Below are 56,935 nucleotides of genomic sequence, written 5' to 3'. Positions count from 1 at the left end.
GGAAGACCACGGTGTGCCGCCGGCCGAGCCCGCTCATCGCCTGGCCGATCTGCTCGGCCACCCGTTCCAGGTGGACGGTGGACAGGCTGCCGTTGGGCGCGGACGGCGTCCCTACGCAGACCAGGGAGATCTCGCTGCCGGTGACCGCGTCCTCGACGTCGGCGGTGGCGCGCAGCGCCCCCCGGGCCACGACCGCCGAGATCAGCTCGCCGATCCGCTCCTCCAGTACGGGCGGCCGGCCGCGCGCGATGAGCTCGATCTTGACCGGGTTCACGTCCACGCCGACGACCTCGTGTCCCCGGGTCGCCAGGCAGGCGGCGGTTACCGAGCCGACATATCCCAGCCCGAAAACACTGATCCGCATATTGCCCCGCCCTCCGTCGCACGCCATTCGGCCGCAGGGCGGGAGAGTGTATTCCTCCCCCCGACCCCAAGGGTTATGTCGTCATAAGTTCCACGATTGTTACGATCTTCATGAGTCCTGATGTGGCCAGAAAAATGCCTGGCTTTGCCATTGTGTGTGGATGAAATGGCATTTAAAGTGACGCGTCTTTCGCGGGGGTGCGAGATCAGCGGCCGAGCCCTCTGACCTGCCGTACGGCATGGCGCAGGACGGGGCCGAAGGGGGACGCCTTGGCCATCGCGACCATCGAGTCACGCGCCCTGCGCAGCGCCAGCCGGGCCGGGCTCCTGGTCACCATCCCCTGGCACACCTGGACCTCGCCGGTCTTCGCCCGCCGCTTGTACTCGTCGTCGCCGCGTCCGAGGTCGATCCGCCCGACGCCCATCGCCGGGGCGGCGGCCACCAGCTCGCGCAGCAGCATCCAGCCCGGGGACAACTGCCCGAAGGCCGGGTCGTAGACCGGGAACCACCAGTGCAGCACGCCGTCCGCCCGCAGCCCGAAGTGCGCCGCGACCAGGTGCGGCCCGGCGTGCAGTGTGGACAGCACCCCGCGGAAACCGGGGTCGCGGACCCGCATCAGCCGGGTCAGCAACTCCCGCCGGCCGGGCTCGGCGAAGTAGTCCGCGACCCCGGTGGCCGCGTACTGCGCGCGCTTGAGCTCCACCACCCGCGCCAGCGCCTCGTCGTCCACCACGTCCGCCGCGAACCGCACCGCGCCGTACTCCCGCTCCGCCCGCGCCGCACGGCGGCGCGCCTGCGCCATGTTGTCCTTGCCGCTGCGCGAGGCCCGCCCGAGATACCCCGTCAGCCCTCCGCTGACATCGACGAAGGGGGACGGGCGGCGCGACTCCACCCACGGCTCGAACGCGGGGCCGCTCTCCACCAGATGGTCGAACGCGAACGCCCGGACACCGCCGCCGAGCAGCCGCAGCGGCGGGAACGCCGTGCCGGGGGCGAGCACCGGCCCCTGGAAGTCGGCCCCCGGCCACCCGGCGGGCCTGATCAGCGCCCCCTCCCGGTGGTGGGCGAGCAACGCGCGCACCTCACCGCCCGCGTCCCTGGCCACCGTGACCCGTACGGCCCGGCCGCCCGCGTGCAGGGCGGCGGCGAAGCCGGGATGGAAGTAGGGGCTGTCCAGCAGCGGGTTGGCCGCCCGGAGCCGATGCCAGGCATCCAGCTCCTCCCCGGTGAGCGCGTCGAACGCCACCGTCCTGACGGCACCGTTCAGCGGGTCGTTCAACCGATCGTTCAACGGGGGGCCGGTCCGGCGACGATCCCGGCCCGGCGCGACGGCCTCACCAGCGCCACCACCGACGCCCGTGACGTACGGCGGCCCGCCAGCGCCCGCAGCCCCTCGCCCAGCACCACCGCCAGGTAGTAGGCGGCCCCCGCGGGCGAACCCCGCCGCCGCCGGAAAAGCCGCACCTTGTTCACGATCAGCAGCGAGGCCAGCGCCGGATTCGTGCCCGAGTCGCCGCCGAGGTGCTCGAACACCGCGCCCGGCTCGTACCACAGGGTCCATCCCCGGTCCCGGGCGCGCAGGGCGTACTCCGTCTCCTCGCTGTAGAGGAAGAAGGACTCGTCCCACGGCCCCAGCTCACGCAGCGCGGGCACCGCGACCAGCATGGCCGCGCCGGTCGCCCACGCCGCCTCGCCCGGCCGCTCGTACGCGCGCGGATCGGTGACCATCTCGCCCAGCGTGCCGATCCGGCCGGCCAGGTTGCCGCCGATCACCGCCTCGACCAGGGCCCTGCGCACGGTCGGCATCCGGCGCAGCGACGCCTGGAGGCTGCCGTCCTCGTTGACCAGCCGGGGCACCGCGATGCCGCGCCCCGGCCGGCGCAGCGCCTCGCCGAGCAGGGCCAGCGCGCCCGGCCGCACCCGGCAGTCCGGGTTGCACACCAGCACCGCGTCCAGCCCGTCCAGGTCGAGTGCCGCGATCCCGGCGTTCACCGCCGCCGCGTACCCGGCGTTGTGGCCCACCTGGACCACCGTGGCGCCGGCCCGTTCCGCCACCGGCACGGAGTCGTCCCCGGAGGCGTTGTCCGCCACGACGACCGCCGAGAGCGTCGCCCCCCGGGCCCCGCCCGGCAGCGACCGCAGGCAGTCGCCGAGCACGTCCGCGCTGTTGTAGGTCACCACGACGACCGCGATCCTGAGCGGCAGGTCCATCATCTCTCCAGGTCAGCCGCGGGCGCGCTTGACGGCGCGGGCGGCGATGCGGCGGGCGCGCAGGGGCAGGGAAGGCCGGTCGTCCAGCACCCGGCGGGTCCAGTCGAGGTCGAGGTCGTGCCGCAGGCTGGTGCGCGGCTGGAGCCAGGAGTCCGGCCGGGCGCGCCCTCCGTCGCTGGTGTACGCCCGGGACACCCGGGCCCGGCGCAACCGGCCCAGCACGCGCCGGTCGTAGGAGCCGAACGGGATCGCCACCCGGGACACCGGCCGCCCGGTCAGGCCCGTCAGCACCCGGTGCGAGTCGTCGAGCTCCTGCCGCGCCTGCGCGGGGTCCAGCCGCCGCCAGTCGCGGTGCGCCCAGCCGTGCGAGCCGACGTTCATCCCGGCCCGCACCAGCTCCCGCACCCCGCCCGCGTCCAGCCTGCCCGGCTCCCCGAGCAGCCCCGCCAGCACGAAGAACTCCGCCCGCAGGCCGCGCTCCAGCAACCTCGGCAGCGCGATCTCCACATCGGAGGCGTTCCCGTCGTCGAAGGTGATCCGCACGTCCTCCCGCCCGGCCACCGCGTCGAGCACCTGCTCGAACCGCTCGACGCTGACCCAGGTGAGCTCCTCGTCCGGCTCGAACGGCCGCCCCGGTGGACCGATCCCGTGCACCGTCAGGTTGACGACCGACCGCATCGCGCCCCCCTCATCCATCCGTGCTGCTTATCGGGCCGCCCACCCCCTCGTTACACCTTTGTCACGATCCGGCCGCGCCCCGCTCGCCGAGCACGACGATCGCGGCTGCGCGAGGTCGGTCAGCGGGCTCCGGGCGATGAACCTCGCCTTCCGTGCACCAGCACAGTGAGACGAACTACCGGAAGGGATCCCAGTCGGTGCCGTAGTCGAGGAGGGAGGCGCCGAGGTCGGGGTGGCGGGCGAGCCAGGCGTCGTCGAAGAGGAACCACTGCTGGTGGCCGAAGGCTTCGTAGTAGTGGATGGCCATCTGGGCCAGGTGGTCGGCGTCGTCGACGAGGGTCATGGCCGGGTCGCGCCCGTTCTGCGCGACGCCGAGGCGGCCGAGCGCGTATTCGTGCGCCGCCGGGTGCGGGCCGAGCAACTCGGCGGGCGTGAACTCGTCGAACTCGGGCCAGTGGTTGCACCGGCGCAACGCCGGGCCGACGCCCGTGTCCCCGGGCGCCACCAGCGCGCGCAGCACGACCAGCTCGTACGGCCAGTCGTCCATGCCGGTGCCGGTCTCCCGCAGGTGCGCGGCCAGGCCGGGCAGCCGGACGCCGGGGAAGGTGAGCGGCCGCTGCCAGCAGATGGTTTCACTGTCGTAGAACGTCAGCAGCACGGCGTGGGTGGCACCGGGTCCGGGCCGCTCCGCCGCGTCCGCGGGGAGCGGCCAGGTGCCGTGCAGCAGGTAGGCCACCCGGTCCGGCCGCTCGGCCGCCACGGCGTCGTCGAAGAAGAAGTAGGCCAGCTCGACCTCGTCGTCATCGGTGAACGCGCGGACGCTGTGCTCGTCCACCCGGACCTCGCGCTCGACGTAGAGGTGCTTCCGCAGGACGTCGTCGAGCTCCTGCCAGGTCGCGGGTGCGGGGATCCGGTGCTCGCGGGCGCGCTCGACGAACGACGACAGCCCGTAGACCCGCCCGCCCAGCTCCTCCCGCAGCCAGGCGTCGGCGTCTCGCTCCGGCGTGTCCACCAGGGCCGACCAGGCGCGCCGGAACCAGGCGAGCGGGGTGGCGTCGGGCAGCCGCAGGATCCGCCTGCCGAGCGGTCCTTCGTAGTGCGTGCGATAGACGAAGTGAGTCACGCCCACAACCTGCCAGACGGCTCCGACAGTCAGCCGTTCAACCGCCTCCCCAGCCACGTCTCCAGCGTGTTCTTGTGGATCTTGGCCGTCTCGTTCAGATCGCTCGCCTGCTGCTTGTAGTGATCCACGACTTCGCTTTGACCGGCCTCCTCCGCCCGCCTCTGCTTGTCCTGGACCTCTCGCAGCTCTTCCCGCGTCTTCCGGAGATTGTCCATCGCCTGCTGGGTGTAGCGCGGGGCGGGATCGGGGGGCTTCCTCCATCTCAACCCCATGTCGAGTTTCTGACCCCCCCGGGGCTGAACGCCCTCCGCCGGAGCCCCGGTGGCTCGGCGGGTGGGAAGCGGCGCCCTGCCGCCGCCCACCGGTCCGGCGAAGCTGGGCGCCGGGGCGCCCGGTCCCCGCCTCAGCGAGGCGAGCAGGTCGTCGAGGGGGCCGAGGACCTTTCTCCTGATGGCGTTCGCCAGCGCGCCCCCGGTGCCCTCCCGCACCGCGCCGAACATGAGGGCTCCCTGCCGGCGGCCCGCCGCCATCTCCGCCGTCGCCCCGGCGGCTCCGAGGGGCCCGCCGGCCAGCAGGGTGCGGGCGACCTTGACGGCGGTCACGGTGCCGAGCACGCCCACGGCCAGCCCGGTGTAGGTGAGAACGTCGGACAGCCCCTGGGTCGAGGCGGAGGCGGCGCCGGTCAGCTCGGCGGCCCGGCGGGCGTGCTCGTCGCCGGCCCGCACGTGGGCGTCCCTGGCCGGGGCGGAGGGCCCCTGGTAGGACTGCCCGGCGTCCGTCATCGTGGCGGTGGCCTGGGCGGAGGTCACGCCGGTGGCACCGGCGGCCTGCCGGAGCACCGCGGTCTGCAGGTCCATCCCGTCGGTGTCGGGGAGGGCGGCAGGGCTGAATCCGAGGAACTGGATGCCCTGGGCGGCGTCGGGGGGCAGGGTCACGGCGCCACCCGCCCGTTCAGGCCGAGGGTGACGGTGTCGGCCGCGGCCTCCGCCTGCCCGATCCCGGCCGTCGAGGCGCCGAGCCGTGCACCGGTGTCGGCCATCGTGCGGCCGAGGTGCTCGTGCACCTCCTGAAGGCGTGTGCCGCACTGGCTGAGCAGGGTGGCGCAGTCGGGGATCAGCGAGACGTCGCCCCACAGGGGGCCGCCGATCCCGTAGGCGGTGACCCCCTGGGCGGCCACGGCGTAGTCCGCGCCGTGTTCCTCCATCCGCCGCCGGGCGAGTCCCGTCTCCGCCATGTTCACATCGAGTTCAGCGCTCATACCGGCGAACCTTAACGTGATCGTCGCCGGAATCCAGAGGGTTCCAAGGGGTCTGATGGTGATTGTCCGAATGATTAAAGGCTCGTTTACAACCCCGGTCTACACTGGCCGCCTCGTCCCCCGTATCACTGGAGCGCCCATGGCCGCACCCGACCTCGACCAGTTGCGCGGCATGATGGACCAGGCGCAGCGCTCTCTGCGCACGCTCCAGGAGGCGCGGGAGCGGGTCGAGGAGGTCACCGGCGAGGCCGCCAGCGCCGACGGCCTGATCAGCGCCACCTGCCGGGGCCACGGGACCGTCACCGGGCTCGTCCTGGACCCCCGGGCCATGCGGCGCGACCGGGAGACCCTCTCCCGCGACGTCACGGCGGTGCTCCAGGCCGCCCAGCGGGACGCCGAGCTGCAGGCCGGGGCCATCGTGGGCCAGGCCCTGGACGACACCGCCGACCTGCCCGAGCCGCCGGACGCCTCCGCCGTCCTCGACCGCGTCGAACAGGCCGCCCGGGACATCCTGGGCGCCTGACCCCGCCCGGCTGTCCGCCGTCCGGTCCGGCGTACCAGTCCACCGTACGGACGCCCGGCTATCCGCCGTCCGGTCCGGCGTACCAGTCCACCGTGCGGCGCAGGCCGTCCGCCAGCTCGGTGGCCGGACGCCAGCCGAGGACCTCGGCCGCCGCGGCCGGGTCGGCGATCTGCGGCGCGTCCAGCGGCCGGTCGGCGACCGCCCCGTAACGGGGGCGGGCCTCGCCGCCGACGATGCCGAGAAGCAGCTCGACGGTGTCCCTGATCGACACCCGGGTCCCGGAGGCGATGTCCAGGACCCGGCCGCAGGCGGCGGCGTTCTCGCCCGCGGCGACGAACGCGTCCACGACGTCGTCCACGTAGACCCAGTCGAGCAGCCGGTCGCCGCCGGACAGGCTCGGCTCCTCGCCGCGCAGCAGGCAGCGGATGACGTACGGCACGAGCCTGCCGACGGCGGGTTGCCCCGGGCCGTAGACCATGGCGACCCGCAGCACGGTGACCGGCGTGCCGTACAGGCGGTGGAAGAAGGACGCGTAGCCGGTGGCGGCCCACTTGGCCACCGCGTACGGCGAGGACGGCGAGGTCTGGCCGTCGCCGGGTTTGGGCTCCTCGATCGAGCCGGCCAGCACCAGCCTGGTCCCCGGCGTCTCGGTCACGGCGGTCAGCAGGTTGACGACGCTCATCAGGTTGCCGCGCATCGTGGGCAGCACCACGCGCACGTCCCTGGCGCCGGTGACCTCGCTCGCCAGGTGGTAGACGACATCCGGGCGGGTGGCGCGGAGCAGCCGGGCGGTCGAGGCGATGTCGCCGAGGTCGGCGATGTGCCAGATCTCGTCGCCGTCCGGCGTCCGCGGGCGGCGGCTGACCGCGTGGACCTCCGCGCCCAGCAGGCCGAGCCGCCTGACCAGGTGGGCTCCGATGAACCCTGTTGCTCCGGTGACCAGAGCTCGTGCTGACATGGGCGTCGCCTCCTGTCATGAGATCTGGCCGGAGGGGGCGCACGTTTCAGAGCCGGTATCGCTATCGCGGCATCGGGCGCTACGAGATCACCGAGGCGTCGGCGCCGGACGTGCTCCGCTGGATCCGCGGGCGGATCGGCTGAGGGCGGCCGGGCCGACGCCCGGCCGCCTCACGAACGCGCGGGCCGCACCAGGACGGCCGCACGAACGCGCTAGTTGATCCGCCAGGTGTCGCCGCCGTGCAGCAGGTCGTGCAGGTCGCCCTGGCCGCGGTCGGCCACGGCCTGGTCGAGCTGCTCGGCCATCCGCTCGTCGTAGGACGGGCGGTCCACGTTACGGAAGACGCCGATCGGGACGTGCTGGAAGGCGGGCTCGTCCAGCCGGGACAGCGCGAAGGCCAGCGACGGGTCCGGGTTGTGCGTGTCGTGCACGAGGATCTCCTCCTCGCGCACCGACGCCCGGTCCACCACCTCAAGGCCACGCGGGCCCTGCCGTACGGCCTTGCTGGCGGACACGATCGGCCGGCCGTGCTCCAGGCGCAGCGTGATGTCGTCCCGGACCTCGGGGTTCTTCAGCTGCTCGAAGGCGTCGTCGTTGAAGATGTTGCAGTTCTGGTAGATCTCCACCAGCGACGTGCCCTTGTGCTCGGCGGCCTCGCGCAGCACCGACTGCAGGTGCTTGCGGTCGGAGTCGATCGTGCGGGCGACGAACGACGCCTCCGCGCCGATCGCCAGCGAGATCGGGTTGAACGGCTTGTCCAGCGAGCCCATCGGCGTCGACTTGGTGATCTTGCCGACTTCGCTGGTCGGCGAGTACTGGCCCTTGGTCAGCCCGTAGATCCGGTTGTTGAACAGCAGGATGTTGAGGTTGACGTTACGGCGCAGCGCGTGGATCAGGTGGTTGCCGCCGATGGACAGCGCGTCGCCGTCACCGGTGATCACCCACACGCTCAGGTCGGGCCTGGACGCGGCCAGCCCGGTGGCGATCGCCGGGGCGCGGCCGTGGATCGAGTGGAACCCGTAGGTGTTCATGTAGTACGGGAACCGCGAGGAGCAGCCGATCCCGGAGACGAAGACCATGTTCTCCCGGCGCAGGCCGAGGTCGGGCACGAAGCTCTGCACGGCGGCCAGGATGGCGTAGTCACCGCACCCCGGGCACCAGCGGACCTCCTGGTCGGTCTTGAACTCCTTCATGGACTGCTTGACGTCGGTCTTCGGGACCAGGCTGAGGCCCCTGCCGTTCAGGATGTCACTCACTGTCGATCACGTCCTGGATCACGCCGGCCAGTTCCTCCGCCTTGAACGGCAGGCCGCGCACGCGGTTGTAGCTGATGATGTCGACCAGGAAGCGGGCGCGCAGCAGCAACGCGAGCTGGCCGAGGTTGATCTCGGGGAGCAGCACCTTGTCGTAGGAGCGCAGCACCTCGCCGGTGTTGGCGGGCAGCGGGTTGAGGTGGCGCAGGTGGGCCTGCGCGACCTTGCCGCCCGCCTTGCGCACCCGGCGGGCCGCGGCGGCGATCGGGCCGTAGGTGGAGCCCCAGCCGAGCACGAGCACCCGGGCGTCGCCGTCCGGGTCCTCCACGGCCAGGTCGGGCACGTCGATGCCGTCGATCTTGGCCTGGCGGAGCCGGACCATGCGGTCGTGGTTGTCCGGGTCGTAGGAGATGTTGCCGGTGCCGTCGGCCTTCTCGATGCCGCCGATCCGGTGCTCCAGGCCGGGCGTGCCGGGCACCGCCCAGGGGCGGGCGAGGGTGCCGGGGTCGCGCTTGAAGGGGAGGTAGGTCTCGCCGTCGTCGCCGTTGGGCGCGGTCGCGAAGTCCACCGAGATATCCGGCAGTTCGGAGACCTCGGGCACCCGCCAGGGCTCCGAGCCGTTGGCCAGGTAGCCGTCCGACAGCAGCATCACCGGCGTACGGTACTTCACCGCGATCCTGGCCGCCTCGATCGCGGCGTGGAAGCAGTCGCTCGGCGTGGACGGCGCGATGACCGGCACCGGCGACTCGCCGTTGCGGCCGAACATCGCCATCAGCAGGTCGGTCTGCTCGGTCTTGGTCGGCATGCCGGTCGACGGGCCGGCGCGCTGCACGTCGACCACGATCAGCGGCAGCTCGGTGGTGACCGCGAGACCCACCGTCTCGGCCTTCAGCGCGACGCCGGGACCGCTCGTCGTGGTGACGCCGAGCGCCCCGCCGAAGGCCGCGCCGAGCGCCGCGCCCACGCCCGCGATCTCGTCCTCCGCCTGGAAGGTGCGGATGCCGAACCGCTTGTGCCGCGAAAGCTCGTGCAGGATGTCGCTGGCCGGGGTGATCGGGTAGGACCCGAGGAAGAGCGGCAGCCTGGCCTGCACCGAGGCCGCGATCAGCCCGTACGCCAGGGCCTGGTTGCCGGAGATGTTCCGGTAGACGCCCGCCGCCAGCTTGGCCGGCTTGATCTCGTAGGAGACCGAGAACGACTCGGTGGTCTCGCCGTAGTTCCAGCCTGCCTGGAAGGCCGCGACGTTGGCCTTCGCGATGTCCGGCTTCTTGGCGAACTTGCCCTCAAGGAACTTGATCGTCGCGTCGGTCGGCCGGTGGTAGAGCCAGGACAGCAGGCCGAGGGCGAACATGTTCTTCGCCCGCTCCGCGTCCTTCTTGGAGATGTCGAAGCCTTCGAGCGCCTTGACCGTCAGCGTGGTGAGCGGCACCGCGTGCACCCGCCACTCCGCGAGCGAGTCGTCCTCCAGCGGGTTGGCCGCGTAGCCGACCTTCGCCAGGTTGCGCTTGGTGAACTCGTCGGTGTTGGCGATCACGTCCGCGCCCCTGGGCAGGTCGCCGAGGTTGGCCTTCAGCGCCGCGGGGTTCATCGCGACCAGCACGTTGGGCGCGTCGCCCGGGGTGAGGATGTCGTGGTCGGCGAAGTGCAGCTGGAAGCTGGACACGCCCGGCAGGGTGCCTGCGGGGGCGCGGATCTCCGCCGGGAAGTTGGGAAGCGTGGACAGGTCGTTGCCGAACTCGGCGGTCTCCGCGGTGAAGCGGTCACCGGTCAACTGCATGCCATCGCCGGAGTCGCCGGCGAAACGGATGATGACGCGGTCGAGTTGCTGAACCTGTTTGGTCACAGCTCAGTCCTCCTCGACGCGGGAAGGCGCCGTAACTCGTGACATGTCTCTCACTTCCATGCTAGATCCCTTGGGGCGACGCGGGCATGATTCGCGTTCTTCCACTGTGCAGAGGCGCGCGACGTGTCGCGGGTCCTCGCGGGGTGATAAGGGTGATCGTCGGTCCGCGCGGGGAGATCCGCGCGGCTGCGGCCATGATGGAGTCCGGCGGGGGTCGCGCAGGACAGAGCTCGGGCCGTCGTGATGCTGAATGTCGCGCGCCGCCGGGCGGCAGTGGTCACGACCGGAATCGGTTCGCGCGACACAGCCCCGCCGCGAGCCGGCACAGGTCCACGTGCAGGCGAGCGAAGAGGACGGTACGGGTCACAAGGACCAACTATATGTCCCTCACGGCGATGAAGGAGGGGGGGATGTGGCGTTCGCCGGTGTCGTCTCCCCGGAAACGTAAATATGTCCAGGTTCCATGTGGTCGCCGGGGAACAACTCCGGAACGGTGACAAAAACGTATCCCTCCTGGGTGAGGGTGGTGAGGATCCGGGGGATGGCGTCGATCGTGGCGGAATAGACGTCGTGCATGCCGATGATGGCGCCGCGCCGCGCGCCGCCGATGGCCCGCGCCGCCACGTCGTCCGCGGTCTCGTCCGGTCCGTCGCGCGTGTCGACGTTCCACATCACGATCGACAGGCCGAGCTGCCGCGCGACCTGCACCACGGTCGGGCTGAGCGACCCGTACGGCGCGCGCATCAGCGTGGGGGTCTGCCCGACGGCCTCGGCGACCGCGTCCTGCGTACGGCTGAGCTGGTCGCCGACCCTGGCGCTGGACAGCGGCGCGAGGTTCCGGTGCGACCAGGAGTGGTCGGCGATCAGGCTGCCCTCGTCCCGTATCCGGCGCAGCAGGGCCGGCTGGGCGACGACGTTGCTGCCGACCATGAAGAAGGTCGCCCTGGCCCCGTGCTCGGTGAGGATCGACAGCAGCCGGGACGTGTAGCGCCCGGGGCCGTCGTCGAAGGTCAGCGCCACGCATTTGGCCACGGCGCAGTCCACGGTGCCCGCCCGGCTGCTGCGGGCCTGCGGGTAGCGCCGGTCGAAGGCCGCCGAGGGGGGAGGCTTGCCGGGCGGGATGCTCTGCGCCGCCGCCCGCGCCAGCGCGCCGACCCCGGACAGCAGCGTGGCCGCCTCCCGGTTCGGCACGGCGACCGCCACCCGGCCGAGATAGCGCGCCGCCACCTGCTCGTCGTCGAACTCCACGACCAGGTCGCCGCGCCGGTTGAAGTCCATGGAGTCGAAGGTGCCGGTGTCGGGCCGGACCCGGCCGGGGCGCACGTCCGGCCCGTCGCGGGCCAGTTCGCGCTTGACCCTGGCGGCGACCGCGGCCAGCGCGCCCTCCTTCAGCAGTCCGGGGGAGTCGACGGCCCGGCCGGTGGCCCTGTCGTACCAGATCGTGCACAGGGAGTCGTGCCAGACGCCCCCGGTGAACCGGCCGGTGCGCAGCCGTACCCCGATCACCTGGGGGGAGTAGGCGGTGAGCTGCCAGTCGACGTTCAGCTCGGGGGGTTTGGCGGTGTGCGGTTCGTCGGGGGTGGCGGGGGCGGGTCTGGGGGCGGCGAGGTCGAAGGCGCGCAGTTCGGCCGTCACCTCGGCGCGCAGCTTGTCGGTGAGGCCGGGGGCGTTCGGCAGCACCGGGTAGGAGATGTGCACGTGCTGGTCGCGGGTGCCGGTGATGGTCCGCGTGCTCAGTCCGGCGATGGTGGAGGGGTCCACGAAGGCCAGCATGGTCGGGTCTGCGGGGATGGGGGATTCGTCCGGGGAAGAGGCGATAAGGCCGCATCCGCCGGTGAGGGAGATGGCGGCTAGTAGCGCGATTCCTCCTGCTGATCGCAGATTGCGCATGCCTGCCAGGCTAAACGCGAAATCTTGTCGCTTATCGGGATTTTTGGGTGTACTGAGTCAGCTTTGGTGGTGGCTTTAGCGTTCCTCCGCGCGGCCCGGCCGTGTCCCCGCTGGGCCTTCCGCCCGCCGGGCGGCGGGTTACGATCGCCCTATGGGTGGCTACTTCGGCTCCTACGCACTCGTCGTGGCGCTGTTCGCGATCGGCGTCGCGGTGGTCGCCGGCGCCCTGTTCCTCAACCGGATGCTGCGGCCCACCCGGCTCACCCCGGACAAGCTGCTCACCTACGAGTGCGGCGTCGATCCGGTCGGCGAAGGCTGGGCGCAGTCCCAGGTCCGCTACTACGTGTTCACCTACCTGTATGTCGTGTTCGCGGTGGACGCCGTCTTCCTCTTCCCCTGGGCCACGGTCTACGCGGCGCCCGGGTTCGGGATGACCACCCTGGTGGAGATGTTCCTCTTCCTCGGCTTCATCGCCCTCGGCATCGTCTACGCCTGGCGCAAACGCGTGCTCGCCTGGACCTGAGTCTCGATGGAGAATGCGTGACATGGCGGATCTCCCGATGCCCACCGTGGGGCCGGTCTCCCGGCTCGCCCCCAAACCCATGCGTTTCGTGCTCAACTGGGGGCGGCGTTACTCCCTGTGGGTGTTCAACTTCGGGCTGGCGTGCTGCGCGATCGAGTTCATCGCCACCTCGATGAGCCGCCACGACTTCATCAGGTTCGGGGTGATCCCGTTCGCCAACGGGCCCCGCCAGGCCGACCTGATGATCGTCTCCGGCACGGTCACCGACAAGATGGCCCCCGCCGTCAAGCGCCTCTACGAGCAGATGCCCGACCCGAAGTACGTCATCTCCTTCGGCGCCTGCTCCAACTCCGGCGGCCCCTACTGGGACTCCTACGCCGTCACCAAGGGCGTCGACCAGATCATCCCGGTCGACGTCTACGTCCCCGGCTGCCCGCCCCGGCCGGAGGCGCTGCTGCACGGCATCATGAAACTCCAGGAGAAGATCGCCGCCGAGTCGCTCGGCGAGCGCTACGCGGGGGAGGGCCCATGAGAGACCGCCTCCTCGACCGGTACGGCTCCCGCGCCGAGCTCACCGAGTCCTTCGGCGAGCTCACGGCCGACGTCGGCCCGCAGGACTGGCTCGACCTGCTCACCTTCGCCCGCGACGACCTGGGCTGCGTGTTCTTCGACTGGCTGACCGGGGTGGACGACCCGCCCGACGGCTTCCACGTGGTGGCCCACGTCTACGACCCGGTCGCCGGCGGCCACCTGCTCGCCCGTACGAGGGTGCTCCGCGCCGACCCCCGGCTGCCCAGCGCGACCGGCGTCTACCGGGGGGCCGACTGGCACGAGCGGGAGACCTTCGAGATGTTCGGGGTGGTCTTCGAGGGGCACCCGCACCTCGTGCCGCTGCTGCTGCCCGACGGCTTCGAGGGGCATCCGCTGCGCAAGGACTTCGTGCTCGCCGCCCGGGTGGCCCGGCCGTGGCCGGGCGCCAAGGAGCCCGGCGAGTCCGACCAGGGGTCGCCGAGCCGCCGCAAGACCCTCCCGCCCGGTGTCCCCGGCGACTGGGGCAGGGGGTAGGCGGATGGCCGAGGTGCTCGACGCCGTCGTCCGGCTCGTGGTGATCGTCGCCGTGTTCCTCGTCCTGCCGCTCGTCGTCGGTCAGACCGAGCACAAGGTCATGGCGCACATGCAGGCCCGCCTCGGCCCCATGTACGCCGGCGGCTTCCACGGCTGGGCGCAGCTCATCGCGGACGGGGTGAAGTTCGCCCAGAAGGAGGACGTCATCCCCGCCGCCGCCGACCGCAGGGTGTTCGCCATCGCCCCCGGCGTCGCGCTCGTGCCCTACCTCGTGGTGCTGGCCGTCATCCCGGTCGGCCCCGGGCTGATCGGCGCCGACATCGACGCCGGGCTGTTCTTCGTGCTGGCCGTGCTGGGCGTGGGCGTGCTCGGCTCGATCATGGCCGGCTGGTCGTCGGGCAACAAGTACTCCGTGCTCGGCGGCATGCGCTCGGCCGCCCAGCTCATGTCGTACGAACTGCCGCTGGTGCTGGCCGCCTCCTCGGTGGCGATGGCCGCGGGCACGCTCTCGCTGCCCGGCATCGTCGAGGCGTGGCAGTGGTGGTGGCTGCCCTGGCAGGCGATCGGCGGCGTGGTGTTCTTCCTGGCCGGGCTGGCCGAGCTGCGCCGCCCGCCGTTCGACATGCCGATCGCCGAGTCCGAGCTGATCATGGGCCCGATGACGGAGTACACCGGGATGCGCTTCGCGCTGTTCATGCTCGCGGAGTACGCCGGGATCGTGGTGCTTTCCGCCCTGACCGCCGTGCTGTTCCTCGGCGGCTGGCACGGGCCGCTGCTGCCCGGCCCGGTGTGGATGCTGATCAAGGTCTTCGCCCTGGCGTTCGTGGTCATCTGGCTGCGGGTGAGCTATCCGCGGCTGCGCGAGGACCAGTTGCAGAAGCTCGCCTGGATCGGCCTGGTGCCGCTGGCCCTGGTGCAGCTCGCCCTGACCGGAGTGGTCACGCTCCTGGTCGCCTGATTGTGGATAACGTTTGCCTCCTGTGGATAACGTGGTGGATAAAGTAGGGGGTTCATCCACAAGGGTGTGGGCAACCGGTGAATCTGGGGGATTTCTGTGGACAACCTGTGGATGGTGAGGTGGACACATTCACCTTCTTGTCGCCGTGCGTCATGATGTTGAACCGTGGCGCACATACCGGGAGTAGGACTGGTCAAAGGGCTGGCCGTCACGCTGCGGCACATGTTGAGCAGATCGGTGACGCAGCAGTACCCAGAGGTTCAACCTGATCTGCCGCCGCGCAGCCGTGGCGTGATCGCCCTCGTCGAGGAAAACTGCACGGTCTGCATGCTGTGCGCCAGGGAGTGCCCCGACTGGTGCATCTTCATCGACTCGCACAAGGAGACCCTCCCGGCCCCCGAGGGCGGCCGCCCCCGCGCCCGCAACGTGCTCGACCGCTTCGCGATCGACTTCTCACTGTGCATGTACTGCGGCATCTGCATCGAGGCGTGCCCGTTCGACGCGCTGTTCTGGTCGCCCGAGTTCGAGTACGCCGAGTACGACATCCGCGACCTCCTCCACGAGAAGGACCGCCTGGCCGAGTGGGTCGAAACGGTCCCCCCACCCCCCGCCCACGACCCCACCGCCGACCCCCCCAAGGAAGCCGCCGCCACCTCCCGCCCACCCCGCCCACCCCGCACCGGTCCTGGCACCGGGAGCGGCGGGACCGGCGGGCCTGGTGGCGGGAGCGGCGGGCCTGGTGGCGGGAGCGGCGGGCCGGCCGCTGGGAGTGGCGGAAGTGGCGGGCCTGGTGCCGGGAGTGTTCGGCGTGGCGCCGCCGCTTCCGGGGGCCCCGGACGGCCCTCCTCCGCCGACCCCGGCGGGTCCTCCTCGGCGGAGGCCGGACGGTCCTCTTCTGCGGGCACCGGACGAGTCACTCCTTCGGATGCCACCGGGTCTTCTCCTGCCACGGCGGCGTCCGCCTCCGCGGCGGCCGGGGAGTCTCCCCCTACGGAGACTGGGTCAGCCGAGGCCGGACGCCTCCCCAAGGGCGGACAGCCCTCCGAGGGCGGACGCTCCTCCGAGGCCGGACGGTCCTCCGAGGGTGCACGGCGTCCCTTGGAGGAGGCCGGTTCCGCCGGGCGGTCGGTCGGGCCCGTCTCCGGGCCTGCCGGGCCTCCGGTCACCGGTGACCCTGCGACGGGTACGGCCGGCCGTTCCGCCGACGCCCCGGAGGGCCCCTCCACCGGCCCGACGGCCGCCGAGCGGTCCACGGACCCTGCCGGGCGCGCGGAAGGACGGAGGCCGCAGCGCACGTCGGTGTCCCACGCCGCCGTACGCGCGATCCGCCCCCCAGGCGCCCTCCCGAAGAAGCCCCCCACGCCCCCAGCACCACCCGCGTCCCCAACACCCCCCACCGGAGCGCCACCCACGGAGCCCCCCTCCACCGGAGAGCCGTCCACAGGGCGTCCTTCCGCCGGAGCGTCCATCGGAGGACAGCCCTCGGAGCGTTCCTCCACCGGAGAGCCGTTCGCGGGGAGTCCCTCGGCCGGAGGGCAGCCCGTTGGATCTCCCCCCGAGGAAGAGTCGTCCACAGGGCGCCCCTCCGGGGGTGCGTCATCCACAGAATCCGCTTCTGGTCCACCCGGCGGAGGCTCCGCAGGGGAGGCTTCCTCGCGAGGGCCGCGGCGGCCACCCGGGGAAGCCGGGGGCGCCGGCACACGGGAGTCCGAGGAGGAGTCGTGAACGAGGCGGTGCCGTCCTATCTGTCGCCGACCGGCCAGGAGATCGTCTTCCTTCTGCTGGGTGCGGTGGCCGTGGGATCGGCGCTGCTGGTGGTCACGACGAAGCAGCTCGTGCACGCCGCCCTGTGGCTGGTCGTGTGCTTCGGCGCGCTCGCCGGCTGCTACCTCGTGCTGACCGCCGAGTTCGTCGCCTGGGTCCAGGTGCTGATCTACGTGGGGGCCATCGTCGCCCTGCTGCTCTTCGGCATCATGCTCACCCGCGCGCCCATCGGCCGTTCCGACGACCTCGACAGCGGCAACCGGGTCGTGGCCGCGATCGTCGCCGTGGCCACCGCGGCCGTGCTGGTCACCGTGGTCGTCGACGGCTTTCGCACCGCCTACGCCGACCTGACGCCGGGCCGGGGCTCCGCCGAGGCGCTGGGCGGCAGCATCTTCCGCAACTGGGTGCTGCCCTTCGAGGCGCTCTCCGTGCTGCTGCTCGCCGCCCTGATCGGCGCCATCGTGCTGTCCCGCACCGACATCAGGGGGCGGTAGATGCACATCGTCTACCCGGCCGTGGTCTCCGCCCTGCTGTTCTCCATCGGGGTGTACGGCGTGCTGGCCCGGCGCAACACCATCCTGGTGCTGATGTCGGTCGAGCTCATGCTCAACGCCGTCAACCTCAACCTCGTCGCCTTCGACGTGTGGCTCCGCGACCGGTTGCACGGCGGCCAGGTCCTCACCCTGTTCGTGATCGTCATCGCCGCCGCCGAGGTCGGTCTCGGTCTCGCCATCATCCTGGCGGTCTACCGCAACCGCCGCACGGTCGACCTCGACAGACTCCGCGCCCTCGCCGACCCGGACCCCGGCGACGACGCCACCCCCAACGGCGGCCCCCCACCGACGACGACCCCACTCCCGACGGCACCCCCACCAACGACGACAACCGCACCCCTATCGGCGGCCCCTTCAGCCGGGTCTCTGCACGCAGGGAGGCGTCGCCTTGATCGTCACCCTCGCCGCCATGGCCACGCTGCTGCCGTTCCTGGCCGCCGCCGCGGCTTTACTCGGTTGCCGATGGCGCCCCGCCACCGCGCGTCCCACCGCCGTGGGCTCCACCGCCGCGCGCCCCACCGCCGTGGACCCCACCGCCGTGGACCCCACCGCCGTGGACCCCACCGTCGTGGGCCCTGCCGCCGCGCGGACCACGACCGCGCGGACCAGCGGCACCGGCTCGCCCGCCGGACATCCGCCGGACGGTCCGGAGGCGGCCGGAGCGGTGGCCGTGCTCGCGCGGCCGACGCTCGACCGTGCCGCCAACGCGCGGGCGGCGTGGATCGCCGTGGTCCCCACCGCGGTCTCGGCGGGGTTGGCGATCTGGCTCGCCGCCTTGTGGGCGACCGGCGCGAGCGGGGAGTCCGCCCAGGGGACGCTCACGGTCGTCGACACCGGCTCGCTGCCCATCTCCTTCGGGCTGGAGGTGACCGGCCTGTCGGTGGTCGTCGGCCTGCTGGTCACCCTGGTCGCCCTGGCCGTGCAGGTCTATTCGATCGGCTACCTCGCGGACGACCCGCGCTACCCGTCCTACAGCGCCTTCATCAGCCTCTTCACCAGCGCCATGCTCCTGGTGATCTACGCGGGCGACCTTCTCGTGCTCTACGCCGGCTGGGAGGTCATGGGCCTGTGCTCCTACCTGCTGATCGGGCACTGGTGGGAAGACCGGGCCAACTCCCGGGCGGCGATCAAGGCGTTCCTCGTGACCCGGGTCGGCGACGTGGGGTTCCTGTTCGGGATCTTCGTCCTGGGGCTGGGCGCGGGCAGCTTCCGCATCGCCGACGTCCTCGCCCGGTATCCCGAGATGCCCACGGCCACCCTGATCGCCGCGACGATGCTGCTCCTCGCCGGGGTCGCGGGCAAGAGCGCGCAGGTGCCGCTGCACACGTGGCTGCCCGACGCGATGGCCGGTCCCACGCCGATCAGCGCCCTCATCCACGCCGCCACGATGGTGGCGGCCGGCATCTTCGTGGTCGCCCGCCTCCATCCGGTGTTCCACGCGGCGGGCCTCACGCTCGACGTGCTCGCCGTGATGGCCGCGCTGGGCATGCTCGGCGCCGCGCTCGCCGCGCTCGCACAGGACGACCTCAAGCGGGTGCTCGCCTACTCCACGATCAGCCAGCTCGCCTACATGGCCGCCGCGCTGGCGGCCGGTGACGACTCCGCCGCGATCTTCCATCTGGTGACGCACGGCGCGTTCAAGGCGCTGCTCTTCCTGTGCGCGGGCGCGGTGATCCACGCCGTCGGTTCCAACCTGATGAGCGACATGGGCGGGCTCCGGCGATCGATGCCGGTGACGTTCGCCGCCATGACGGTCGGATTCGCCGCTCTCATGGGCCTGCCCCCGGCCAGCGGGTTCTTCAGCAAGGACGCCGTGCTCGTCGCGGTCGGCGGTTCGGCCGGCGAGGGTGCGCTGAGCGGCGCCGCCGCCTGGCTGCTCTACGCCAGCGCCCTCGCCACCGTCGCCGTGACCGGCGCCTACGCGATGCGCGCCTGGCTGCGCACGTTCTTCGGCGAGCCGCCCGTCGTCGCGCTTCCCGAGCCGGCGCCGGGCACGGCCCACGTGATCACCGGTCATGAGGCACCGCTGTCGATGCGTCTGCCGATCATCGTGCTCGCGCTGCCCGCGGCCTTCCTCGGCTTTGCGGGCCTCGGAGAGCTGCACTGGGACGTCGCCGTGGTCAGCGTGGGGCTCGCGCTCCTCGGCGCCGGCGTCGTCTACGCCGTCTGGCGCGCCGATCCGCTCGCCGACCCGGCCCGCCTCCTCGGGCCGCTGCGGGGAGTGTGCGAGCGGGCGTTCCACGTGGACACCGCCTACGAGCTCGTGTTCGTCCGGCCGGTGGCCGCGCTGGCCCGGGTCGTGGTCGGCGCCGACGCCGGCGTGGTCGACGGGGCGGTGCGCGGCTCGGCGAAGGCGACCCTGCGCCTGTCCGGCCTGCTGCGGTTCACCCAGAACGGCAACGCGCAGCTCTACGTCAGCGGCCTGCTGGCCGGTGTGCTGATCATCGCCGTGGGGGCGGTGGTGCTCGGATGACCTGGGTGCCCGTCGCGCTGCTCGCCGTGCCCGCGCTCGGCGCGCTCGTCCTCCTCGCCCCCGCCGCGGCGCGACCCCGCGCGCGGGCCAGGCTCCTGCGCGGGTACGGCCTCGCCGTCTCCGGACTGACCCTCGCGCTGGCCGTCGCGCTGGCGGTCGCCTTCGACTACGGCGACGCGGGCCGCCCGCAGTTCAGTACCGACCTGTCCTGGATCCCCGGCCTCGACCTCCGCTTCCACCTCGGCGTGGACGGCATCTCGCTACCGCTGGTCGTGCTGACCGCGCTGCTCACCTTCCTCTGCTTCGTCTACCTCACCGGTCACGCCACAACCCGGCCGAGAGCCCTGGTCTTCACGGTCCTGGTGCTCGAAGTCGGCATGATCGGCACGTTCCTCGCGCTGGACCTGCTGCTGTTCTTCGTGTTCTTCGAGGTCGTGCTCATCCCGATGTACTTCGTGATCGCCGTCTGGGGCGGCGCGGGGCGGCGCGCGGCGGCGGTCAAGTTCATCCTGTACACGCTGCTCGGCTCGGTGGTGTTGCTGCTCGGCCTGCTGCTGATCTGGGCGAACACCGGCACCCTGGACATGGTGGCGCTCGCTCGGGCGCACGGCGACGGCATGTCCCGCTCGGTGCAGATCCTCGCCTTCGTGGCGGTCGGCGTCGGGCTGGCGGTGAAGACGCCGATGTGGCCGCTGCACACCTGGTTGCCCGACGCGCACACCGAGGCGCCGACCGTCGGCTCCGTGCTGCTCGCCGGCGTGCTGCTGAAGATGGGCACGTACGGCTTCGCCCGGATCGCGATCCCGGTTCTGCCCGAGGGCGCTGCCGCCGTGGCCCCCTGGCTGGGCGCGTTCGCGGTCGTCGGCATCATCTACGGCGCCCTCGCCTGTCTGGCCCAGCGCGACCTGAAGAGGTTGATCGCCTACTCGTCGGTCGGCCACATGGGCTTCGTGCTGCTCGGTTTCGCCACCCTCACCCCCGTGGGCATCAACGCCGCGCTGTTCGGCAACGTCGCCCACGGCCTGATCACCGGCCTGCTGTTCTTCCTCGCCGGCGCGGTCAAGGAGCGGTACGGCACGGCCGACATGCCCGCGCTCGGCGGCGGCATGCTGGCCAGGATGCCGCGTATGGGCTCCCTGCTGACCTTCGCCTGCGTGGCGTCACTCGGCCTGCCCGGCCTCGCCGGTTTCTGGGGTGAGATGCTCGCGCTGTTCGGCGCCTTCCAGCCCGCCGCGGGCCTGTCCCGGCCGCTCTACCTGACGTTCATGGCCGTCGGCGGCGTCGGCACCGTGCTGACCGCCGCCTACTTCCTGGTGATGCTCTCCCGCGTCACCCACGGCAGCCCGCGCCCGGCGGCCCTTCCCACCCCGATCGCCGACGTCCGCGGTTACGAGCTGGCCGCCTGGGTGCCGCTGGTCGTCCTCATCCTGCTGTTCGGCCTCTGGCCGAAGGCGCTCCTGGCGATCACCACGCCCGCCGTGCACACCCTGCTGGGGATGCCATGATCCAGTCCATCGACTACGTGGCGATCGCCCCGCTCCTCATCCTCGCCGCCACCGCCGCCCTCGTCCTCCTCCTCGACGCCTTCCTCCCGCCCACCTCCCGCCCGGCTCCTACGGCCACCCGCCCGGACCCCGTGCCCACCCGCCCGGACCCTGCGTCCGGCGCCCGCCCGGCTCCTGCTGCCACTACCCGCCTGGAGTCCGCGGTCGGCGCTCGCCGGGAGTCTGCGGCCGGTAGCCGTCCAGAGTCCGCGGCCGGTGGCCGTTCGGAGGCTGCGGCGACCACGCGTCCGGCATCTGTGTCCGGTGGCCGGGGCGGGGCTGTGGGCGGGGCCGCGGACGAGACCGGGGGTGGCGCCGAGGGCGGGGGGCGTGGCCGGGGAGTGCTCGGCCTGGTGACACTGGCCGGGGTGCTCGGGGCGCTCGCGGCCGTGGTGTTCCAGGCGGCGACCGGGGCCGGGCGCCGCACGTTCTGCGTCCCGAGCGGGCTCGTCTCGGGCGAACCGCCGTGCTCGTTCGTCGCCGACCCCTTCGCCCTGGTGATCGCCGGACTGGTGCTGGTGGCGGCGGTCGTCGTGGTGCTGCTGTCGATGACCGAGCTGGCCGAGGGCCGGATCCCGGTCGGCGAGTGGTACTTCCTGACGCTGTGCGCGCTGGTCGGCGCGGTCGCGCTGCCCGCGTCCCGCGACCTGGTGATGCTCGTCGTCGCCCTGGAGCTGGTCTCGTTGCCGGTCTTCGCGCTGACCGCGCTCAAGCGCTACGACGGCCGCGCGTCGGAGGCGGCACTCAAGCTCTTCCTCGTCTCGGTGGTCTCCACCGCCGTCATGCTCTTCGGCGTCTCCCTGCTGTACGGCCTGACCGGGACCGTCTATCTGGACCGCCTGACCGTCAACGGTGCTCCGGCCCCGGTCATGGCCGTCGCGGTGATGCTGGTGCTCGCCGGGTTCGGGTTCAAGGTGGCCGCCGTGCCGTTCCACTCGTGGGCGGCCGACGTCTACGAGGGGGCGCCGGTGCCGGTCGCCGCCCTGCTCTCGGTCATCTCGAAGGCCGCCGGGTTCGCCGGGCTCATCCTCCTGCTCGTGGTCGCGCTCGGCGAGCAGAGCGCGCTGTGGTCCACGCCGGTGGCCGTGCTGGCCGCCCTCACCATGACCGCGGGCAACCTGCTGGCCCTCCGCCAGCGGCATGCCGTACGGCTGCTGGCCTGGTCGTCGGTGGCGCAGTCCGGCTACATCCTCGCGCCGCTCGGCATCGGCGGCGCGACACTCGGCGGCGCGGCGGACGCGTCCGTCGCCTACCTCGTGTTCTACGCGGCGATGAACCTCGGGGCCTTCGCCGTGGTCATGCTCGTCTCGCGGCGCAGCGAGCGCAACGAGCTCGACGACTACCGGGGGCTGGCGTTCCGCAACCCTGCCGCCGCCGTCGCGCTGGGATTCTGCCTGGTGTGCCTCGCCGGGCTGCCGCCGGGGCTGGCCGGGCTGTTCGCCAAGGTGGTCGTCTTCCGGGAGCTCGTGGACGGTGGCGGCCTGGCGCTGGCCGTCGTCATGGCGGTCAACACCGTGATCGGCCTCTACTACTACGTCGCCTGGACGGCACGGCTCTTCACCCCTGCCCCCCGGGAGAGCGAGGCGACACCGGCGCCCGCTGAGAGCGCGGCTCGCCTGGCGCCGAATGTGACTCAAGCGGCTGACGTGGCCCCCGGGGTGACGGAGGGGGCCGGTGTGGCTCCGGGTGTCGTGGAGAGGACCGGCCTGGCCGAGCGAGCGACAGAGGGGGCCGGTGTGGCTCCGGGTGTGGCCGAGGGGGCTGGGGTGGCCTCGGGTGTGACCGAGGGGGCTGGCGTGGCTGCCGGGGACGGTGGGGCCTTGGGGGTTGGCGCGGAGGTGGGGGTGGAGTCGGGCGGTCGGAGTGGGCGGCTGGTGCCGGTCGTGGTGGCGATCGGGCTTGCGGTTCTGGTGGCCGTGGCGTTCTCCGTCTTTCCCCAACTGGTGTTCGATCTGCTGGCCGGAGGGCTGTCCGCCTCCGGGTGACCGGGCGCGGGAACGATCGAGGCGGGCCCGCACGTTGAGCAGAACGAGCCCACATCAAGCGAAGGGGGGAGCCTCATGCACCACAACGGTCTGCGAACCGCGGTCCTCCTCGGCGCGCTCTCCGCAGTGATCATCGCAGTGGGTGCCTGGGCGGGGGGCGGGGCCGGCGTGCAGATCGCCGTCCTGGTCGCCCTGCTGTCCAACGGGATCGCTTATTTCTTCTCCGACAGGATCGCGCTGTCCGCGATGCGCGCCCGGCCGGTCGGCGAGGTCGAGCAGCCGACGCTCTACCGGATCGTGCGCGAGCTGTCGACCGAGGCCCGGCAGCCGATGCCGCGCCTGTACATCTCGCCCACGATGCAGCCCAACGCGTTCGCCACCGGGCGTAACCCGCGCAACGCGGCCGTCTGCGTCACCTACGGCATCACTCAGATGCTCAGCGAGCGGGAGCTGCGCGGCGTGATCGGGCACGAGCTGTCCCACGTCTACAACCGGGACATCCTGATCTCCTCGATCGCCGGCGCGCTGGCCACCATGATCACTTACTTCGGTTACGTCGCCATCTTCTTCGGCGGATCCGACGATGACGAGGGGCCCGGCTTCCTGGGCGCCCTGCTCATGATGATCCTGGGGCCGGTCGCCGCGGGCATGATCCAGATGGCGATCTCGCGTTCCCGTGAATACCAGGCCGATGAGTCCGGCGCCCGGCTCACCGGCGACCCGCTCGCGCTGGCGAGCGCCCTTCGGAAGATCGAGATGGGGGCACGGCAACTGCCGCTGCCCGAGAACGGCCGGTTGGCGTCGGCGTCACACCTGATGATCGCCAACCCCTTCCGGGGGGCCGGGATAGGCCGCCTGTTCTCCACCCACCCGCCGATCGCCGACCGCATCTCCCGCCTGGAGCGCATGGCGGGCTACCGCCGCTGACCAGTACGGCTCACGCAGGGTCCGCGGGAGCCGTACTGTTCAGCCGGCCACGGCACCACGTCGGCCATGCTGAGCGCTCGGTCGGCGGGGGTGCTAGATCGGCCGTGCTGACCGGTTGGCCGACGGGGGGCACTAGGTCGGCCGTGCTGGGCGCTTGGCTGGCGGGGGGCGCTCGGTCGGGAGTGCTGGGCGCTTCCGCTCACGACGGCATCAGGTCTGGAGCGCTGGGCGACTCGTTCGGGAGTGCTAGGCCCTCGGTCGGTGGCAACGCCTGGTCGTGGCGGCGTCCGGTCGGTGGTGGTGCTTGGTCGGGTGGGGGTGGGGCCTCGGCCAGGGGGAGCCTGGGCGGGGGTGGTGGGTGGCTCGGTGGTGGTGGCCGGTCAGGAGTGGTGGGTTACTGGGTCTGTCTCGTTGGGGGACAGGCCGGGGAGGCCGTCGATGCTCTCCCGGTTGTGCTTCGACCGGTAGGTGCGGCGGCTCTGGGTGTCCTTGCGGCTCGCCCACTCGTCCAGCAGGGTGCGGTCCTGGTCGTAGCTCATGAAGGGGACGCTGAAGCCGCACGAGTCGGAGATCCGGTCGCAGGTGACGACGATGATCGAGCGCACTCCCGGGTGCGGGCCGAACCGCTTGAGGAGATCGGCGAAGCCGGCGTCGTGCGGGGTCACGACGCGGCCGGTGCCGTACAGGCGGACGATGTTCGGCGGGCCGGAGAAGGCGCAGAACATTATGGTGATGCGGCCGTTGTCCCGGAGGTGGGCGATGGTCTCCACGCCGCTGCCGTCCAGGTCGAGATAGGCGACGGTGGTGTCGTCGATGACGGTGAACGTGTCGGCGTAGCCCTTGGGGGAGACGTTCACGTGACCGCCCTGCTCAGGGGCGGTGGCGACGAAGTAGAGCGGCTGCGCGGAGATGAACTCACGCAGCCGCTCGGTCAGAACTGCATAACATTTCGCCATAAAGCGAAATGTATCCCACTAACTACCTCAGTAGTAGTTATGTCCCTATAGCGCCCGTCAGCCCTCCGCGAGGACGATCACCGCGTCATCCTGATGAAGCGTGATGATTCGCGACTTATCGGGATTGAGCACCACGCCATAGTGCGGCGGCTCGTTCACCCCGGACGCCAGCCGGTAACCGATCGCGGTCTCCCCGCGCCGCCGGGCCGACTCCAGCACCGTCGCGAACGCCACCGGCTGCCCCGTCCGCACGTAGTCCCCCGCCGGCCGGGGGTAGATCTCCGACCCCTGGGAGTCGAAGAGGTACCCGAACACCTCCGCGAGGTGCGCGTTCTCGGCGAGCTGGGCGAGGAGCAGGCCGATCACCGTGTCGCTGATCACGATGTCGTCGGCCTTGGTGACCTCGGCCAGCGTGCGGTTGTTCTCGTCGTGCATCTCGCTGACGATCGAGTAGCGCTCGCCGAGCGTCGACTGCATGTCGCGGAGCTGGAGCAGGGTCATCAGGGTGCGGGTGTCGGCGTGCTGGGCGCTGTAGCGGTCGTCGGACAGCACGATCACGTGCTGGTAGAGGCCGGGGCCGAGCGCCTCAAGCTGGAACCGGTCGGTGCTGTCGCACTCCTTGAGGTTCACGGTCAGGTTGCGCAGGCCGCCCAGACCGGTTCCGGCGTCGGGATGGTCGGCCGCGACGTCCAGCACCGACCCCGGCGCGACGTACCCGTCGAGATAGCGCACGATCTTGCTCGCCCGGACGTTCCAGTTCAGCAGCAGCGTCCGCTCCGGCGTGGCGGGCCGGTGCCCGGTCACGACGATCGAACCCTCGTCGAACTCCTGGACGCCCTTGCCCGGCCGGATCAGCGAGTCGTCCTGCGCGATGACGACGACCTCGTCCTCGGCCGAGATCACGGTGTCAGCGGGCGGGTTGAGCACGACCCCGCCAGGCCCGCGCAGCCCGATCACGCTGGCGTTCGGGTACGCGCTCAGCGCCGCGCCGTATGTCCGGCCGGTGAGTTGCGGCTGCGGGCGCAGGTAGATCTCGCCGCCGTCGAAGTTCAGCAGGTCCATGCAGACCACCGACATGCCGGACTGCCGGGAGGACTGCACGATCAGCCGGGCCGCGGTGTCGTCGGAGTCCACCAGGTGGACCACCGGTCCGCCGGCCAGCCTGGCGGCCGGGATGTTGCCGGAGGAGGAGATCGCGGCGACCACCGGCGGGCGCCCGCCGGTCCGCTTGTCGAGCGCGAGCAGCGTCTTGATGACGTGCGCGTCGGGGTCGTCGCCCTCGGGCGAGAGCACCACGACCGAGTTCGCCGTGCCGACGCTCATCAGGTCGAGGTCCGCCGGCTCGCTGGGCCGTCCGGTACGGCAGACCACCCGGGTCCGCCCCGTCGGACCCACCCGGTCCCGGATCTCGCTCTCCATCGCGACCTTGTCGTGGTCGGCCAGGATCGCGATGACCGAGCCGCGCTGGCTGGAGTGCGCCTTGACCAGTTCACCGACGATCGTGAACACCTGGTCCGACCAGCCGAGGAGCACGGTGTGGCCCTTCTCCACCACCCGTGACCTGCCCTTGCGCAACTCCTCGACCTTGTTCTTCAGCCCGTTGGCCAGCAGGCCGACCAGCAGGCTGACGATGAAGAGGCCGCCGAGTGAGGCGGCCAGCATGAGGACGAGGAACGGCATGCTGCCGGTGTCGCTCGCGATCTTGCCGGGGCTGAGGGTGCGCATCAGCGTCATCCACAGCACGCCCGTGACGCCGTCGTTCTGCTTCGTCTCCGGCACCAGCCATATGGTCAGCGCGCTGACCAGTGCGATCAAGCCCACCGAGGCCAGCGCGAGCCAGCCGATCAACGCCCCTGTGCCTCGGGACATGGTGTTGTCGAACCAGTACCGCAACCGCTCCCGCAATGTCGCCCGGGACAACCCGAAACCTCCCCTCTGATCAACAACGGGAAAGGTACCGCCCGCGATGACCCTCTCGCACATTGATGCGAATGTTCGGTTGGTTTCGGGCTGCCCCCTACGCGCGGGGGGCCGGCCCCCCTTCGGCGTACGGCTCGCCGTCCCGCGAGGTCGCGGAGCTCATCGCCGATGAGCCGGCCCGCGGGAGGTTTTTCGATCACATGCCATTTTTAATGTCATTTACCTCTGCTAATGGGTGATTTCGTACAAAAGGGGTGATCGGCGGCATAATCTCTGCGAACGGGTACCCCGAACCACTTCGGGGCCGGCGGGCGCCGGAGTGGCCGGGGGGAAGGCACGGATGACGGATGCGGAAGAGCGGTGGACCGAGGGGCTGACCCTCGACGCCTTCGACCCTGTGCCCGTCGGGGTGGCCGCCACCGTCGGCCCCGAACACCGCCTGGTGTACACGAACTTCGCCTACCAGGAGATCTTCGGCCTGCGCCCGCTCGGGCTGCCGGTACGCGAGACGTTCGCCGACCTCCGCCAGCAGGGGTACTTCGCGCTGCTGGACCAGGTGCTGGAGACGGGCGAGGCGCTCACGCTGCGCGAGTTGCCCTTTGAGTTCGTCGAGCACGGCTCGCCGGAGGGCGAGCGCTACTGCTCGATCAGCATGTCGAAGATCGCGCCCGAGCCCGGCGAGGAGGGCGTGCTGATCGTCGTCGCCGAGGTGGGCGAGCAGGTCGGCGCCAGGGGAGCCGACGCCGTCGCCGAGGAGCGGCACCGGTTCCTCCAGCGCTACCAGAGCCTGCTCCAGGTCGAGACGCAGGTGGTGTGGGTGGCGGCGCCCATGGGCCAGGTGATCGAGCCGAGTCCGGGCTGGCAGCGGATGACCGGGCAGAGCTGGGAGGAGTTCCGCGGCGACGGCTGGCTGCAGGCCGTACACCCCGAGGATCGCGCCCCGACCGTGGAGGCGTGGTCTGTGACGCTGCGGCGGATCGAACGGTGGGACCACGTCTACCGGCTCAGGATGGCGGACGGCTGCTACCGGCACGTCCGGTCCCGGGCCGTGCCGGTGGTCGAGGGCGGCGAGGTGGTCGAATGGGTCGGCACCTGCGCCGACATCGAGCAGGAGTGGCAGGAGGAGCGGCGCAGGGAACTGCTCGACCGGGCGGCCGCGGCGACGGCGGACATCGCCGGCTTGGACGAGGTGCTCAACATGCTGTCCAAGGTGATCGTGCCCACCCTGGCCGACGGGTGCGGCATGTACCTGCTTCCCGAGTTCGAGGACCAGTCGATCCCGCTGCCGTTCTACGCGGAACGGCTCATCAGCGTCGTGCGCGACGAGCTGCCGATCGAACCGCAGCCGGGCACGGAACGCTTCGACCGGGACTGCGGCTTCGTCCAGGCGATCAGGACCCGCCGCCCGGTCTACCACATCTTCCCCCAGGGCGCCCCGCCGCCGGACATCGCGCCGGTGGGCGCCGAGGAGTGGTTCAGCGCCTCCGGGGCCAACAGCGTGGCCCTCGTGCCGGTGATCGTGGACGGCACCGTGGCGGCGGTGCTGGACGCCGTGGTCTGCGGCTCGCGGGAACCGATCAGCCCCGCCGACGTGGACCTGTTCGGGCGGATGTTCGACCACGCGCACGCCCACCTCAGCAACGCCATGCGCTTCCAGCGGACCCAGCGGGTGGCCCTCGCCCTCCAGCACTGCCTGCTGCCCGACCCGCCCGACGTGCCCGGCATGGAGATCACCACCCGCTACCGGCCGAGCGCCGCCGCGGTGGAGATCGGCGGAGACTGGTACGACTCGTTCCTGCTGCCCGACGGCGCCACCATCCTGACCATCGGCGACGTCGCCGGGCACGACCTCACCGCCGCCGTCACCATGAGCCAGCTCCGCAACATGCTCAGGGGCCTCGCCATGGACCGCCGCGAGCCGCCCGGCGACATCCTGCGCCGCCTCAACATCGCCACCGAACTGCTCTACCACGAAGGCACCGCGACCTGTATCCTCGCCCGTCTGGAGGGCCCCGACGAGGAGACCTGGTGGCTCAACTACTCGGTGGCCGGCCATCCGCCGCCGCTGCTGGTCACCCACGACGGCGACGGCCGGTACCTGGAGGGCTGCGCCGACCCGCTCCTCGGCGTGTCCTACGACGAGCCGCGCAGCAGCTCGGTCGCGGCGCTTCCGCCGCGCAGCACCCTGCTCTTCTACACCGACGGCCTGGTGGAACTCCCCGGCGAGCACCTCGACCGGGGCCTGGAACGGCTGCGCGGCCACGCCTCGTCGCTGTCCCGCGCCCCGATCGACGTCTTCTGCGACCAGATCCTGGCCCGGATGCCGATGGCGAGGAAGGACGACATCGCCATGATGGCCGTCCGCCTCCCCGGCATCTGAGTCACGGGATCACCGACTCCAGAAGGCGTAGTGGTGGTCGGCCGCGAAGTCCGTCCGCCGGATCGCAGCCGAGCTCAGCCCCTGCGTGTACGGCTCCCGCGGGGTGAACCGCCGCCACCCGGGCTCCCCGGTGCGCGCGAACCGGCTCCACCGGTCCACCATCGCGTCGGCCAGCCGCGCCTGCGGCCCGGTGAGCGGCTCGAACAGCGCGTTCTCGAACAGGTAGGCCAGGTCGATCATGTGCCCGGTGCCCAGCGGGAAGCTCGGCCGGGGGAACCCCCTGAAGTACGGCGACTCGGCCTCGTTCAGTTCGTAGGCGTAGAGCGGCACGTGCGGCGCCAGCGCACGCTGGGAGTCGTACACGGGCGTCGCCCAGCCGGAGTCGGTCATCACGGCCGCGAGCGCCTCACCCGGCGAGCCGTACGCCCCGACGGGATATTCCGCCAGCACCTTCCCGGCCTTCCCGGCTTTCCCGGCCTTCCCGCCGAAGGCGCTCGTGACCTCCTTGATGTAATCGCCGGTGGTGAGTGGTTTGCCGGTCATCGCCTCCATGCTGCCGATCCGGCCGGCCTCCTCGTCGTGCGTGGAGCCGTACAGCACGGGCACCCTGTTGAACTTCCCGGTGGCGAAGGCGTCGGCCGGGGACTTCGGCAGCACCTCGCCGTCCACGACCAGCCGGTAGCCCTCGTGTCCGGACTCGGCGGCGGCCAGCACCTCGGCCGTCGACTTGCGCCGCAGGCAGCGTTCGGCCGTCCGCTGCTCCGGGCAGCCGGCCGCCTTCGCCAGGGCGACACCCGCCGCCCGCGCCCGCTTCAGGTCGTAGGGCGCGTCCGGGCTCCCGGCGCAGCTCGCGCTCTGCACGATCGCCCGCTGGAACAGCCCCGCCGACCCCGGCGCCGCCAGGTGCCCGCACACGCTGAACCCGCCGGCCGACTGGCCCATGATCGTCACATTCCCGGCGTCTCCCCCGAAGGCGGACGCGTTCCGCCGTACCCACCTCAGCGCGGCCCGCTGGTCCAGCAGGCTGAGGTTGGCCGGAGCGTCGAGCCCGGGATGAACCATCAGCCCGAACGCCCCCAGCCGGTAGTTGACCGTCACCACCACCGCCTTCCCGCGCGCGGCCAGCCGTTCCGCCCCGTAACTCGCGCCGTCGCCGTAAACGAAGCTCCCGCCGTGAATCCACACGATCACCGGCAGGTCCCGGCCCGGCCCGGCGGGCGTGGTCACGTTGAGGTAGAGGCAGTCCTCGTTCGTGCTGGGGATCGCGATCGGCTGGTCCGACGGCTGCGGACAGGCGCCGCGCGGCTTCCGGGCGTCGAGCGCCGCCCGCCACGACGCGACCGGCCGCGGCCCCTTCCAGCGCAGGTCCCCGGTCGGCGGCGCGGCGTACGGGATGCCCTGGAACGTACGGACCGTGGCGGTCGCCGCGCCGCGCACGGGGCCGTCGTCGGTGCTCACCAGCGTGGGATCTGGTGCCGCGGTCCTCGGTATGGCGGTCTGCGGTGTGGCGGTTTGGGAGGTGGCGGTGTGGGGGGTGGCGCAGCCGACGGCTGTGGCGAGGAGGGCGAGGGCGAGGTGGCGTGTGGTGGGCATGCGGGTTCTCCACGTTCGAGGGGGTTCGGCGGATGCGAGGAAGGTAACCCGGATTTGGGCAAACGCGCAAGACGAACGCCTAAGGCGATTGCGCAAGGCGTTTGCCTAGCGCGTTTGCGCAGATCGTTGGTATCGTCGCGCGCATGGGAAACCGCGAGAAGCTCCTCGCAGCCGCCAGGCAATGCCTGTTCGACAAGGGTTACGAGCGCACCACCGTCCGCGACCTCGCCTCCACCGCCGGCGTCAGCATGGCCGCCATCGGCTACCACTTCGGCTCGAAGGAGGAGCTGCTCAACCAGGCGCTCTTCGAAGCCCTCGGCGCGGGCGACGCGATCATCGGCCGTTCCCTGGAACCCGCGGGCACCCCCGGCGCCGACCCCGCGGAAGCCTTCGCCGCCCTGTGGGACAACCTCGTCCAGTCGTTCTCGGCCAACAAGACCTTCTGGATCGCCAACCTCGAAGCCACCCTCCGCGCCCAGCGAGACCCGCAGCTACGCGCCCAGATGGCCGCCGGCCAGCAGGAAGGCCGCAGCGGCCTGGCCCGCGTCCTCACCGGCGCCGAGGAGGCCACCCTCCCCGACGAGGTGATCCGCACCGTCGGCTCGGTACAACTGGCCCTGATGGGCGGCATGATGATGCAGGTCCTCACCGCCCCGGAATCCGCCCCCACCGGCGCCGAGATACTCGCCGGCCTCCGCGCCCTGGGCACCCTGGCAGGCGCTGCCAAGGAGTGAAACCTCCGGCCCGGCGACCACCCGTATCCCACGGCCGGCGCCGGCGGGCGAGCGGAGGCTTTTGTCGCGATACGTTGACGGCGTCCCTCGTGACGCAGGGCCGGGCAGCCGTGTAGTGGCGCAGGGCCGGGCTGGCCGTGAAAGGGCCGAGGGCGGAACAGGCGGCTCTCGCCAACGGCCGCTCGTCCGAGGGTGGGCTGCTCGATACCTGGGTGCCGATCGCGTGTGCACCGAGCGCGGCGGGGCTGTCTCGCCGGCCGACGGGCGTCTTGTCCGGCGGCCATGAGCTCCCGCACAGTCACGATCAAAGCCGCCCTGGCCCGCGAGCAAGGTCGTCGATCGTGCCGAGAACCGGATGTCGGACGACCGTCCGCAGTTCCCCGCAGTGCAGGGCGGTACTCGGGTACTCCGGCTCAGCGGTGGTCTGTACGGCGGTGGTCTGTACGGCGGTGGCCGGAAGTGGCTGGCGGGGCGGCGGGGTCACGGGTGTTCGGCACGCTACGGCGACCGGTTCGCCGGTTCTGCCCAGATCGTCCTTCGCAGCCGCACGGACCACCTTCGAGTCCCTGGGCCTGCCACGACGCGGCCCCGAGACGGCGCGCTCCCGCAGCACTTACCTGGGAAACTCGCAGCACTCGCGTGGGGACCCGCAGCACTTACACAAGGGCCCCGCGGCGCTTGCGTGGGGGAGTGGCCCGAGGCACAGGAGCGAACACGTGTCCTGGTGGACCGTGCGCTTGGCCGTGTGCCCCGGATGTGCCCTCCGAGTGCGATCAACTCGTGAAACAGCAGGTCAGAACCTCAGAGGAGCCCTGCCTAGCGATAGTTCGTGAACTGCAGGGCGATGTCCAGGTCCTTGCCCTTGAGCAGGTTGATGACCTCTTGCAAGTCGTCCTTCTTCTTCGAACTGACACGCAGCTCGTCACCCTGGATCTGCGCCTTCACGCCCTTAGGACCCTCATCCCGGACGATCTTGGAGATCTTCTTCGCCTGGTCCTGGTCGATCCCCTCCTTCAACGCGATCCCGAGGCGGTACTCCTTACCGGACAACTTCGGCTCGCCCGCGTCCAAGACCTTCAGCGAGAGCCCTCGCTTGATCAGCTTCTCCTTGAACACGTCAAGGACGGCGTTGGCCCGCTCCTCACTGTTGGCCTTGACCTCGATCGCCTCTCCCGACCAACTGATGCTCGCCCCCGTCCCCTTGAAGTCGAACCGGTGTCCGACCTCCTTGACGGTCTGGTTCAGCGCGTTGTCGACCTCCTGCCGGTCGATCTTGCTGACGATGTCAAAACTCGAATCGGCCATCGGATACGTGTCCTCTCTACGTCGCTACGACCTTAGCGATCCCAACCAGTCGGGGTGCGAACCTCCCGCCGGACAAACCGGTGTCACGTCGACCCCCGAAGTCCGCTATTCTTCTACCTGTCACCGCAACAAGCGGACGACACGGCAGGTTGCCCGAGCGGCCAAAGGGAACGGTCTGTAAAACCGTCGGCTCAGCCTACGATGGTTCGAACCCATCACCTGCCACAGCAGGGAAAACGGCCCCTGACCAGCGGAAACGCGTCGGTCGGGGGCTGTTCTGCTTTTCCGGCCTCGTGCAGCCATGGGCCGCCGTGAGTGGCCCGTTGTCGCTGCTCCACCAATATGCGTGCAATGATCTTGAGCGCTGTTCTCGCACCTCACGGCGGCAGTTACGGCCGTTCGGGTGAGCTGGAGCCAGCCTACAAACGGCGAAGGGCCCCGGATGGCTTCCGGGACCCTGTCGGTACGGTCTGCGTCGTTGCTACGGCCTGCGTCTCACAGCGCCAGGGCGTCGTCGACCCGGCGGTTGGCGATCTCCTTTTGACCGTCTAGGCACTTGGCGTAGACCCGCAGGAGGACGTCAACGCTGTGTCCGGCGCGTTCGGCCGAACTCTTCGATGTGCTGGCGCAGGATCTTGACCAGTGTCGGAGGGATCGGCACGGGTCGTACGTCGTCACGGCCCCGATGCTTGAGGCCGCGTTCCTCGTGGGTGGTGCCGCTGTTGGTCCACCGTGTGCCGGTTTCTGGCCGGGAGACGTCGATCAGGAGCCGACCCCAGCCGTTGGCCGGAAGGTGGCAGTCCTGTCGGCGGAGGGCGACGGCCTCAGCGGGACGAAGGGCCGCGTAGTACATGCAGGCGAACAGAGCCATGAGCCGCCGCCCACGGCCGCGCTTGCCCACATAGGTCACCGCGGTCAGCAGATCCTCGGCCTGGCGGGGATTGACCGCCACCCGAGGGTCGATCGTCTCCGTCGTCTTGGGGGGCTTCCACTTGACCTTGTGGAGCGGGTTGGACGAAAGCTCTCCGAGTTCCACGGCGTACTCCAGGACCGCATGCAGCACGGCCCGCTTACGCCTGACCGTGTTCGCGCCGGCTGCCTTGCCGTCGCGTCCGGTGCGATACATGAATCCCAGGGTGCGTAACGCTGGCCTTCTCTCGCCGCCGTGGTCGCGTGCTCAAGTGCCAGAGGCAGGGCGCTGTCGTAGAAGTCGATCAGAATTCCGGCGAGTAACCCTCCCGCATCGACGTCTCCTCTCTCGGCCAGTGCCTTCGAATGCGGAGCCGCAGTGCTGCTTCCACACTGCCGCTCTTCGAAGCCCCGATCCACAAGGTGGCAGCCGATTTCCAATCACCAATTGTAGTGGCTTGCCTTCCCTGTGTGATCGTCTCGGTAGCCTGCTGGGTGAGTGCGTAGTTCTCTTCCACACGCGGCATCCTGACGTATTCGGCTCCGGGGATCCTCAAAGGCAGAGCGGGTTGCAGTTCGCTGCTGTGCCGGCGAGTTCCAGGAAGACCGGCGATGGGCATTGGTCCAGATGGAACGGCATGGCAAAGGTAAGATCCGAGCTGCTGATGCGGATTGGGTTCCAGCCCGAGGAGTCACGATCCCTCTCCTCGGTGCTCTCGTCCTAGGGGCCGGAAGAGATGGGACTATCGGTGCGGCGACCCGTCCGCCGCGCTCCCGAGAACTGAAAGTGGACCCCCAGCATGCCCCTTTCTGTAAAAGTTGCCCGGAACCTGATCTGGTTCCAGGCGACGCTCGCCCTGGTCAGCATCGTTCTGCTCATCCCGAGGCTGGAATTCGACCCCAACGACTTCCTGGAGGACCTGCTCTACGTCCTCTACTTCCTCCCGCCACTCGCCGCCGCCTGGTTGGCGAACCAGTGGCACACCCGTCGTCCGCGGGTCCGTCACGCCACCATCGCCGTCCAACTCGCCATTCCCTTGCTCGACTTCATCTACTTCCTGATCGAAGGCACCCTCGATTGGGTCTTCACCGCACCCTGGTCAGCGCTCATCGTGACTTTGCTCCTGCTTTCTCCAGCGAGAACCTGGTTCGCCCCTGCGCTCCAGATCCCACGCACCCCGTCGGAGCCAGCACCGCCCGCCGCCTCCTGACGGTCCTCGGCCGCCAGCGGCTTCACCCTTAAGGCGTGGCCCTTGGATCATGGAGTTGGGGTGCGGAGCCAGATCCTGATCGAGGCGACGTCGATGGGGCCCTGGTGAATGAGCCGGCGTTTGCCGGTCCTCAGGGCGACGGCCCTGTGACTCTTCAGCTTGCCGGAACACCGCTCGACGGTGTCGCACTCGGTAGCGATTGCCGCAAGAGGAGCACGCCTTGTCCGCCAGGACCCGCCCCGGCATGCGCCGGGCATGCGGCCCCTAGGGGCCGGTTCCGACGCGCGCGCAGGACCCCGGGCCGTCGCCGCACGCGCGCCGCGCCGAACTCACGCCATCCGCCGGCCTCTGGTCGCGCCGCCGCCCCAAGACAGCTTTCTTCTGCTCCAGGGCCGGAAGAAGTCAGTTACGCCGGGTGCCAACTAGATTGGCCAAGATTTCGATGTACGTGTATTCGTCGTCCGACGTATCTGCGTTGAACAGCGCGATGATGAGGCCCTGCTCAACCAGGGCACAGCCGACGCCGTCACTGTCTCTATCGTCCAGACCTCTGACCACGAACTGTGGGACTGTATACGTCAACAGGTTCTCACCGTACGACAACTCGTACGCGTCGTCTTCAAAGTAGAGATAGTTGTCATTATACAGGAGGGAAACGTCATTGACCGCGCTGACGATCGCTTGAAACTCCTCGGGCTGGACACTGAAATCATCGGGACTGACGGCTCAGAGTTGGCCGTCGAGTCCGTAGACAGCTATTTTGGTGTACCCGGCGAGCTGCACCGCCTGTTCCAGCGCGGTTTGCAAGTCGCTTTTCGACACGTTCAACCCCTCCCGTGTGGCCCTGCTGGGTGCGGGACCCGTCGCGGTGGCCACCACATGCTCGTTGTTCGCCAGGATCCTCTTCGCCATCGTCGATCAACATGAGCCTCTGATCAAGGGGCCACAGGAGCCAGTACTGGCAGCACGCGCACCGACACATCCATATGAATCGAGCTCCAGCACTTCGACGGAATCGAACGCCTCACCTCGATAAGGGTTCGCCCTGCCCGCGACCAGCGGCAATCTCCGCCCGTCGGCGTAGTTGCACAACAAACGCCTCCCTATTCCCGCACTCCGGCAGCTCAGAACGGCGACGGCCGCCGACGCACGTGCGACGCGACCACCAGTGATCAAGTGCCGGGGGTGGCGTGCGGCCGACGACGTGCCCGTGGAAGTACGTTCGCGCATGCCTCTCAATATCTATTCTGCGAAGGGTGTGGACGTCGGCCCACGTGGACATCCCTGCGCGGCCACGGGGTCAGGCCCGGTCGGCTGCTTCCGCCGTATGTCAGCGGCGGCGTCAGGACGGCGACAGCCCGGCATCAGAACGGTCGGCGATCGTAAAGCCATGAACGGCTCAGCGATCGCGGCCTCGGGGCTGCGGACTGGGCCACACCAGCGCAAGGAGCACATGATGCAGAAGTTCGACACCTCCGCCCCGATCTCCGCCGTCCTGGACATCCCCGCGGGACGCGTCCAGTTCATCGCCGCCGACCGGGCCGACACCGCGGTCGAGGTCCTGCCCGCGAACGCCTCGAAGAGCCGCGACGTGAAGGCGGCGGAGCAGACCACCGTCGCATACGCTGACGGCGTCCTGCGGATCCAGACCGCCGCGGCGAACCAGTACTTCGGCCCGTCTGGATCCATCGAGGTGACGGTCAAGCTGCCCGCCGGCTCCCGCATCCAGGGCAAGGCGGCCAGCGCCGAGCTGCGTACCGTCGGCCGCCTCGGCGACGTCGCCTTCGAAGGCGCCTACAGCCAGATCAAGATCGACGAGGCCGCGAGCGTGCGCCTCACCGCCCTCGACGGTGACGTCGAGGTCGGCCGGCTGGGCGGCCCCGCGCAGATCAGCAGCGCGATCAGCACCGCACGGGGCGACATCCGGATCGCCGAGGCCGTGGGCGGCACGGTGGTGCTCCGTACCCAGTCCGGTGACATCTCGATCGCCGCCGCCGGCGGAGTCTCGGCCTCCCTGGACGCCGGCACCGCCCACGGCCGCATCTCCAACGCCCTCAAGAACGACGGCACCACCCAACTCGACATCCACGCCACCACCTCCAACGGCCACATCACCGCCCGCAGCCTGTGACCCGCAGCCTCCGAAAGGGAGGTGGACCGAGCTGCGGCCGATACGCGGCCAGGAGGGGGTGGTCGTGAGAGGAATCGCATTTCACGGCCGCAAGCTCAGCCGTGAGGAGGCTTTTCCGCATCCGTGGGTCTCCACCTGCTGACAGACCATCGACCACCTCTTGGAGCAAGACGCCACCGTCCGACAGCACCTCTACGGCGTTCCCATGGATGAGTCATAGCCGGGCGGGGGCCTCAGGCTCCAGGTCGAGTTCGGCGACTTTGCGGGAGCGGTTGCGGGGGTGGGACGGTGAAGTGGGTGGTGCCGGTGCGGTGGAGTCAGGCGTAATCGGTGCGGGCGGGTTTTTTGCGACTGTGGGGGTTTGGGCGCGTACACCCCAGGAAGGGGGACATTGAAGCCGCTTGAAGCGATGCCCCAACTCTTGGGAGGAGGAGTCATGACCGAGCCAGCACCGCGCGCTCGCAAGCCCAGGTCGGCGAGGATCGCGACGCACGAGCCCGAGGAGCAGCAGGGGAGAGGACCGGTCGTGGAGCACAACGGTCAGAGACGCGGGTTCACACTGGATCTGCCTATGCTCAGCCTCAATGTCCACCGGCCGAACGTCAGCCGCCAGCAGGTCGGGAGTGTGGTCGGCACCGTGGCGGGAACCGCCCGGTCGGTTCTGCGGCCGGATCACTTCCTTTACTACAGCGGTCTCGCCGCTCTGGCCGCGTTCGAGGTGATCGAGTGGCCGGTGGCGGCAGCCATCGGGGCCGGCCTGATCGTTGCTGAGCGTAGCCGTAGGCGACGGGGCGAGGTACCGGAGCAGCGGCCGTCCTCGCCGAGGCGAGGTGCGGAGCCGGCGACCGCGTCCGCGTGATCAACGATCGAGGGGTAGGACTGAGGCCGCCGCTCAAAACGCTGTGGCTTCCTGGAACGGGCTGCGGGCCATGCATGCACGGCTCGAAGGGCATGCACGGCCCGAAGACCTTATGGGGACGGCTTCCGGTGTCGTGTGGCCAGGCGGGTTGGAGTGGGCCAGCGCACGTCGCGGGCCCAGCCGAGCCCTTCCAGTAGCCGGATCAGCCTGGCGGAGGGATCGATCTGGCCGGGCAGCATGCCATGGCGGGCACAGGTGGGATCGGAGTGGTGGCCGTTGTGCCAGCTCTCGCCGAACGACAAGATCGCTAGCGGCCAGAAGTTGGCGGCCCGATCCCCGGGGCGTGTTTTCAGCGGGCGCTCGCCGAAGACGTGGCAGATGGAGTTGATCGACCAGGTGACGTGGTGGAGCAGCGCGATCCGTACCAGGGTGCCCCAGAAGAACGCGGTCACCGCTCCCTGCCAGGTACCGGTGAGCAGTAGACCGGCTCCGGGAGGCAGGAGGAGCGAGGCCGCCACCAGCGGCAGGAACAGCCGGTCCACCCGGCCGATGTCGGCATCGGCGAGCAGGTCCCGGGCGAAACGACGCGGGTTGGTGATATCACGGTTGGACATCCAGCCCACGTGCGAGAAGGCCAGGCCCTTCGCCAGGGCGCGCACGCTGTGACCGTAGCGCCAGGGGGAGTGCGGGTCTCCCTCGCGGTCGGCGAAGGCGTGGTGCCGCCGGTGATCGGCCACCCATTGGATGACCGGACCCTGCACGGCCAGGCTCCCGGCCACGGCCAAGGCGACGCGCAGCGACCGGCCGGCCTTGAACGAGCCGTGGGTGAGATAGCGGTGGAACCCCACCGTGATGCCGAGCCCGGTGACCACATACGCGATGGCCGCGATGACCACGTCGGCCCAGCTCAGCCCCCACCCCCAGGCGACCGGTACCGCGGCGGCCAGCGCCGCGAACGGCACCAGCACGAACACCCACAACGCGATCACAGCGGCCACGGGTTTGTGCCCGTCGATGAGCGGTGCCGGCACAGTTCTCGCATCTGCCGAAGTCATTCCAGCCGCCTTTCTCATGGAACGCGGGTGCGCCTTCGCACTCCACGGAAACAGGGTTCGCCTGCCCGTACCCGAAGCGGCCACACCCTCGGCAACGTTTCGGGACGCCAAGTGAAAGCGAAGCGATGGACACGAGCGCGGGTCGCCGGAGCCACGGACGTGGCCGGGGGACCCGGTCTGGTCTCGGTACTCGGCCGGGGCGCAGCGCCCTCGGTCGTCATGAGGTAGGCCGACCGTTGGTGGCACGTCAGAGGGCGGGCTCGGCGTAGCCTCCGCCGGATCCGGTTACGCCGTCACCGGCAGGTGTCGGTCCAGGCCGGTGATGCGCAGCAGCTTGGACATGTGCGGGCGGGGTGCGGCCAGGGCGAGGGTGATGCCCATCGGCCTGGCGCGGCGCTGGATGCCGACCAGGACGGCCAGGCCGGAGGCGTCGCAGAACGACACGCCGGACAGGTCGAGGATGAGCAGGCTCGCGCTGGACCGCAGGGCGGCCAGGAGGCGCTCGCGCAGTGCCGGGCTGGTGAGGAGGTCGATCTCACCGGACAGGTGGACGGTGGTCGAGGCCGATCGGTCGCCCCTGCCAAGTGGGAAGGCGTCGGGAACGCCAAGCGGGAAGGCGTCGGGGACGCCAAGCGGGAAGGTGTCAGGTACGCCAAACGGGAAGGTGTCGGGGACGGCCATGGGGTTCTTCCATGGCATCAGAGATGAGGTGGTCGTCGGGTGGGGCGGCCGTTCGGCAGTCGCCGGGCGGTGCCGGTATCGCCCGGCCCGTGCTTGCCGGGTACTGCGCGGGCGCTGATCGATGATGTGCCCGCCCTCGTTCTCCCACTCGGCCGGACCGTCGCCCTCCGGCGTACCGGTACCGGTCGTGGATCGTTGAGCGGCGGTGAGGATGTCGGCCGGGCGCAGGCCGGGCGTTCCCCGGGCGGCGAGCGAGAGCGCCGCCGCGGCCGGGCCGGCTGCGCTGCCCGGCGGGATGACCAGCAGCATGATCGGCTCTGCTCCCAGGGGGATCAGGCTGATCAGGTGCGGGTCGGTGTGGCGGAACCAGCCCACCCGGACCTGCCGCCCACGGGCCGGGAGACGGCGCGGGATGTTGTCCCAGGCGTCGGGATGCAGGCCGACGCGTAGCGTCATCCTGCCGAGTCGCTGGTCGACGGCGGCGATGAGGCCGGGCAGTTCGGCGGCGGCGTCACGAGAGTGCGGCCACCACGCCCCGTCCATGGTGCCCCGCCGGCGGAGCGCGGGATCCAGCCTGAGCCGGACCGTGGAGTCGATCACGGGGGGTGCGCCGGTTACGGCGCTGAGCGGCTTGAGATGAGAAAGGACTGTCGGCGTCATGGTCGCCTGGCCTGTCCAGGCCCCCTTGCGGGGGCCGAAGTGGTCTATCGCCGGGGGCGACGCCGACCTGAGTGCCAACGCTCGAAAAATCCTCGGTACTTTTGATACTACCTCCAATTTCCCGAAATTTAGGGATTTAGGAAGTAAATAGTGCTATTTCTTAAAAAAACACGTACAGACCTGCCGAAACCGCACGCCAACCTCATCCGGTGACCGGTTCAGGGCGCGGGGGCGGACCAGTCGATGAGGGGAGGACGGACCGCCGCGCACAACGGCTGCCCGCGGGAGTCGGTCAAGGACAGCCGGGCCACCAGCATCCCACTGTGCACCGCGTGCTCCAGGACGTTCGGCGGGATGGCGTCGAAGTGCAACTTCGCCCGGCGGAACATCGACAACACGCCGTCGTCGCCCAGCGCGCCCCACGACAGGTACACGAACCGGGCCCCCGGCCTGCCCTGTACGTACGGGCCGAGGAGATCCCACCCGGCCTCCTTCGCTGTGGCGGTGACCTCCAGCTCCCAGACCGCCGCCGATGCGTCACCGGGATGGAGCCCGAGGATCTCATCTCGGCGATCCCGCCGTTGCACCCCGACCTGGATGTTGCGGTATCCGGGAAAGCCCGGCGCCTGACCGCAGTCCCGGCCCGGCAGTTCGGACGCCTCGATGCGAATGAGCACACCGACATCATCCACCGCCGACTGATGGCGCCGGCGGCACCGCGGCGTTGGGCGCCGAGTCGAGCTGGTTCGGAGCCGCCCAGGATGGGGCCGCCGCGTGGTCAGGGCGTGGCGGCATGGACCTGTTCGGCCAGTCCGACGACGATGCCCTCGGGGCCGCGGACGTAGCAGAGCCGGTAGCTGTTCTCGTACTGCGCGAGTTCGCCGACGAGTTCGGCGCCGTGGGTGCGCAGGCGGGCGATGACGTCCTCGATGTCGTCGACGGCGAACATGATGCGACGGATGCCCAGTGTGTTCGCCGGTGCGTCCTTCGGCTCGCTGCTGATCGCCTTGGGCGTGTGGAACATCGCCAGCTCGATCCGGCCGTGGCCGTCCGGGGTCCGCAGCATCGCGACGTTCTGCCGGACGTCGTCGATCCCGATGACGCGCTCCACCCAGCGTCCCTCGATCGGCGCCCTGCCCTCCAGCTCCATGCCGAGTTCGACGAAGAACGAGATAACAGCGTCAAGGTCGTCGACAACGATGAGGACGTTGTCCATTCGCCGGATCGTCATGCTGGGTCTCCTTGGTGTGGTGCGGCCACGGTGGCCGCATCCGCCCCTGGGACGGAGCCGGCCGGTCGTTCTCGACATCCTCTGCACGAGATCTTCGACCTGTCACGCGCCGGCCGTACCGCCCGAGTGTCCGGAGAGGCGGTTGGCGTCGCCTAGCATGCGGGCATGCAGACTGCTGCGGGCGTTGTGCTGGCGGGCGGGCGCTCCACCCGGATGGGGAAGCCCAAAGCCTGGCTGGAGTGGCACGGATCGACCTTGCTGTATCGCACCGCCGCGGTGCTCGCCAGGACGGTCGGGGGGCCGGTCGTCGTGGTCGCCGCGCCCGGCCAGGAGTTGCCGCCGCTTCCGTCGGGGGTCACGGTGGCCGAGGATCCCGTGGAGGGGCTGGGGCCCATGCAGGGCCTGGCCGTGGGGCTCGCGGCGGTGGCCGACCGGGCCGAGACGGCGTTCGCGTGCTCCACCGATCTGCCGTTCCTGCATCCGGCCTACATCCGTTGTGTGCTGCGAGGGCTGAGCCCGGGGACCGACATGGCGCTACCGGTGGCGCGCGGCTTCCGGCAACCGCTGGCCGCCGGCTACCGGACCGCCCTGGCCGGGCTGATCGCCGACCTCCTCGCCGAAGGCGACCTGCGGCCCGGCATGCTCTTCAAGCACTGCCAGGTGGCCCAGTTGAGCGACGAGCAGTTGCTCGCCGACACCGCGGTCATGCGACATGATCCGACGTTGGAATCCGTGGTGAACGTCAACACCCCGGAGGAGTACGCGGCGGCGCGTGACCGGCTGCCGCCGGAGATCGTCGTCGAGTGTTTCGGCGCGTTGGCGAGGAACGGCGGGCACCGGCCGCGCGGTGTCCGGGCCGCCACGCTCGGAGCCGCGGCGGCCGCGGTGGGGCTGGAGCTGGACCGCCACGTCGTGGCCGCGATCAACGGCGATCAGGTGACCCGGGACGAGTCGCTGCCGCTGGTGGTGGGGGACACCGTCGCCTTCCTGTCCGCGGACGCCGGCGGCTGAGGCTTTAGAGTCGAGGCATGACGCCTGGTGGTTTCTTCGGGAGAGCGTTGCTCGTCGATGTCGACGGCGGGGAGGCGACAGGCGACGCCTTCGAGCTGAGTGAGCGCGTGCTGCGCTCATATCTGGGCGGCGTGGGGCTCGGCACCTGGTTGCTGCACCGGCTGGCGCCTCCCCGGGTCGACCCGCTGGCCCCGGAAGCGCCGTTGGCCTTCGTCTTCTCCTCGCTGGTCGGGACTCCGTTGACGACCAGTGCGAAGTTCGCGGTGGTGGCCAAGTCGCCGTTGACCGGACTGCTGACCGATGCCCTCGCCTCCAGCCAGTTCGCCATCGCCGGAAAGCTCACCGGGCATGACGCGATCGTGATCCGCGGCCGTGCGGACGAGCTCTCGGTGCTTCTGATCGACGGCGACGGCGTGCGCCTCGAACCGGCGCCGGAGCTGGCCGGGCTGCCGGCCGCGGAGGCCGAGACCTCGGCGAAGTCGCGCTTCGGCCGGAACTGGCGGACCGCGGCCATCGGCCCGGCCGGCGAGCGCCAGGTGCGATACGCGACGATCAGCCATGACGGCCGCCATGCCGGCCGGGGTGGCCTGGGCGCGGTGCTGGGCGCGAAGAACATCAAGGCCGTGCTGGTCAGGGCGACGACCAAGGTGTCGGTCGCCGATCAGGCCGGTGTCCTCGCCGCCGCCCGTGACCTGCGTAGGCGCAGCTTCGGGCCGGCCACCGCGAAGTACCGGGAACTCGGCACACTGGCCAACCTCCTGGCCTTCAACGCCGTCAGCACCCTGCCCACGCGTAACTTCACCGCGGCGACCTTCGAGGGCGCACCTCAGTTGGCCGCCGAAGAGCTGCACGAGCTGCGCGGAGTGGCGCGCAACAGTTGCGCGTCGTGCTCCATCGGGTGTGAGCACATCTACTCGCGCAAGGGCGGCGGAAGCCAGCGTATGGAGTACGAGAACGTGTTCGCGCTCGGCCCGCTGTGCGGGGTGTCCGACCCCGACGACGTGTTCGCCGCCAGCGCGCGCTGCGACGAGCTGGGAATCGACACGATCTCGGCGGGCGGCACGATCGCCTGGGCCATGGAGTGTGTCGAGCGTGGCCTCATCGACGAGCCGTGGCTGCGGTTCGGCGACGGCGCGGCGGTGTTGCGCGCGCTGGATGCGATCGGGACGCGGTCGCCGGGCCTGGGGGAGTTGCTGGCGCGGGGTTCGCGCCGGGCGGCCGAGGTGGTCGGGCACGACTCGATCGACTTCGCGCCGCAGGTCAAGGGGCTGGAGCTGCCCGGTTACGAGCCGCGAAGCCTCCAGTCGATGGCGCTCGGGCTCGCGGTGAACGCCAGGGGGGCCGACCACAACCGGTCCGGGGCGTACGAGGCCGACCTGTCGGGTGAGCTTGACCGGCTGGATGGCGGAGCGGCCCACGTCGCCGCCGCGGTCGGCACCGAGGATCGAGCTGCCGTCATGGATTCGATGATTCTGTGCAAATTCTTGCGCGGTGTCTTCGATGATCCCTTCACGGACTGGGCCAGGCTGCTCGCACTGGTCACGGGGTGGACGTTGGACGCCGGTGAACTGCGGGACACCGCTCGGCGGATCGTCCGGGCGAAACGCGCGTTCAACCTGCGTGAGGGCGCCACCGCGGCCGACGACACGTTGCCGGCCCGGATGCTGGAGACGCCGCTGGAGCTGGGTTCCGGCCGTAGTGCGGTGCTCGACGCCGGTCGCCTGGGGTCGATGATCGCCGGATACTATGCGGCGCGAGGCTTGGACGAGGAGGGGCGCATCCCCGCGGCCGGCCTTGATGACCTGCTGCTCGACGCTTAGCTCCTTGCCCTTCATATGCGGGCCGCCTCTGAATACGCGGAGAATCGCGAGGGCAAACTTTCGCGAAACTTGACAATCCGGTCATCCTGGCACTAACAACGATCTAAGTGGGTAAGTGGCATTAAGGTGATACCAAGATTGCCGCGGTACACTGTATGGCGTATTCTGTATGCTCTCTAACCGCTCGACTGACGGGGTTGAGATGACGATCCTTGAAGAGCCGGCGTCGGCCGTCCGGACCGTGACAGCCGAGATCGACGGCCGTACCGTGACCGTGCCGGAGGGCACCAGCATCTACGATGCCGCGAAGCAGGTCGGCATCGATATCCCGGTGTTGTGCCACGACGAGCGCTACGACCCCGTGGGCGTGTGCCGGATGTGCGTGGTGGACACCGGCGGCCGGGCCTTCGCCGCGGCGTGTGTGCGCCCCTGCGACGACGGCATGCAGGTCAGGACCAGCACTCCGGAGCTGGAGCGCAACCGGGCGACCTTGACCGAGTTGCTCATCTCCGACCAGCCGCCGCGGGCGGAGGATCCGAAACAGACGACGACCGGCGACAACCTGCTCCTCGAACTCGCCGACCGGTTCGACGTGGCCAAGGAGACGACCGATCTGCCGTGCGGTTCCGGCCGAGGGCTGGACTCGTCGAACCCGGTGATCGAGGTCAACCACGACGCGTGCATCCTCTGCGACCGTTGTGTGCGCGCATGCGACGACATCCAGGGCAACGACGTCATCGGCCGCTCGGGCAAGGGCTACTCGACCACGATCGCCTTCGACCTCAACGACCCCATGGGCGCCAGCTCGTGCGTGACCTGCGGCGAGTGCGTGCAGGCGTGTCCCACCGGCGCCCTGACCAACAAGGCGATCAACAACATCCCCATCCAGCCCCGCGAGACGCTGGACGCGGTGGACAGCGTGTGCCCGTACTGCGGTGTCGGCTGCGCGCTCACCTACTACGTCGACCGGTCCCGCGGCGCGATCGCCTTCGCGGAAGGCCGTGACCAGCCGGGCTCCAAGAGCAGGCTGTGCGTCAAGGGCCGGTACGGCTGGGACTACGCGGCGTCGCCGCAGCGGCTCACCGTGCCCTTGATCCGGAAGGACTCGTCCTACCCCAAGGGGCCGCTGTCGGAGGACGTCCGCGGCGACGCGGGCAACGATCGGGGACGCGCCGGCGACGGCGGGAACCGCAGCGGCGGAGGCCGTAGCGCGAAGCTCAGCAAGAACGGCAAGGACGGCCGCCGCAAGCCGGGCGGCCTGGTCGACTACGACGAGGTTCTGCCGCACTTCCGCGAGGCCACCTGGGAAGAGGCGCTCGACCTCGTCGCCCGGCGGCTGACGGAGATCCACGCGGAGCAGGGAGCGGGCGCCATCGCGGGGTTCGGCTCCGCGAAGTGCTCCAACGAAGAGGCGTACCTCTTCCAGAAGCTGATCCGGGCCGGGTTCGGCACCAACAACGTCGACCACTGCACCCGGCTCTGCCACGCCTCGTCGGTGGCCGCGCTCTTCGAGGGCGTCGGCTCCGGCGCGGTGTCGACCACCTACGGTGACGTGGCCAACGCCGATGTCGTGATCATCACCGGTTCCAACCCGACGGCGAACCACCCCGTCGCCAGCTCCTTCTTCAAGCAGGCCCGGCGGCGTGGCACGAAGATCATCTATGTCGACCCCCGGGCCAGCACGGTCGCCGAGCACGCCGACTACCACTGCCAGGTCAAGCCCGGCACCGACGTGGCCTTCTACAACGGGATCATGCACGAGGTGATCCGGCTCGGCCTGATCGACCTGGAGTTCATCAAGGCCAGGGTCTCCAACTTCGAGGAACTGGTCCGTACGGTCAACGACTACCCGCCGGAGCGGGCCGCGCAGATCACCGGCGTCGACGCGGACCTGATCCGCGAGGTCGCGCGCGTCTGGGGCGAGGCGAAGGCCGGCGTCATCTACTGGGGCATGGGCATCTCCCAGCACACCACCGGTACCGACAACGCCCGCTGCCTGATCGCGATGTGCTCGATCACCGGCAACGTCGGCAAGCCGGGCACCGGCCTGCACCCGCTGCGCGGGCAGAACAACGTCCAGGGCGCCTCCGACGCCGGACTGATCCCCATGTTCTACCCCGACTACCAGGGCGTCGACGCGGACGCCACCCGCCGGCGGTTCGAGGAGGCCTGGGGCACGGAGCTCGACCCCAACCGCGGCCTCACCGTCACCGAGATCATCGGCTCGGTGCTCAAGCCCGGCGGCGTCCGCGGCATGTACATGCTCGGCGAGAACCCGTTCCTCTCCGACCCCAACATCAACAAGGTGCGCAAGGCCCTGGGCGCGCTGGACTTCCTGGTGGTGCAGGACATCTTCCTCACCGAGACCGCGGAGTTCGCCGACGTCATCCTGCCGGCGTCGTCCTACCTGGAGAAGGAGGGGAGCTACACCAACACCGACCGCCGGGTGCAGCTCGGCCGCAAGGTGATGGACCCACCGGGCCAGGCGCGGGTGGACTGGGAGATCATCCAGGACATCGCCCGGCGGATCGGGCTGGACTGGTCGTACTCCTCTCCCAGCGAGGTGTTCGACGAGATGGTCGCGCTCATGCCCTCGTACGCGAACCTGCGCCACGACAACCTCGGGCTGACCGGGAAGCTCTACCCGAACGAGGACCCCGAGCACTCCGACGGAACCGTGGTGCTGTTCGACGAGCGGTTCAACACCGACGACGGCCTCGCCCACCTCGTACCGGCGCACTGGCTCCCGGCGAAGGAACTGCCGGACGCCGAGTACCCGCTGGTGCTCAACACCGGCCGGCTGCTCGAACACTGGCACACCGGGTCGATGACCCGCCGGTCCTACGCGCTGGACACGATCTCGCCGATCGCCGAGGTGTACATGCACCCCAAGGACGCCGCCGACCGGGGGCTGGCGCACGGCCAGCGGGTCCGGGTGCGTTCCCGGCGTGGAGCCATCGAGCTGCAGGTGCGCATTTCGCACCGTGAGCAGCTGGGCAACTGTTTCATCCCGTTCCACTTCCGGGAGGCGGCGGCCAACCTCCTGACGATCGACGAGATCGACCCCTACGGCAAGATCCCCGAGTTCAAGTTCTGTGCGATCCAGGTCGAGGCGTTGAGCGCGGTCGACGCGGAGCCCCTCAGCAGCATGGGAAGTGTCTAAATGACCCTGAGTTCCGAGCTGGGACGCCGCCAGGTCCCCGGTGTCGAGGCACGGGCCGGGAAGTTCCCCGGGCCGTCGTTGATCCCGGCGCTCAACGCCATCCAGGCGCGGCTGGGCTGGTTGCCGCGAGAGGAGCTCGAAGAGCTCGCCCGCACCATGCGGCGTCCGCGGTACGAGATCGAGGGTTTGATCTCGTTCTACCCGCACTTCCGGACGACCCCGCCCGCCAAGGTCGCGATCAACGTGTGCCACGACCTGTCGTGCTGGCTGCGGTCCGCCGACGATCGGATCGCGGAGGTGCGTGCACGCTACGGTGACGACACCGAGATCGAGCTCACCGAGGTGTCCTGCCTGGGCCGCTGCGACATCGCCCCGGCGCTGGCGGTCAACGAGCAGCCGGCGCCGGTGGCCGACGTCGACGCGCTGGTCGGCGCCGCGCGGGACGACGAGCTCGCCGAGGTGACCGTCACGGGACGGACCGAGCCCTGGCCGAACGACCCGTACCCGGCCGGATCGGATGTCTCGGCGCGGTACGCGAGCCTGCGCGCGTTGCTGGCCGGCGAGATGAGTGCGGACAGCGTGGTGGCCACGCTGGAGAGTTCCGGCCTGCGCGGGATGGGCGGCGCCGGGTTCCCCACGGGCAGGAAGTGGGGCCTGGTCGCCTCCGCCGAGCCGGGCAGCGTCAAGTACGCGATCTGCAACGCCGACGAGTCCGAACCGGGCACGTTCAAGGACCGCCAGATCCTGACCGACCAGCCGCACCTCGTGATCGAGGGCATCCTGCTCGGCATGGCGGTGGTCGGAGCCGAGCAGGGCTGGATCTTCATCCGGCACGAGTACGGCCCCGAGGAGCGCGTGCTGCACGCGGAGATCGCGGCACTGCGCGAGGCCGGGGTGATCGGGCAGAACGCCTGCGGCAGTGGCCGCCGTCTCGAACTCGACATCTTCGTCTCGCCCGGTGGCTACATCCTCGGTGAGGAGACCGCGCTCCTGGAGTGCATGGAGGGTCACCGCGGTGAGCCGCGCAACAAGCCGCCCTTCCCCGGCAACTACGGGCTGCACGGCCGCCCGACGTTGATCAACTCTGTGGAGACCTTCGCCGACGTGCCGGTGATCCTTCAGCGTGGCGCCGAGTGGTGGGCGGAGCAGGGCGCGGGCGACTCCGTCGGCTGGAAGTTCTTCGCCGTGTCCGGGCACGTGGAGAACCCCGGCGTGTACTGCGTGCCGATGGGCACGACGGTTCGAGAGCTGATCGACATCGCCGGCGGCGTGCTCGACGGCGCCCAGGTCGGCGCCGTGCAGCCGGGTGGAGCGTCCTCCAACTTCATCGGCCCCGACAAACTGGACCTCGCCCTGGACTTCGGGACGCTCGCCGAGGCCGGGACCATGCTGGGCTCCGGCGCCCTGGTCGTGCTCGCCGAGGGCACCGATCTCCTGGCCGCCTCGACGAACGTGCTGCGCTTCTTCCGCAACGAGTCGTGCGGCAAGTGCGTACCGTGCAGGGTCGGGTCCACCAAGGCCCACGACTTGCTGCGCGGCGTGCTGGACTCGGGTTCCTCCACCCTTGACGAAGCGCAGAGCGGGCGGATCCTGCAGTTGGAGGAGGCCATGCGCAAGACGTCGATCTGCGGGCTCGGACAGGTCGCACTGGGGCCGGTGGTGTCCGTGCTCGGACTGGACAAGGGCGCCGCGGCGGCTCGCCCGCAGCCGCGGCCAGAAGGCTCGACGGGACAACCGGATCGTTGAGCGGCCGGGAGTTCTTCACCGCCCGTACGCTGGCCGAGGTCCTGTCCGGATTCCGGCCCGCTCACCGCACGCCCGTGGAGTACGTTCCGCCGGCGGCGGCGCTGCGCCGGGTGCCGGTCGCGGACATACCCGCGCCGGCTGCCCTGCCCGGCTTCGCACGCTCCACCGTGGACGGCTTCGCGGTCCGGGCCTCGGACACCTACGGAGCCTCCGACGGGCTTCCGTCCTACCTCGACCTGCTCGGCGCGGTGCGGATGGGCGCCGAGCCCACCGTGGCGGTCCGGCCCGGCGGATGCGTCGCGATGCCGACCGGGGGAGTGCTGCCGGCCGGTGCCGACGCGGTGGTGATGGTCGAGTACACCGCTGAGACGATGCCGGGCACGATCGAGGTCACCCGGCCGGTGGCGCCGGGCGGTGGCATCGTGCGCGCCGACGAGGACATAGCGGCCGGTGCCGCGCTGGTGTCCGGCGGCCGGCCGCTGCGCGCGCCGGACCTCGGCTTCCTCGCCGCGGCGGGGGTGTCCACGGTCGCCGTGCACGCCCGTCCCAGGGTGGCGATCATCTCGACCGGCGACGAGGTGGTGCCACCCGAGACCGTGGACCTCGCGCCCGGCCAGGTGCGAGACGCCACGGCGTCCGCGCTGGCCGGGCTGGTCGCCGACGCGGGCGGCGAACCGGTCATCGCGGGCATCGTCCCGGACGAACCGGGAGCCTTGAAGGACCGGCTGACCGAGGTCCTGGCCGAATCCGACCTGGTGGTCGTATCGGCGGGCTCGTCGGTCGGTTCGAGGGACGAGACCGCGGGCGCGGTGGCCGCCATCGGCGAGATCTGGTGCCACGGGATCGCCATCAAACCCGGCAAGCCCACCCTGCTGGCGGAGTGCGCCGGGATCCCGCTCATCGGGCTGCCGGGCAACCCGCTGTCCGCGCTGGTCGTGTTCGGACAGGTCGGGGTACCGCTGCTGTGGCGTATCGCCGGTTGCGAGTACGCGCCGCCGCAGCCGAGCACCCGTGCCCAGCTCTCGCGCGACCTTCCCTCGGTCGCCGGGCGGCTCGACGTGGTCCAGGTCCGAGTCCGGGACGGGGTGGCGGAGCCGCTCTTCGGCCCCTCAGCGCTACTGTCGGTGCTGACCCGCGCCGACGGTTACCTGATCATCCCGGAACCGGCCACCGGCCTGGACGCGGGCACCGATGTAGAGGTCATCCTGTACCGATGAGCGCAGCAAGTCCCTTCGTCTCCGACGTCCCCGCGGCCCAGGCCCTCACCGTCTGGCGCGAGGCGCGTGCCGCCGCCGGGTGTCCGCTCCGGGTCGACGCCATCCGCGTACCGGTCGCGGACGCCGTGGGCCGGGTGACGGCCGAGCCGGTGTGGGCACGGCGGTCCTCGCCCGCCTTCGACTCCTCGGCCATGGACGGCATCGCCGTACGCGCGGGCGACACCGTGGGCGCGGCGGAGACCACCCCCGTCCTTCTCGCCGCCGGTGACTTCGAGGTCGTCGACACCGGCGATCCGCTGCCCGACGGGTACGACGCCGTGGTCATGCGCGAACACGTGCACCGGGTCGCGGACGGCAGGGCCGAGCTCCGGGCGGCGGTTCCGCCCTACCAGCACGTCCGGTCGATCGGCGAGGACATCAGCGCCGGTGAGTTGCTGCTCCCGGAAGGCCACCGGCTGCGCCCCGTCGACGTCGCCGCCTGTGCCGCGGCCGGCGTGGTCGAACTCGGTGTCCGCCGCGCGCCTCGCGTGGTCATCGTGCCGACCGGGGACGAGATCCGCCCGATCGGGGCAGACCTGACCCCCGGTGACATCCTCGACACCAACTCGATGATGCTGGCCGCGCAGGCCCGGGAGGCCGGTGGTGAGGCGCGGGTCACCGAGATCGTCCCCGACGACCCCGAGGCCATCACCGCGGTGCTCCGGGAGGCCACCGTCGAGGCCGACCTGGTCCTGCTCATCGCGGGTTCGAGCGCCGGGCGGGACGACTACACCGCTCGCGTGGTCGCCGGCGCCGGCGTGGTCGCGGTCCACGGGGTCGCCGTACGTCCCGGCCATCCGGTCGTCCTGGGGGCGGTCGCCGCGACTCCTGTGATCGGAGTCCCCGGCTATCCGGTATCGGCGGCACTGACCTTCGACATCTTCGCGGCTCCACTACTCGCAGAGCTGGAGGGCGCCGCGCCGCGTGAACGGCCGTCGGCTTCCGCGCGCCTGGCGAGGAAGCTGCCGTCCGCCATCGGGATGGACGACTGGGTACGGGTACGTCTGGGGCAGGTGCGTGGCCAGCTCGTCGCGACCCCGTTGCCCCGGGGGGCCGGCGTGCTCACTTCGCTGGTGCGCGCCGACGGCCTGCTCGTGGTGCCCTCCGGAGTGGAGGGCCACCACGCCGGCGAGCAGGTCCGGGTCGAACTGCTGCGCGGCCTGTCGGAGATCGGCCGTACCGTCGTCGCGATCGGCTCGCACGACCTGGTGCTCGACCTCGCCGCCTCCGCCCTGCGTGCCGCCGACCCGCTGATCACTCTGGCGTCGTCCAACGTCGGGTCGCTGGGCGGCCTCGTGGCCCTGCGCGACGGCCTGTGCCACATCGCCGGGTCGCATCTGCTGGACCCGTCGACCGGCGAGTACACGCTGCCGTACGTGGACAGGCTGCTGGGACCGAACGCGGACGTCGCCGTGATCCGGCTCGTCCACCGGGACCAGGGCTTGATCGTCGCACCCGGCAACCCTCTCGAACTGGCCGGAATCAAGGACCTGACCAGGCCCGACCTCCATTACGTGAATCGGCAGCGCGGAGCCGGCACACGTGCGCTGCTGGACCACGAGCTGGCGAAGCTCGGCATCGACGCGAGCGAGGTGCCCGGCTACTCCCGTGAGGAGCACACCCACCTCGCGGTGGCCGCGGCGGTGGCCGCGGGCCGGGCGGATGCGGGCATGGGCATCCTCGCCGCCGCTCGCGCGTTCGGGCTCGACTTCATCCCGGTGGCACAGGAGCCGTACGACCTGGTGCTCCGCGCCGGGGAGATCTCCGAGGAACTGCTGGCTCCGCTGTGGGCGCTCCTGGAGAGTCCCGACTTCCGCGCCGGCGTGGAAGGTCTGGGCGGTTACTCCTGTGCCGAAACAGGGCGGCGTATCCGCTGACAGGGCGCTGGTCGGGGTCGATGCCCGATGGTCACGCCTTGGCGGGGGCGCGGGCGTCGGTCAGGGGACCAGGGTGGCTACGTCCTTCGGACTCAGGGTGTCGGAGAGCTTCGTGACGTCGCCGGACCTGGAGGTGTCGTAGCCGCCCAGTGCGGAGATCGCGTCACGCAGCGTCGGCGTCTGTAGCGCGGCGATGAGCTGGGCGGCCGGTTCGAGAGCGTTCCGGGTCAGCCCGATGTCGAACTCCTCCCAGGCCAGGGGGATGAATTCGAGGTCCATGTTGATCGCGGCCGAGCGGACTCCCAGGCCGGCGTCGACGGTGCCGGTGGCGACTGCCAGGGCGACCTCCAGGTGGTTGCCGACCTCCGGTCCCCGGAGACCGTCCGGGTCGCGACCGGCGGCGAGAAGCAGCCGGTCCAGCAGGATCCGGGTCCCGGTACCCGGACGCCGGACGGAGACCCGTCGCCCGGTGAGATCGGCGACGCCGGTGATGCCCTGGGGGTTGCCCGGCGGCACGATCAGCCCCTGCTCGCGTCGCCAGAGGTGGATCAGGTGCGGTTCGAGGCCCCGCAGCATGCCGAGCGCGAAAGGCGCGTTGTAGACCCCGGTGTGGTGCAGCAGATGGATCGCGGCACCGTCCGCGCGACCGTGGCGAACGGCGCCGAGGCCGGCGATGCTGCCCTCGCCGGTGACCGTTCTCAGCTTGCCGTCCAGCGCGCCGGTGATGAGGTCGAGAGCGGGATCGTCGCTGCCGGTGAGGGTGAAAACCGAGTCCGCGTGCAGGAACCGCCGGGCAGCGAGCGCGGCACCGGGGGCCACGCGTGCACGGCGGCGGTCGGCCAGCTCAAGCACTCCCGCGTCGGCCAGCCGGCGCTGTGCCCGGCTGACCGTGGAGGCGGTGGTGTGCCACTGCTGGGCGAGATCGCGCACCCCCGGGAGTTCATCGCCTGGGTGCAGGGTCCCCGCGCTTATCCGATGGGCGAGATCGGCACAAATCTCCCGGTATCGGGTCACGTTTCATTACTTTACCTTTACGCTTGCACTGATCTGTAGTACCTCAGAAGGGGTCACAGTGCTGGAGAGAACGCGCTCTGTTGTTTTCGCATGCGTAGCGGCGGTCTTGCTGGCGGGGTGCGGGACTTCCGCGCCCTCAGGTGGATCCGCTTCAGGTCCCCCGGCGGAGAAATCGCTGATCTTGGCCACCACGACCAGCACCCAGGACAGCGGCCTGCTCGACGAGCTGTTGCCCGCGTTCACCCGGGACAGCGGCTGGCAGGTCAAGACCCTGGCGGTCGGTAGCGGGCAGGCCATCGAACTGGGCCGCCGCGGGGAAGCCGACGCGCTGTTGGTGCATTCCCCCGCGGCGGAGGAGAAGTTCGTCGCCGAGGGCAGCGCCGGTTCGCGGCGGCTGGTGATGCACAACGACTTCGTGCTGGTCGGTCCGGCGGCCGACCCGGCCGAAGTACGCGGCACGAGCAGCGTGGACGCCATGAAGAAGATCGCAGCCGCACAGGAGGTGTTCGTCTCCCGGGGCGACGAGTCGGGTACGCACACCAAGGAGAAGGACCTCTGGTCCAAGGCCGGAGTGACCCCGGGCGGATCCTGGTACCAGTCCACCGGGCAGGGCATGGGCGAGACCTTGCGGGTCGCCGGGGAGAAGGCCGCCTACACCCTGTCGGACCGGGCCACCTATCTCACCCAGCGCGGCACCCTGGCGCTGGAGGTGCTCAGTGAGGGCGATCCGAGCCTGCTGAACGTCTACCACGTCATCGAGATGACCAAGAAGGCAGGCGATCGGGTACGGCCCGACGGCGCGAAGGCGTTCGCCGACTGGATCGTCGCCCCGCCCGCGCAGCGGCTCATCGGTGAGTTCGGGCGAGCGAAGTTCGGCCAGCCGTTGTTCACGCCGGACGCCGGCGCGGACGAAGCCGAACTGGGCCAGTGAGCCCGGCCGGGGAGGTTGCTCGATGGACGTCCTGTTCGGCGGGCTGGTAGACGCGATCCGACTGCTGCTGTCCGGGGATGAGGACAGTTGGTCGATCATCGCGCTGACCCTGCGGGTCTCGTTGACCGCGACCGCGATCGCTCTGCTGATGGGACTGCCGCTGGGCGCGCTCGTGGCGCTGGGACGCCTCCCCGGCCGGCGGATCCTCCTCGCGGCGGCCAATACGGGGATGGGCATGCCGCCGGTGGTGGTCGGCCTGTTCGTCACCGTGCTGCTGTGGCGCAGCGGGCCGCTGGGCGGTCTCGGGCTGCTCTACACCCCCACCGCGATGATCATCGCCCAGGCCGCGATCGCCACCCCGATCGTGGTCGCACTGGTCGCGGCCGCACTGCAACAGGTCGATCCCGACTTCCGGGTGCAGATGCAGGCCCTGGGAGCGACCCCGATCCGCGCGCTCGCGGCGCTGCTGGGCGAGGCCAGGTTGCCGCTGCTGGCCGCGGCCATGGCCGCGTTCGGCGCGGTGGTGAGCGAGGTCGGGGCCGCGCAGATGGTCGGGGGCAACCTGGCCGGACAGACCCGGGTGCTGACCACCGCCGCGGTACTGGCGACCAGCCGCGGCGAGTTCTCGCTCGCGATCGCGTTCGGCATGATCTTGCTGCTGATCGCCTTCGGCGTGAACCTGACGCTGACCCTGATCCAGCAGCGACCGGCGGTGCCGCGGTGAGCAGCCAGAGTGCCGGGATCGGGTGCCGGGACCTCCGCGTGCACGCCGACGGCCGGGAACTGCTCAACGTGCCGGAGTTGCACGTCGCGTCGGGACGCACGCTGGCCGTACTGGGGCCCAACGGCGCCGGCAAGTCCACCCTGCTGCGCGCACTGGGCCTGCTCAGTAGCCATCGTGTCAGCGGACAGATCCTGCTCGACGGCCGTCCCGCGACGCGGTCGATGATGCGCCACGCGATCGGTGCTGTGCTGCAACGGCCGATCCTGCGCCGCGGCACGGTCGCCGCCAACGTGATCAGCGGACTGCGTTTCCGCGGTGTAAGCCGCCGGGAAGCGCATATCCGCGCACGGCCGTGGATCGAGGCGCTCGGCATCGAGCCCCTCGCCGGCCGGGATGCCCGCAGCCTGTCCATAGGCGAGGCTCAGCGGGTCAGCCTCACCCGCGCGCTCGCCGCCGGCCCTCGGGTGCTCCTGCTCGACGAGCCGTTCAGCGGGTTGGACAGCACCACCCGCGCCGACCTGCTCGCCGACCTGCGCGCCGCGCTGACCGGGCAGCCCACCGCCACGATCCTGGTCACCCACGACCGGCAGGAGGCCCTCGCCCTGGCCGAGGACACCGCGCTGCTGATCGACGGCCGGATCCGCCAGCACGGCCCGACCGCCGAGGTGCTGGACCACCCCGACGACGCCGGCACGGCCCGGCTGCTCGGTTACACCAACCTCCTCCCGCCGGCTCTCACCGGCCGGACGCACACCCTCGTGGCGCGACCCGAGCACACCCACCTCGTCCTCGACCTGCCGGCGGCCGACCCGACCCTCGCCCCGCCCCTCGACCCGCCCCTCGACCCGTCGGACCACATCGATGACGTGCGGCCGGTGATCGGGACGCTGCGCCGGACAGTCGCGCTCGGCGTCGCCACCCGTGTCGACGTCGACACCCCCACCGGCCCGCTGACCTGCCTGCACCCCGGTGACCTGCTCGCCGCCAAGCTCCCCCCGGTCGGCAGCGAGGTTCGTGTCAGGATCCGGCAGGCGCGGCCGTTGATCAGGGCTGACGAGCACCACCGGCACGACAAACCCTGTCGCACGTGACCTTTCGGCTGCTGTCGAAACATGTGATCCCTAGGCTCCATGCCGTGAAAGCAGCACACCCCGGTGCCAGGTCCCGTGAGTGGTTCGAAGATGCGCGGACGTCGCCTGCCGCCGGGCCGGGCTCTGACGCCCTCGCCAAGGGAGGACCCGGCGTGACGACGGGACAGATGATCGTCACCTTCGTGGCGGGCGTCGGTGCCGGCACTGAGCTCCACGGTATTGCGCACCCTCATCGTGGTGGTCGGCACCGCGGCCGTCGTTCAGCTGCTGTACCGGTGACGCGCAGGGGTGGCCGGCATCGAGTAGCACTAACAAAGGGATAGGGAGCAGGAAAAAGGCGTCGATTACCGTTTGCGGCCCTGCGGTGAACGGAAGACAAACCCCCGGAAGAATGGTCCGCCGGACGTTCTCGTCGCGGTATGTGCCCGGGGGATAATATGCCCAAGTTTCACAATATTGTCTGGTTTCTTGCGGTCGGCGCCGCGCTGACCGGTGGGGCCATGCCCGTGGGCACTCCCGCCGTCACGAGCCCTCCCGCGCAGGATGTGCCGGTCAAGGCGGCGCCGGGTGATCGGACCGCCGCGGCGATGCGGGCGTACCTGCGGGATCTGGCCCTGAACAACCGGTTCACCGGGGCGGTGCTGGTGGTGCGGCGTGGGGAGGTGCTGGTGCGGGCCGCCGCCGGTGCGGCGGACGCGGAGAGGCGCATCCCCAACCGGCCGGACACGGTCTTCCGGATCGCCTCGGTCACCAAGCAGTTCACCTCGATGATCATGCTGAAGC

The 56,935-nt window shown here is 70.6% G+C and carries 50 protein-coding genes, 1 tRNA gene and 2 pseudogenes (1 of these 53 cut by a window edge); 30 read left to right on the top strand and 23 right to left on the bottom strand.

All coding sequences use genetic code 11. The annotated features are described in order from the left end of the window. The 7 genes from QSK26_RS19270 to QSK26_RS19240 form a co-directional block, all read right to left on the bottom strand. Positions 1-364 carry the 5' end (the start) of a nucleotide sugar dehydrogenase gene (locus tag QSK26_RS19270; RefSeq protein ID WP_285776563.1) on the bottom strand. The gene continues 956 nt to the left of window position 1, outside the view, so the window shows 364 of its 1,320 coding nt (coding positions 1-364); it begins with the start codon at positions 362-364; its stop codon lies beyond the left edge, outside the window. A 205-nt stretch (positions 365-569) separates the two neighbouring features. After that, a complete protein-coding gene (locus QSK26_RS19265) occupies positions 570-1,655 on the bottom strand; it encodes a GNAT family N-acetyltransferase (RefSeq protein ID WP_285776562.1) in 1,086 nt (361 codons plus the stop codon). Further along, a complete protein-coding gene (locus QSK26_RS19260; protein WP_285776561.1) occupies positions 1,652-2,575 on the bottom strand; it encodes a glycosyltransferase family 2 protein in 924 nt (307 codons plus the stop codon). The genes QSK26_RS19265 and QSK26_RS19260 overlap by 4 nt, the downstream gene beginning before the upstream one ends. A 12-nt stretch (positions 2,576-2,587) precedes the next feature. After that, a complete protein-coding gene (locus QSK26_RS19255) occupies positions 2,588-3,271 on the bottom strand; it encodes a polysaccharide deacetylase family protein (RefSeq protein WP_285776560.1) in 684 nt (227 codons plus the stop codon). A gap of 157 nt (positions 3,272-3,428) precedes the next feature. Beyond that, entirely contained in the window at positions 3,429-4,376 is a 948-nt protein-coding gene (locus tag QSK26_RS19250; protein ID WP_285776559.1) for a hypothetical protein, read from the bottom strand. 29 nt (positions 4,377-4,405) lie between these two features. Next, positions 4,406-5,311 carry a hypothetical protein gene (locus QSK26_RS19245; RefSeq protein WP_285776558.1) on the bottom strand — a complete coding sequence of 302 codons (906 nt, stop codon included), beginning with the start codon at positions 5,309-5,311 and terminating at the stop codon, positions 4,406-4,408. After that, on the bottom strand, positions 5,308-5,634 hold the full coding sequence (locus QSK26_RS19240) for a hypothetical protein (protein ID WP_285776557.1): 327 nt from the start codon (positions 5,632-5,634) through the stop codon (positions 5,308-5,310). Before QSK26_RS19240 ends, QSK26_RS19245 begins: the two co-directional genes overlap by 4 nt. Positions 5,635-5,773: 139 nt before the next feature. Between QSK26_RS19240 and QSK26_RS19235 the strand changes: the two genes are divergently transcribed. After that, complete coding sequence (locus QSK26_RS19235) at positions 5,774-6,157, top strand: YbaB/EbfC family nucleoid-associated protein (RefSeq protein ID WP_285776556.1); 384 nt, start codon at positions 5,774-5,776, stop codon at positions 6,155-6,157. 58 nt (positions 6,158-6,215) lie between these two features. On the opposite strand, the gene QSK26_RS19230 is transcribed toward QSK26_RS19235, so the two are convergent. Continuing rightward, the gene (locus tag QSK26_RS19230) at positions 6,216-7,115 is read right to left on the bottom strand and encodes an NAD-dependent epimerase/dehydratase family protein (RefSeq protein ID WP_285776555.1); all 900 of its coding nucleotides are present in this window, start codon (positions 7,113-7,115) and stop codon (positions 6,216-6,218) included. A gap of 17 nt (positions 7,116-7,132) precedes the next feature. On the opposite strand from QSK26_RS19230, the gene QSK26_RS19225 reads away from it, so the two are divergent. Continuing rightward, positions 7,133-7,258, top strand: coding sequence for a hypothetical protein (locus QSK26_RS19225; protein ID WP_285776554.1), 126 nt, complete (start codon positions 7,133-7,135; stop codon positions 7,256-7,258). A 69-nt stretch (positions 7,259-7,327) separates the two neighbouring features. On the opposite strand, the gene QSK26_RS19220 is transcribed toward QSK26_RS19225, so the two are convergent. The 3 genes from QSK26_RS19220 to QSK26_RS19210 form a co-directional block, all read right to left on the bottom strand. Then, positions 7,328-8,371 carry a 2-oxoacid:ferredoxin oxidoreductase subunit beta gene (locus QSK26_RS19220; protein WP_285776553.1) on the bottom strand — a complete coding sequence of 348 codons (1,044 nt, stop codon included), beginning with the start codon at positions 8,369-8,371 and terminating at the stop codon, positions 7,328-7,330. After that, positions 8,364-10,211, bottom strand: a complete 1,848-nt coding sequence (locus tag QSK26_RS19215) for a 2-oxoacid:acceptor oxidoreductase subunit alpha (protein WP_285776552.1) — start codon at positions 10,209-10,211, stop codon at positions 8,364-8,366. Before QSK26_RS19215 ends, QSK26_RS19220 begins: the two co-directional genes overlap by 8 nt. A 387-nt stretch (positions 10,212-10,598) precedes the next feature. Continuing rightward, a complete protein-coding gene (locus tag QSK26_RS19210) occupies positions 10,599-12,101 on the bottom strand; it encodes a polysaccharide deacetylase family protein (RefSeq protein ID WP_285776551.1) in 1,503 nt (500 codons plus the stop codon). 151 nt (positions 12,102-12,252) lie between these two features. Between QSK26_RS19210 and QSK26_RS19205 the strand changes: the two genes are divergently transcribed. From QSK26_RS19205 to htpX, 12 genes and pseudogenes are all read left to right on the top strand, one after another. Further along, entirely contained in the window at positions 12,253-12,624 is a 372-nt protein-coding gene (locus QSK26_RS19205) for an NADH-quinone oxidoreductase subunit A (protein ID WP_285776550.1), read from the top strand. Positions 12,625-12,646: 22 nt separating this feature from the next. Next, on the top strand, positions 12,647-13,156 hold the full coding sequence (locus QSK26_RS19200) for an NADH-quinone oxidoreductase subunit B (protein WP_502888725.1): 510 nt from the start codon (positions 12,647-12,649) through the stop codon (positions 13,154-13,156). Further along, positions 13,153-13,689, top strand: a complete 537-nt coding sequence (locus tag QSK26_RS19195) for an NADH-quinone oxidoreductase subunit C (protein ID WP_285776549.1) — start codon at positions 13,153-13,155, stop codon at positions 13,687-13,689. The genes QSK26_RS19200 and QSK26_RS19195 overlap by 4 nt, the downstream gene beginning before the upstream one ends. Positions 13,690-13,693: 4 nt before the next feature. Beyond that, the gene (gene nuoH, locus QSK26_RS19190) at positions 13,694-14,647 is read left to right on the top strand and encodes an NADH-quinone oxidoreductase subunit NuoH (RefSeq protein ID WP_285776548.1); all 954 of its coding nucleotides are present in this window, start codon (positions 13,694-13,696) and stop codon (positions 14,645-14,647) included. A gap of 222 nt (positions 14,648-14,869) precedes the next feature. Continuing rightward, positions 14,870-15,091, top strand: a pseudogene (locus QSK26_RS42120) (NADH-quinone oxidoreductase subunit I); the annotation flags it as partial. Positions 15,092-15,109: 18 nt separating this feature from the next. After that, a complete protein-coding gene (locus QSK26_RS41825; protein ID WP_502888729.1) occupies positions 15,110-16,372 on the top strand; it encodes a hypothetical protein in 1,263 nt (420 codons plus the stop codon). Further along, positions 16,369-16,905: an NADH-quinone oxidoreductase subunit J family protein gene (locus QSK26_RS19180; protein WP_285776546.1), complete on the top strand. Its 537-nt coding sequence runs from the start codon at positions 16,369-16,371 to the stop codon at positions 16,903-16,905. Before QSK26_RS41825 ends, QSK26_RS19180 begins: the two co-directional genes overlap by 4 nt. Positions 16,906-16,968: 63 nt before the next feature. After that, positions 16,969-17,187: pseudogene (nuoK, locus tag QSK26_RS19175) on the top strand (NADH-quinone oxidoreductase subunit NuoK); the annotation flags it as partial. Between the two features lie 166 nt (positions 17,188-17,353). Then, complete coding sequence (locus QSK26_RS19170) at positions 17,354-19,438, top strand: NADH-quinone oxidoreductase subunit 5 family protein (RefSeq protein WP_352244354.1); 2,085 nt, start codon at positions 17,354-17,356, stop codon at positions 19,436-19,438. After that, entirely contained in the window at positions 19,435-20,943 is a 1,509-nt protein-coding gene (locus QSK26_RS19165; protein WP_285776545.1) for a complex I subunit 4 family protein, read from the top strand. The genes QSK26_RS19170 and QSK26_RS19165 overlap by 4 nt, the downstream gene beginning before the upstream one ends. Beyond that, complete coding sequence (locus QSK26_RS19160; protein WP_285776544.1) at positions 20,940-22,967, top strand: NADH-quinone oxidoreductase subunit N; 2,028 nt, start codon at positions 20,940-20,942, stop codon at positions 22,965-22,967. Before QSK26_RS19165 ends, QSK26_RS19160 begins: the two co-directional genes overlap by 4 nt. A 75-nt stretch (positions 22,968-23,042) precedes the next feature. Next, entirely contained in the window at positions 23,043-23,894 is an 852-nt protein-coding gene (htpX, locus tag QSK26_RS19155; protein ID WP_285776543.1) for a zinc metalloprotease HtpX, read from the top strand. Between the two features lie 380 nt (positions 23,895-24,274). Here the strand turns inward: htpX and QSK26_RS19150 are convergent, their stop codons facing one another. Together QSK26_RS19150 and QSK26_RS19145 are read right to left on the bottom strand one after the other, a co-directional pair. Next, positions 24,275-24,850 (bottom strand): pyridoxamine 5'-phosphate oxidase family protein, encoded by a 576-nt coding sequence (locus QSK26_RS19150; RefSeq protein WP_285776542.1) that lies wholly within the window; start codon positions 24,848-24,850, stop codon positions 24,275-24,277. Between the two features lie 57 nt (positions 24,851-24,907). Beyond that, positions 24,908-26,770: a CASTOR/POLLUX-related putative ion channel gene (locus QSK26_RS19145; protein WP_285776541.1), complete on the bottom strand. Its 1,863-nt coding sequence runs from the start codon at positions 26,768-26,770 to the stop codon at positions 24,908-24,910. 340 nt (positions 26,771-27,110) lie between these two features. Here QSK26_RS19145 and QSK26_RS19140 point away from each other — a divergent pair, with 340 nt between their 5' ends. After that, positions 27,111-29,150: a SpoIIE family protein phosphatase gene (locus tag QSK26_RS19140; protein WP_285776540.1), complete on the top strand. Its 2,040-nt coding sequence runs from the start codon at positions 27,111-27,113 to the stop codon at positions 29,148-29,150. 9 nt (positions 29,151-29,159) lie between these two features. Here the strand turns inward: QSK26_RS19140 and QSK26_RS19135 are convergent, their stop codons facing one another. Then, entirely contained in the window at positions 29,160-30,743 is a 1,584-nt protein-coding gene (locus QSK26_RS19135; protein WP_285776539.1) for a carboxylesterase/lipase family protein, read from the bottom strand. Between the two features lie 143 nt (positions 30,744-30,886). On the opposite strand from QSK26_RS19135, the gene QSK26_RS19130 reads away from it, so the two are divergent. Beyond that, a complete protein-coding gene (locus QSK26_RS19130) occupies positions 30,887-31,477 on the top strand; it encodes a TetR/AcrR family transcriptional regulator (RefSeq protein WP_285776538.1) in 591 nt (196 codons plus the stop codon). A gap of 816 nt (positions 31,478-32,293) precedes the next feature. On the opposite strand, the gene QSK26_RS19125 is transcribed toward QSK26_RS19130, so the two are convergent. Continuing rightward, positions 32,294-32,782: a YajQ family cyclic di-GMP-binding protein gene (locus QSK26_RS19125; RefSeq protein ID WP_285776537.1), complete on the bottom strand. Its 489-nt coding sequence runs from the start codon at positions 32,780-32,782 to the stop codon at positions 32,294-32,296. Between the two features lie 143 nt (positions 32,783-32,925). Between QSK26_RS19125 and QSK26_RS19120 the strand changes: the two genes are divergently transcribed. Next, positions 32,926-33,007, top strand: a tRNA-Tyr gene (locus QSK26_RS19120). A gap of 355 nt (positions 33,008-33,362) precedes the next feature. Here the strand turns inward: QSK26_RS19120 and QSK26_RS19115 are convergent. Beyond that, positions 33,363-33,908, bottom strand: a complete 546-nt coding sequence (locus tag QSK26_RS19115; protein ID WP_285776536.1) for a site-specific integrase — start codon at positions 33,906-33,908, stop codon at positions 33,363-33,365. A 583-nt stretch (positions 33,909-34,491) separates the two neighbouring features. Between QSK26_RS19115 and QSK26_RS19110 the strand changes: the two genes are divergently transcribed. After that, complete coding sequence (locus QSK26_RS19110; protein WP_285776535.1) at positions 34,492-34,902, top strand: hypothetical protein; 411 nt, start codon at positions 34,492-34,494, stop codon at positions 34,900-34,902. Positions 34,903-35,304: 402 nt separating this feature from the next. Here the strand turns inward: QSK26_RS19110 and QSK26_RS19105 are convergent, their stop codons facing one another. Both QSK26_RS19105 and QSK26_RS19100 read right to left on the bottom strand, forming a co-directional pair. Continuing rightward, the gene (locus QSK26_RS19105; RefSeq protein ID WP_285776534.1) at positions 35,305-35,460 is read right to left on the bottom strand and encodes a hypothetical protein; all 156 of its coding nucleotides are present in this window, start codon (positions 35,458-35,460) and stop codon (positions 35,305-35,307) included. Positions 35,461-35,628: 168 nt separating this feature from the next. Beyond that, positions 35,629-35,814: a hypothetical protein gene (locus QSK26_RS19100; RefSeq protein ID WP_285776533.1), complete on the bottom strand. Its 186-nt coding sequence runs from the start codon at positions 35,812-35,814 to the stop codon at positions 35,629-35,631. Between the two features lie 544 nt (positions 35,815-36,358). On the opposite strand from QSK26_RS19100, the gene QSK26_RS19095 reads away from it, so the two are divergent. Further along, positions 36,359-37,033 (top strand): DUF4097 family beta strand repeat-containing protein, encoded by a 675-nt coding sequence (locus QSK26_RS19095; protein WP_285776839.1) that lies wholly within the window; start codon positions 36,359-36,361, stop codon positions 37,031-37,033. Between the two features lie 436 nt (positions 37,034-37,469). Beyond that, positions 37,470-37,892, top strand: coding sequence for a hypothetical protein (locus QSK26_RS19090; protein ID WP_285776532.1), 423 nt, complete (start codon positions 37,470-37,472; stop codon positions 37,890-37,892). Between the two features lie 110 nt (positions 37,893-38,002). Here QSK26_RS19090 and QSK26_RS19085 read toward each other — a convergent pair whose 3' ends face one another. The 4 genes from QSK26_RS19085 to QSK26_RS19070 form a co-directional block, all read right to left on the bottom strand. Beyond that, positions 38,003-38,947, bottom strand: coding sequence for an acyl-CoA desaturase (locus QSK26_RS19085; protein WP_502888724.1), 945 nt, complete (start codon positions 38,945-38,947; stop codon positions 38,003-38,005). A gap of 285 nt (positions 38,948-39,232) precedes the next feature. After that, on the bottom strand, positions 39,233-40,228 hold the full coding sequence (locus QSK26_RS19080; RefSeq protein ID WP_285776530.1) for an STAS domain-containing protein: 996 nt from the start codon (positions 40,226-40,228) through the stop codon (positions 39,233-39,235). 278 nt (positions 40,229-40,506) lie between these two features. Next, the gene (locus QSK26_RS19075) at positions 40,507-40,965 is read right to left on the bottom strand and encodes a DUF5990 family protein (protein ID WP_285776529.1); all 459 of its coding nucleotides are present in this window, start codon (positions 40,963-40,965) and stop codon (positions 40,507-40,509) included. Positions 40,966-41,066: 101 nt separating this feature from the next. Continuing rightward, positions 41,067-41,504, bottom strand: a complete 438-nt coding sequence (locus QSK26_RS19070) for a VOC family protein (RefSeq protein WP_285776838.1) — start codon at positions 41,502-41,504, stop codon at positions 41,067-41,069. A gap of 180 nt (positions 41,505-41,684) precedes the next feature. Between QSK26_RS19070 and QSK26_RS19065 the strand changes: the two genes are divergently transcribed. The 6 genes from QSK26_RS19065 (at position 41,685) to QSK26_RS19040 (ending at position 52,392) form a co-directional block, all read left to right on the top strand. Further along, positions 41,685-42,530: an NTP transferase domain-containing protein gene (locus QSK26_RS19065; protein ID WP_285776528.1), complete on the top strand. Its 846-nt coding sequence runs from the start codon at positions 41,685-41,687 to the stop codon at positions 42,528-42,530. A 17-nt stretch (positions 42,531-42,547) separates the two neighbouring features. Beyond that, on the top strand, positions 42,548-44,350 hold the full coding sequence (locus QSK26_RS19060) for an aldehyde ferredoxin oxidoreductase family protein (protein ID WP_285776527.1): 1,803 nt from the start codon (positions 42,548-42,550) through the stop codon (positions 44,348-44,350). 202 nt (positions 44,351-44,552) lie between these two features. Further along, the gene (fdhF, locus tag QSK26_RS19055) at positions 44,553-47,513 is read left to right on the top strand and encodes a formate dehydrogenase subunit alpha (protein ID WP_285776526.1); all 2,961 of its coding nucleotides are present in this window, start codon (positions 44,553-44,555) and stop codon (positions 47,511-47,513) included. After that, a complete protein-coding gene (locus QSK26_RS19050; RefSeq protein WP_285776525.1) occupies positions 47,514-49,259 on the top strand; it encodes an NAD(P)H-dependent oxidoreductase subunit E in 1,746 nt (581 codons plus the stop codon). After that, complete coding sequence (locus QSK26_RS19045; RefSeq protein ID WP_285776524.1) at positions 49,256-50,476, top strand: molybdopterin molybdotransferase MoeA; 1,221 nt, start codon at positions 49,256-49,258, stop codon at positions 50,474-50,476. Before QSK26_RS19050 ends, QSK26_RS19045 begins: the two co-directional genes overlap by 4 nt. Beyond that, positions 50,473-52,392 carry a molybdopterin biosynthesis protein gene (locus QSK26_RS19040; protein WP_285776523.1) on the top strand — a complete coding sequence of 640 codons (1,920 nt, stop codon included), beginning with the start codon at positions 50,473-50,475 and terminating at the stop codon, positions 52,390-52,392. Before QSK26_RS19045 ends, QSK26_RS19040 begins: the two co-directional genes overlap by 4 nt. Positions 52,393-52,452: 60 nt before the next feature. Here the strand turns inward: QSK26_RS19040 and QSK26_RS19035 are convergent, their stop codons facing one another. Beyond that, entirely contained in the window at positions 52,453-53,406 is a 954-nt protein-coding gene (locus QSK26_RS19035; RefSeq protein WP_285776522.1) for a substrate-binding domain-containing protein, read from the bottom strand. Here QSK26_RS19035 and QSK26_RS19030 point away from each other — a divergent pair. From QSK26_RS19030 to QSK26_RS19015, 4 genes are all read left to right on the top strand, one after another. Beyond that, positions 53,291-54,337, top strand: a complete 1,047-nt coding sequence (locus tag QSK26_RS19030; RefSeq protein ID WP_285776837.1) for an ABC transporter substrate-binding protein — start codon at positions 53,291-53,293, stop codon at positions 54,335-54,337. The two genes, QSK26_RS19035 and QSK26_RS19030, sit on opposite strands and share 116 nt — an antisense overlap. A gap of 22 nt (positions 54,338-54,359) precedes the next feature. Continuing rightward, complete coding sequence (locus QSK26_RS19025) at positions 54,360-55,061, top strand: ABC transporter permease (RefSeq protein ID WP_285776521.1); 702 nt, start codon at positions 54,360-54,362, stop codon at positions 55,059-55,061. Then, positions 55,058-56,152 (top strand): ABC transporter ATP-binding protein, encoded by a 1,095-nt coding sequence (locus tag QSK26_RS19020; RefSeq protein WP_285776520.1) that lies wholly within the window; start codon positions 55,058-55,060, stop codon positions 56,150-56,152. Before QSK26_RS19025 ends, QSK26_RS19020 begins: the two co-directional genes overlap by 4 nt. A gap of 500 nt (positions 56,153-56,652) precedes the next feature. Beyond that, a partial coding sequence (locus QSK26_RS19015; RefSeq protein ID WP_285776519.1) for a serine hydrolase occupies positions 56,653-56,935 on the top strand: 283 nt, incomplete at its 3' end.

The sequence above is a fragment of the Microtetraspora sp. NBRC 13810 genome, assembly GCF_030268685.1.
Taxonomy (GTDB): Bacteria; Actinomycetota; Actinomycetes; order Streptosporangiales; family Streptosporangiaceae; genus BSRQ01.
Note: the sequence above shows the minus strand (reverse complement) of the source record. Positions and strands in the feature narration are given on the sequence as shown.

Excerpts from the sequence above, each read along its gene's own strand:
- fdhF (WP_285776526.1), top strand. The coding sequence starts at position 44,553 with ATGACGATCCTTGAAGAGCCGGCGTCGGCCGTCCGGACCGTGACAGCC.
- QSK26_RS19150 (WP_285776542.1), bottom strand. The coding sequence starts at position 24,850 with ATGGCGAAATGTTATGCAGTTCTGACCGAGCGGCTGCGTGAGTTCATC.
- htpX (WP_285776543.1), top strand. The coding sequence starts at position 23,043 with ATGCACCACAACGGTCTGCGAACCGCGGTCCTCCTCGGCGCGCTCTCC.
- QSK26_RS19065 (WP_285776528.1), top strand. The coding sequence starts at position 41,685 with ATGCAGACTGCTGCGGGCGTTGTGCTGGCGGGCGGGCGCTCCACCCGG.
- QSK26_RS19165 (WP_285776545.1), top strand. The coding sequence starts at position 19,435 with ATGACCTGGGTGCCCGTCGCGCTGCTCGCCGTGCCCGCGCTCGGCGCG.
- QSK26_RS19195 (WP_285776549.1), top strand. The coding sequence starts at position 13,153 with ATGAGAGACCGCCTCCTCGACCGGTACGGCTCCCGCGCCGAGCTCACC.
- QSK26_RS19130 (WP_285776538.1), top strand. The coding sequence starts at position 30,887 with ATGGGAAACCGCGAGAAGCTCCTCGCAGCCGCCAGGCAATGCCTGTTC.
- QSK26_RS19200 (WP_502888725.1), top strand. The coding sequence starts at position 12,647 with ATGGCGGATCTCCCGATGCCCACCGTGGGGCCGGTCTCCCGGCTCGCC.
- QSK26_RS19255 (WP_285776560.1), bottom strand. The coding sequence starts at position 3,271 with ATGGATGAGGGGGGCGCGATGCGGTCGGTCGTCAACCTGACGGTGCAC.
- QSK26_RS19085 (WP_502888724.1), bottom strand. The coding sequence starts at position 38,947 with ATGACTTCGGCAGATGCGAGAACTGTGCCGGCACCGCTCATCGACGGG.
- QSK26_RS19070 (WP_285776838.1), bottom strand. The coding sequence starts at position 41,504 with ATGGACAACGTCCTCATCGTTGTCGACGACCTTGACGCTGTTATCTCG.
- QSK26_RS19110 (WP_285776535.1), top strand. The coding sequence starts at position 34,492 with ATGCCCCTTTCTGTAAAAGTTGCCCGGAACCTGATCTGGTTCCAGGCG.
- QSK26_RS19125 (WP_285776537.1), bottom strand. The coding sequence starts at position 32,782 with ATGGCCGATTCGAGTTTTGACATCGTCAGCAAGATCGACCGGCAGGAG.
- QSK26_RS19230 (WP_285776555.1), bottom strand. The coding sequence starts at position 7,115 with ATGTCAGCACGAGCTCTGGTCACCGGAGCAACAGGGTTCATCGGAGCC.
- QSK26_RS19240 (WP_285776557.1), bottom strand. The coding sequence starts at position 5,634 with ATGAGCGCTGAACTCGATGTGAACATGGCGGAGACGGGACTCGCCCGG.
- QSK26_RS19095 (WP_285776839.1), top strand. The coding sequence starts at position 36,359 with ATGCAGAAGTTCGACACCTCCGCCCCGATCTCCGCCGTCCTGGACATC.
- QSK26_RS41825 (WP_502888729.1), top strand. The coding sequence starts at position 15,110 with ATGTACTGCGGCATCTGCATCGAGGCGTGCCCGTTCGACGCGCTGTTC.
- QSK26_RS19090 (WP_285776532.1), top strand. The coding sequence starts at position 37,470 with ATGACCGAGCCAGCACCGCGCGCTCGCAAGCCCAGGTCGGCGAGGATC.
- QSK26_RS19050 (WP_285776525.1), top strand. The coding sequence starts at position 47,514 with ATGACCCTGAGTTCCGAGCTGGGACGCCGCCAGGTCCCCGGTGTCGAG.
- QSK26_RS19260 (WP_285776561.1), bottom strand. The coding sequence starts at position 2,575 with ATGGACCTGCCGCTCAGGATCGCGGTCGTCGTGGTGACCTACAACAGC.
- QSK26_RS19025 (WP_285776521.1), top strand. The coding sequence starts at position 54,360 with ATGGACGTCCTGTTCGGCGGGCTGGTAGACGCGATCCGACTGCTGCTG.
- QSK26_RS19100 (WP_285776533.1), bottom strand. The coding sequence starts at position 35,814 with ATGGCGAAGAGGATCCTGGCGAACAACGAGCATGTGGTGGCCACCGCG.
- nuoH (WP_285776548.1), top strand. The coding sequence starts at position 13,694 with ATGGCCGAGGTGCTCGACGCCGTCGTCCGGCTCGTGGTGATCGTCGCC.
- QSK26_RS19210 (WP_285776551.1), bottom strand. The coding sequence starts at position 12,101 with ATGCGCAATCTGCGATCAGCAGGAGGAATCGCGCTACTAGCCGCCATC.
- QSK26_RS19160 (WP_285776544.1), top strand. The coding sequence starts at position 20,940 with ATGATCCAGTCCATCGACTACGTGGCGATCGCCCCGCTCCTCATCCTC.
- QSK26_RS19060 (WP_285776527.1), top strand. The coding sequence starts at position 42,548 with ATGACGCCTGGTGGTTTCTTCGGGAGAGCGTTGCTCGTCGATGTCGAC.
- QSK26_RS19205 (WP_285776550.1), top strand. The coding sequence starts at position 12,253 with ATGGGTGGCTACTTCGGCTCCTACGCACTCGTCGTGGCGCTGTTCGCG.
- QSK26_RS19040 (WP_285776523.1), top strand. The coding sequence starts at position 50,473 with ATGAGCGCAGCAAGTCCCTTCGTCTCCGACGTCCCCGCGGCCCAGGCC.
- QSK26_RS19225 (WP_285776554.1), top strand. The coding sequence starts at position 7,133 with ATGAGATCTGGCCGGAGGGGGCGCACGTTTCAGAGCCGGTATCGCTAT.
- QSK26_RS19115 (WP_285776536.1), bottom strand. The coding sequence starts at position 33,908 with ATGTATCGCACCGGACGCGACGGCAAGGCAGCCGGCGCGAACACGGTC.
- QSK26_RS19140 (WP_285776540.1), top strand. The coding sequence starts at position 27,111 with ATGACGGATGCGGAAGAGCGGTGGACCGAGGGGCTGACCCTCGACGCC.
- QSK26_RS19135 (WP_285776539.1), bottom strand. The coding sequence starts at position 30,743 with ATGCCCACCACACGCCACCTCGCCCTCGCCCTCCTCGCCACAGCCGTC.
- QSK26_RS19235 (WP_285776556.1), top strand. The coding sequence starts at position 5,774 with ATGGCCGCACCCGACCTCGACCAGTTGCGCGGCATGATGGACCAGGCG.